The following is a 53,548-nucleotide window of genomic DNA, read 5'->3' as shown; positions in this document are numbered from 1 at the left end:
CCGAGGCCCAGCCGGCGGCGGCACCCGCCCCGGCGGCCGGCGAGCCCGGCTACATCGACCGGATCGGCAAGCTCGTCGGCTGGTTCTGACCGGCCCGCAGCCGGGCCGGCCGACCGGCCACCACACCCGCCCGGCTGCCGTCCGGCAGCCGCCGCGGTGCGCGGATCGATGCCCGTGCGCCGCCCTGCATCTCCTCCTGTGAATTTGCGGGCGACCCCGCGAAACGGTCTTTTCCGCTCCGCCGACTGCGGCTAAGCTTGCCTCCATGAGCACGATGTCCATCGATATCCGGCGGGCGAAACTCCAGGACGCGGCGGCCGTCGCCGAGGTCCACGACCACGCCTGGCGCAACGCCTACCGCGGCATCCTGCCGGGCGTCGACCTCGAACGCATGGTCGAGCGCCGCGGCCCGCAATGGTGGCAGCGGGCGATCCGTCGCAAGATCCATCTGCTGGTGCTGGAGGTCGACCGGCAGATCGTCGGCTACGCCACGCTCGGCCCGAGCCGCATGCGCTCGCTGCCCCACAAGGGCGAGATCTACGAGATCTATCTCCGGCCGGAGTATCAGGGCATCGGCCTTGGCCGCCGCCTGTTCCAGGCCGCCCGCAGCCTGCTCGACGACATGCGCTTCAAGGGCTTGGCCGTGCGGGCGCTGAAGGCCAACGACACCGCCGTCGGCTTCTACCGTCGGCTCGGCGGCAACGCCCTGCTGGAGACCGGCGAGCGGATCGGCGACAGCGTGCTGCCCGTGGTCGTCTTCGGCTGGGACCTGCGCTGACGACACGTCCCGGGACCGGGATCCGCACCGCCTGCCCCGCCCCGGTCAACGCCCCGGACCGATCGCTCTGTCCTGTTCCGGACCAGCCGGGCGCGCCGCCGATCCGCTAGTCCTTCTCTTCCGTCGTGCGCGCGGTCAGGAACTCGCCGAGCGCGGCGTAACCGTCGATGTAGTCGGCCACGGTCTTGACGATCACCAGCAACGGCACGGCCATGATCGCCCCGGCGATGCCCCAGATCCAGCCCCAGAAGGCCACCGCCACGAACACCGCCACCGGATTCATCTCCAGGCGCCGGCCGACCAGCGCCGGCGTGATCACCTGGCCCTCGAAGGCATTGACGAGATAGTAGACGCCGGGCGCCAGAAGGATCTCGCCGACCGTGTTGAACGACACGAAGGACACGGCCGCGACCAGGGCGGCGGAGAGGAAGGCGCCCACATAGGGGAGAAAGTTGAGCAGGCCGCCGACCAGCCCCCACAGGAACGGGTTGGGCAGGCCCACCGCCCACATGGCAAGGCCGAGCGCGACGCCGAGGCCGGCGTTGATCACGGTGACGGTCAGGAGGTAGTGCGAGATTTCCCGCTCGATCTCGCGGGCGATGCGCACGCCGCGCTTCTTGTCCGACAGGGTCGGCAGCACCTTGACCAGCTTCTCGTAGAACATGTCGCCGGAGGCGAGCAGGAAGAACAGCAGCACGACGCAGAGCGCGATCTTGGCAAAGATCAGCGGCACGCCGACCACCGCCTCGCTGATGAACCCGCCCTGTTCGACCACCACCCGCTGCGGCGCCGGCACCCCGGCCGTGGCGCTTTCCTCGATCCGCTTCGACGCCTCCAGCACCTGGTCGACCGGTCCGCGGAACAGGGTGAGCTTGTCGCGGAATTCGGCGGCGAACTGCGGCGCATCGGCGATCCAGCGCTGGACCGGATCGGCGAGGAACCAGACCATGGTTCCGAGCGTGGCCAGGAACAGCACCACCAGGGCCGCCGCCGAGAGCACCTCGGGAATGCCGATCCGGCGCATCCGGCGCACGATCGGGCTCAGCACCAGCGCGAGCAGGAAGGCGAAGGTGACCGGCATCGCGAAATCGCGGGCGATGTAGAGCGCTGCCGCGAACATGATCACGAAGATGCCGACCTGGGCGACCCGCGCCTCGAGGGAGAAGAAGGGCTCGGGAAGGCTCAGCCGGTCGGCCTCCGGCACCTCGGACGTGTCTCCCGGCCGCGGCGCGTCATCCATCGGTGTCATTGCCTGCTTCCCCCTCTCCGACCGGTCCTGCCGGACGGATCCCCGTCAACTTGCGGCCTGCAGTTCCGACACGCCCACCCGTCCGTCGATCAGGTCGCGGATGAAGGCGAGCTTGCGCGTCACCGGCTCGGACAGGACGAAGGGATAGAGATCCGGCTGGCCCATGCTGCGGTTGATGCAGTTGACCGCGAAGGTCAGCTGGACCCACGCCGAGACGAGCTCGTCGATGTCGTGCGGCTCATACGGATCGAAGGCGACCCCGTGGCGCAGCGGCGCCTCGCCGCCGATCCGCGTCCGCAGGTTGATGCCGAAGGCCCGCGCGGTCTCCAGCGTGTCGACGATGTGGAGGTAGTGGGCAAAGGTCTCCGCGAAATCCTCCCAGGAATGCGAGGCCGCATAGGCGCTGATGTAGCTCGTTGTCCAGTCGAGGGGCGCACCGTTGGCATAATGGCGCTGCAGCGCCTCGGCATAGTCCTCGCGCTCGTCGCCGAACACCTCGCGATAGGGCGCGTGCAGGCCGGGTGCGTCGACCAGGACCTCCCAGTAGTAATGCGCCACCTCGTGGCGGAAATGGCCGAGCAGCGTGCGATAGGGCTCGCGCAGCATCGCACGCCGGCGCTCGCGCTCGGCGTCGTCGCCTTCCGCCACGTCGAGGGTGATCAGGCCGTTCTCGTGGCCGGTCATCACATGCTCGTCGGTGGCCTCGTTGGAGAGGATGTCGAAGGCGAGCCCGCGGGGCGGATCCTCCTGGCGTTCCTCGATCGGCAGGCCGAGACGCAGCAGCGAATAGAACAGATGGTGCTTGGCGCGCTCGATCCGGCGCCAGTTCGCGAGATTGGCCTCGACGTCCAGATCGGGGATCATGCGGTTGTGGCTGCAGCAGACGCAGCGCGGCTCCGCCGACCCTGCCGGCACCATCCAGTTGCAGGCATCCCACTGCGCGTTGCTGCAGAACTGCCGGTGATCCTCGGGGGCATCCACGGGGGTGTAGTTGCCGTCGTCGTCTTCCACCAGCGTGCACAGCATCGCCCGCTCCGGCAGAAAGCCGAGGCGATGGCCGCAGTTGTTGCAACGGACATTGGCGAAGTCGAGCGTCTGCTGGCAGACCTGACATTCGAAATTGCGCATGATTGTTCCTTCGGACAGCCCCGCGGGCGCCGCCCCCGGCGGGGCCCGACATATGCAGCCTCAACGCCGCAGCCCCTGGCTTGTTCACGGCATTCTGAGGCTTCGTGAAAAAATGGTCGGGGCCAGTCTCACCCGCCGACGGTCGGCCGGCACGGCTTGCGGCGTGTCAGCTCGCCGCCGACATCGCATCCGCACGATGCGCGTCGAGCGGACAGTCGATCCGCACGTGGCCCGGGGTGCTTTCGTCCATGCGCGCGTCGAGCTGGCGCAGATAGGATTCGACGAAACGCCGCGACAGCTTGAAGAAATGCTGCTGGACCTCGGGCGAGCCCGAAATGTCGATCACGAGCAGCGTCGGCGTGATCTCCACATTGACGACGACCGCAATGCCGGTCCGGACCGCGCCGTCGAGATAGTCGGGCAGCAGTTCGGCCAGCAGCATCGCCACCGGCACCGCGGCGTCGAGGTGAACCCGCACGTCCTCGCCGGCGATCGAGAGGTCGAGCGTCGCGCGGCTCGCGCCGCAGACATCCTGGAGGCGGCCGATCACCTCGCGGATCACCGGACCGAGCGAGACGCTGCCGGTTTCGGAGTTGGCATAGGTGGTGCGGTAGACTGCCGACATGGCGTTCACCCGTTCCTCGGGAAAGCGCAGGATGCCGCGCTGGTCCGGCGGCAGCGCGCGCTTCTGCAGGGACAGCAGCGAGGCGATCACCTGGAGGTTGTTCTTGACCCGGTGATGCAGCTCCCGCAGATAGCGCCCCTTCTCCTCCACCTCGGCTTCCAGCTCCTCGGTGCGCTCGGCGATGCGGTCGACGAGGGCGTTGAAGGAGGCGGCAAGATCGACGAATTCGGCGGGCGCCTTGTTGCCGACCTTCAGCCGCGCTTCGGTCTCGCCCCGGGCAAAGGCACGGTTTGCCCCACCGAGCGTGTAGACCCAGCGCAGGACCGACCGGTCGAGACCGAACCAGATCGCCAGGCTGGCGATGAACAGCAGCGCCAGCGGTGCCAGCGTGCTGACCATCAGCTGGGTGCGCGGCTGCGACAGGACGTCGGATTCGAGGCTCGCCGTCACCAGCCAGAGATCGAAGGACTTCAGCCGCCGGGCGGAGTAGACGAAACTGCTGCCGGACAGGCTGGGGCGCACCGTCGTGAGACTGCCATCCGCCAGGGCCAGGCCGTGGCGCGGCCACATGCCCGGATCGAGCGACGTCGGCCCCTGCGCGATGACCTGCCCGGCGGCATTGACGAGGTCCGCCCGGCTGGAGGGGTAGTCGCGATAGTAGGCAAGCAGCTCGGCGAGATAGGACGGACTGATCGTCACCGCCACGCTGTAGGCATTGTCCTCCGGACGGGCCGCCACCCAGTAGGCGGCGTCGCCGGCGGACGAGGCGGTGCTGCGCACGATGGTGTCGCCCGGCGACAGGCCGGCGATCTCGTCGGACGGCACCGAGGTGGCCGAGGGCGGCGACAACGTCGAGCGCGCCTCGCAGAGCAGGGTTCCGCCGCTGTAGACCGCCACGCCGCTGTAGCCGCGATAGGTGGACAGCAGCACGTCGAGCCGCTCGGCGCAGGATCGTCCCGTGCCGCCCATCCAGGACGACACCCCGGCAAGCGTCGATGCGATCTGCCCGGCCCCGATCGCCACGGCGTCGACCCGCGAGGCGACGAGTTCGACGTTGTGGGCGATCGACGCCAGCCCGGACTGGCGCGCAAGATCATAGTTGTGCCAGGCGATCGCACCGAACACCACCGCGGGCGGAACCACGGCGCCGATGAGAATGAGGAAGATCCGGCTGCGAAGGGAGGTGAACACTGTGGGGCCCGGTCCGCTTTCCGACGATCCGTTCGTCGGTACCTTCAAACAACAACCTCCGGGGTCGCACCGTGCACGCACGCCGGTCGACCGGGGAACGATCGCAGGCGGAAACGGCGCCGGCATGAACCCTCACCGGTCTTTGTCTGCCGGCCTGCGGATCACATTGTCAGCATAATAGACGTTTCAATAGAGTTGAAAGTGCCTTCTGCCGGGCAAGCGGCCTCGCCGGATCAGAAACTGGCAGTTGCAGCCATGGTGGCTGCGTCGGGCCCGATGTCGGAGACGTGTTCGATCGCCAGGATGGCGGTGAGGCGGCCGCGGGCGCGGTTGAGGCGGCTCTTGATCGTTCCGACCGGCACGCCGCAGATCTCGGCCGCTTCCTCGTAGGAAAAACCGGAGGCGCCGATCAGGGTCAGGACCTCGCGCTGGTCCGCAGGCAGCTGACCCAGCGCCTCCTGGAAGTCGCTCATGTCGAGGCGTGCCTGCTGCTCGCCGGAGACGGACAGCCGGGCCGCGTGCCGGCCGTCGGCATCCTCGACCTCGCGCTTCTTCTTGCGAAGCTGACTGAAGTAGACGTTGCGCAGGATGGTGAACATCCAGGCGCGCAGATTGGTCCCCTCGGAAAAGCTCGCCGAGGCGGCCCATGCCTTCATCAGCGCTTCCTGCACGAGGTCGTCGGCGAGATCCGGCTTGCCGCACAGTGACATCGCAAAGGCGCGCAAGCTGGGGATCTCGGCGACGATCCCGTCGCGGAAGGACGTCGAGGGTGTCGCCATCACTCGCCGTCCTTCTTCGAACGCTGGGCATTCACATCTGCGTCGAGCTTGGCCAGCAGGTCCAGGAACCGGTCCGGAACCGGCTGCTGCACGACCTCGTCATACATGGCCTTCAACTTGCGCCCTATGACATTCTGGGCGTCGGCCGGGAGGCCTGGCCTGTGCCCTTTGTCTTCAAACTTTGACATTGCCTTCTCCAAGGCCCTGGTCCGCCCCCGGACACCGGCCCACACATATGGGGTAATTCCTGTTCAGCACGACAATTCGACCTGCGCGATTTTGTTCCGACATCGATGGAACATTTTTCCCGAGCACGAATTTATGAGCGTGACGGCGATCGTCTGCCCACGCCGGCCTTGTCGAATGACCGGCAGTCTTGCAGGAGTGACGGCAGTCGGATGCCCGGCTCGCCGCCGCAGATGATGACGACCGTACCAGCCCGCGAGGGACATGTGCCGGACGTTTCGATAAGGACAACCGCCTGTTGGCGGGAAAGTTCCGAGGACATCATGTGATCTCCGGCCGGTGGCGCGGGGGCCCTGCGCGGACTAAGGATGCGCCCTGCCGATCCGATGCTGGTCGGAGCAGGGCAAGAAGAACGCGGACCAGATATTGCGGATTGGAGAAAAGCGTCCATGTCGATGACCGAGCAACTCGGACCTCACCTTCCCTACCTTCGCCGCTTCGCGCGCGCCCTCTGCGGCAGCCAGATGAGCGGCGACGCCTATGTCGTGGCCGCGCTCGAAGCGATCGTCGCCAACCGCGAGGTGCTCGCCAGCGACCTGGAGCCGCGCATTGCGCTCTACAAGCTGTTCCTGACCCTGTGGAACGACACGCCGGTCAACAGCGGCACCATGATCAGCGGCAATGAGGAAAACCGCCTCGACCGGTTGACCCCGCGCTCGCGGCAGGCCTTCCTGCTGACCGCCGTCGAGGGCTTCAAGCCGGAGGCTGCGGCCACCATCATGAGTGTCGACGCGGTCGGCTTTGCCGCCCTCTCCGACGCCGCCGCCCGGGAGATCGCCGACCAGGTGGCCACCGACGTCCTCATCATCGAGGACGAGCCGATCATCGCCATGGATCTGGAAGCGCTGGTCGAGGGCCTCGGCCACCGCGTCACCGATGTCGCCCGCACCCACAAGGAAGCGATTGCCGCGGTGGCCCGCAAGCGTCCGGGCCTCGTTCTGGCCGACATCCAGCTCGCGGACGGCAGTTCCGGCCTCGAAGCCGTCAACGAGATCCTCGGCAGCCTTGAGGTGCCGGTGATCTTCATCACCGCCTATCCGGAGCGCCTGCTGACCGGCGAGAAGCCCGAGCCGGCCTTCCTGATCACCAAGCCGTTCCAGTCGAACACCCTGAAGGCCGTGGTCAGCCAGGCGCTGTTCTTCGACGAGAAGTCGACCCGCCGCGACGCCGCCTGAACGGGCCGGATGCAAGGATCGCGAAAAAATGGGGAGACGGGCTTGCGGCCCGCCTCCCCTTTCTCATTGACCCGCCTCGTGCCACCCCTCGGCCGATGCAGGGCCGCGATGCCGCAGGTTCCGGGATCATCTCCCGCATCGCAGGATCCCCCAAGGGACAGGAACGAGAACCCCCGGGGCACAAAAAAACGACGCGAACCCTGGGGCCCGCGTCGTCTCAGCTCACTCGATGCCTGTCCCGACCCGGCTCAGCGGCGGGCTGCAAAGATTCCCAGCACGACCGCGCCGACGACCGCGATCACGGGCAGCTTGCCCAGACCCTTGCCGCCCATGGCCTGCGCACCGGCCACGCTGGCGGCAATCGTCGGTGCGGCGACCGCCGTCAGGAGACGGTTCTCGCGGCGCATCCGCCGCCGCACGATCATGATCACGATCTTGACCAGAATGGCGACCGCCAGGAACCCGCCGCCGACCATCAGACAGGCATGGATCGCGCCATAAGTCTGCGCGAGCGCGATGGTCCCGGCCACGATGCCAAGCATCACGGCGAACAGGAGCATCACGCCCATGAGCGCGTTGAGGGCGATCAGGATGCTCGCCTGACGTTTCAGGCGGGTCACCTGGCCCAGAAGCAGAGCCCTGAAGAGAACGCCCATCAAGCTCTCGTCACTTTGAACGGGTGAGGAAGCCGATCACGACACCGGCGCCCAGGGACAGCGCGAGGGTGCGGAGCGGATGGCGGCGCACTTCGTCGGCCAGCGCATCGATCGCTTCCGTCGAGGTGTCGCGGGCAATCGCGGTGGCGGCGGCCGCCTTCACGCCCGCTGCAACGCGCAGTTCGTCAGCCGTCGCGGCGAGGCGGTCGATGCCGCTGGCGACATTCTCGCCCATCACCACGCCCTTCTGCTCGACGAGCACGCCCACGGTGCGGGCAAGCTGGGAGATGTCGGTGCGCAGCTTCTCCAGCTGGGCCCCGATGTCGCCTTCGGCAGAGTTCGCGATGTTTTCGGCAATGGACTTGTCAGCCATGGGATACTCCAGATTTCCAGAATGGCACGGGCCGACCACCGGCCGTCCCTTCGCGAATTCAACGAAGAATAGTCCCATATGTTCCACGATGGGCAGGGGCCTGTTGCAGAAAATCCTCCGAAAGACGATCCTGCGGCATCTGCCCGCTGCAATGCGGGACGGGCCATGCCAGCGGATGCTATCGCTGTCGAATCGTCCGCGGCACTGGCGCCGTCGGTACGTCCATCCACCCCCCTGTCTGCGGGACGACGAACGACGCATGCGCGCGCTGAAGACGGTTCTGATTCCGATGGCCCTCCTTGGGGTCGCCGTGGTGCTGGTCGCCGTGGTGATGATCGCCCAGTGGCAGCTGCTCGAGCGGCGACGCGCCCTTGTCGATCACTCGCAGACCGTGATCGCCCATGCCTCGCAGGTGATGCAGCTGACGCTGGCCGCCGAATCGGCCCAGCGCGGCTACATCCTCACCGGCGATCCGGTCTACCTCACGCCCTACGAGGAGGCGCGGCGGGACATGCCGCAGGTGATCGACGACCTGCGGGCCGAGGTGGCCGACAATCCGGAAGAAGCGGCAAGGGCCGGCCATCTTCTGGCGCTGTGGACCGCCAAGGTCGAGGAAATGGCCTCCACCATCGCGCGGGCCGACGACCGGGAGGCCGTCATCGAGATGGTGCAGGCCGGCGCGGGCAAGGCGATCACCAATACCATGCGCACCGAGGCCGACGCCCTGATCGCGGCGCGCACCTTCGAGCTCGACCGCCAGACCGGCGAGGTGGCGCGCAGCGAACTGTGGAGCCGCAGCACGATCCTTGCCGGCCTCGCCGCCGCCGCCGTCGGCCTGATCGCCTCGCTCGTCGTGCTCGGCCGGGCCAACGAGCGGCTGGAACGGGAAGCGGCGGGCCAGCGCGGCCTTGCCGAGGATCTCGCCCGCGCCCGCGACGAGCTGTCCCGGCGCTTCGGCACCACCAGTCTCGAACTCGCCGAGACGCTGCAGCGGCTGGAAGCGGCGCTGCGCGGCTCGCCGCTGGTGCTCACCAGCCAGGATCGCGACCTGCGCTACACCTTTGCCCGCAACTGGATCGCAGGCAGCCGGAATGACGGCGACCATGGCGGCGAGAGTGGCCCCGGGAGCGCCGACGACCCCGAGTTCCGGATCGTCGGCCTCGGCGACGCCGACATCCTGCCGGAGTCCGTCGCCGCACGGGTCACGGCGGTGAAGACGCAGGTGCTGCAGAGCGGCGAGCCGAAGGACGTCGAGGTCAATTTCGAGACCGGCGGGGTGATCCGCTGGCTCGATCTTCATGTGGAGCCGATCCGCGCCGACGACGGGTCGATCGCCGGCGTCACCTCCGTCGGCGTCGACGTGACCGAGCGGCGCCGCCGCGAGCAGCATGTCCGCTTGCTGATGCGCGAGCTGGCCCATCGCAGCAAGAACACGCTGGCCGTCGTGCAGGCGATGGCGCGCCAGACCGCGTCGAGCAGCGGCGACAAGGACGATTTCGTCGCCACCTTCGAACAGCGGCTCGGCGCGCTGGCCGCGGCCCATACCCTGCTCGCCAACGAAGGCTGGACCGGCGCCCGCCTGCACGATCTCGTCCGCTCGCAGCTCGGCCACCTGCTGGACCTCGTCGACCGCCAGATCTTCATTTCCGGCCCGGACCTGACCCTGCCGATCGAGATGATCCAGAACATCGGCCTCGCCCTGCACGAACTGTCGACCAACGCCTCGAAATACGGCGCGCTGTCGACCCCGGAGGGCCGCGTCGACGTCGTCTGGACCGTCACGCAGGTGCCCGGTCGCGCCGACCGGATCGAGATCGCCTGGACCGAGAACGGCGGCCCGCCGGTGACGCCGCCGACCCGCAAGGGCTTCGGCCGGATCGTCATCGAGCGCACCGTCGCCCGCGCGGTCGGCGGCGAGGTGGCGCTCGACTATGCCCCGGAGGGCCTGCGCTGGCGCCTGTCCTTCGACGCGCCCGCCGAGCCCGACGACGCGGGCTGACGCCGCCGTCCCCCGGCCGGCGATCAGGCTGAGACGGCGCGGCCGCGCCGCTGTTCGGCGATGGCAAGGCCCGCGCACCAGCCGCTCGACCAGGCCCACTGGAAATTGTAGCCGCCGAGCCAGCCGGTGACGTCGACCGCCTCGCCGATGACGTGCAGGCCCGGCACCGCCTTCGCCTCCATCGTCCGCGAGGAGAGATCCGCGGTGTCGACGCCGCCGAGCGTCACCTCGGCCTTGGCATAGCCCTCCGATCCGGCCGGCGTCAGGCGGAAGGCCGACAGCGCGCCGGCGACCGCGTCGATCGCCTTGTCGGAGAGGTTGGCCATGGTGCCGGCCGGCACCAGCGCGCGCCCGTCCGGTCCGCCCTCGGCGAGCGCCGCCGCAAGGCGCGCCGGCAGCAGTTCGCCGATCGCCGTGCGAAGTTCCGCCTTCGGCCGGCCCTTGCGCCGCTCGCGCAGGAAGGCGGCAAGGTCGAGGCCGGGGCAGAGGTCGAGCACGATTTCCCCTCCCTCGCGCCAGTAGGACGAGATCTGCAGGATCGCCGGCCCGGAGACGCCGCGGTGGGTGAAAAGGATGTTCTCGCGGAACTGCGTCCTGCCGAAGGTCGCGGTCGCGTCGACCGCGACGCCGGAGAGGTTCGCGGCGAAGGCGAGGGCCGAGCCGGACAGCGTCAGCGGCACCAGCGCCGGGCGGGGCGGCACGAGGCGCAGGCCGAACTGCCGGGCGACGTCATGCGAAAAGGCCGTTGCCCCCATCTTCGGGATCGCCGGGCCGCCGGTGGCCAGCACCAGCGCGGGCGCGTCGAAGCGTCCGCCGGAGGTGGTCACCTCGAAGCGGTCCGACCGGGAGATGCCGGTGACGGTGTGCGAGGTGCGGATGTCCACCCCGGCGGCGGTGGCCTCCGCTTCCAGCATCGCCACGATCTGCCGGGCCGAGCCGTCGCAGAACAGCTGCCCGAGGGTCTTCTCGTGCCAGGCGATGCCGTGCCGGTTCACCAGCGCCAGGAAATCGTGCTGGGTGTAGCGCTTCAGCGCCGAGGTGGCGAAATGCCGGTTCTGCGACAGGAAGCGGTCGGGCGCGATGTGGAGGTTGGTGAAGTTGCAGCGCCCGCCGCCCGAGATCAGGATCTTCGAGCCGATCTTCGGGGCGTGGTCGAGGACCACCACCCGGCAGCCGCGCTGCCCGGCGGCGATCGCGCACATCAGGCCGGCGGCGCCCGCCCCGAGAATCACCACGTCATGGTTGCCCGTCATCGCCCGCCTTCACCGCCGCCGCCTCGCATCGCTCGCCGCTGATAGCCCGTTTCGCACCGCCGATGAAGCCGGCGGGGGATCCGTTCATGCTGCACCGCACAATGGCGCTCTTGCGCAAGCCCGGCCATTGCGGCTAAAGACGGGGGCGCGCCGCCGGATCGCCGCTGCCGACACCCTGTCGGCCACGGACAGTCGCGCAGCCGCACGCGGGCGGCCCGGGGACAGGCCACCGCGCCACGAACGACTTCTGGAGACGTGACATGCGCATCGACGCCGTGCCGATCGGCAAGAATCCTCCGCACGACATCAACGTGATCATCGAGGTTCCGCTCGGCGGCGAGCCGATCAAGTACGAGATGGACAAGGACGCGGGGGCGATGTACGTCGACCGCTTCCTCTATACCTCGATGCGCTACCCGGGGAACTACGGCTTCGTGCCGCACACCCTGTCGGGCGACGGCGATCCGATCGACGTGGTGGTCTGCAACACCCGCGCGATCATCCCGGGCGCCATCATGAACTGCCGTCCGATCGGCGTGCTGATGATGGAAGACGAGGCCGGCATCGACGAGAAGATCATCGCCGTGCCCTCCTCCAAGCTGACCAAGCGCTACGACAAGGTCGCCAACCACACCGACCTGCCGGAGATCACGCTCAAGCAGATCGAGCATTTCTTCGAACACTACAAGGACCTCGAGCCCGGCAAGTGGGTCAAGGTCCTGCGCTGGGGCGACGCCGAGGAAGCGCGCCGGCTGATCGCCGAGGCGATCGACAGGGCCAGGGCCGCCGACTGACCGGTCCGCACCGCTGAGGTCTGCAGAAGGGTCCGCATCGCGGGCCCTTCTTGCGTTGCGGCTCTTTTCGCCCCTGGAATCGGCCGCTTCTCCCCGCACCGTCGCAACAATGCTACAACCGCGGTCCAAGAAGAGCGCGGGACCCGGCGCCCGGACAGCGACGGCGCCCGTTCACCCGCGCGACAACAACAGACGGGGAGACCGGACATGGTGCAGACGCTCGCGGCCGAGAAGGCAAGGCTGATCGCCGAAGTCGAAGACCAGCTTTCCGCAACGGAAGACGCCTCGCTCGGCTATCTCGCGGCCCGGCTGTTCACCCGCGGTGCCGCCGAGGATCTGGTGCGCTATGCCCCCGCCGATCTCTGCGCCATCGCCTTGGGCGTGCGCGACCACATGCGCCGCCGCCGCCCCGGCCAGCCGGCCGTGGCCGTGTTCGACCCCGCCCCGGAAGCGATTCCCGAGCCGGCGCGCGGCGTGACCGTGGTCGAGGTCGTCAACGACAACATGCCTTTCCTGGTCGACACGATCATCCTGGCGCTGCAGGACGCCGGCGCCGAGGTTGGCCTGCTGCTGCATCCGATCGTCGAGGTGGCCCGCGACGCCGACGGCGAGCTTGTCGCCCTCGGCGAGGGCGTGTCGGCCCGCCCCGGCGGCCTGCACGAGAGCGTCGTCCACATCCACGTCACCCGCCTGCCGGATGATGCCGCCCGCGACGCGCTCGCCGCGCGGCTGACCTCCGTGCTCGGCGAGATCCGCCGCGCCGTGGCCGACTGGCCGCGCATGCGCCGCCTGGTCGCCGAGGCCGTCACCGTCTACCGCTATTCGCCGCCGCCGCTCCCGCGCGCCGAGGTGGAGGAGGCGGTCGCCTTCCTCGAGTGGCTGAACGGCGACAACTTCGTCTTCCTCGGCCTGCGCGAATATCACGTCGAACTGACGGAAGGGTCCGAGCAGCGCATCGAGAAGCGGGACGAGACCGGCCTCGGCCTCCTCGCCGACCCCACCGTGCGCGTCCTGCGCCGCGGCCGCGAATTCGTGACCGTGACTCCCGAGATCCGCGACTTCATGATGAAGCCGGAGGCGCTGATCGTCACCAAGGCCAACGTCCGCTCGCGCATCCACCGCCGCGCCTATCTCGACTGCATCGGCATCAAGCGCTACACCGAGGACGGCCGCCTCGTCGGCGAGATCCGCATCGTCGGCCTGTTCTCGGCCACCGCCTACACCACCTCGCCGCGCCAGATCCCGTTCCTGCGCCGCAAGATCGCGGCGGTGATGGACCGGGCGGGCTTCGATCCGGAAAGCCATTCCGGCAAGGCGCTCGCCAACGTGCTGGAAAGCTACCCGCGCGACGAGCTGTTCCAGATCGACGCCGACCTCCTCCACGAATTCGCGCTGGCGATCCTCGGCCTCGAGGAACGGCCGCGGGTGCGGGTGCTCGCCCGGCCCGACCGCTTCGACCGCTTCGTCTCGCTGCTCGTCTATGTCCCGCGCGACCGCTACGACACCGATGTCCGCGTGCGGATCGGCGACTATTTCAAGACCGTCTACGGCGGCCGTGTCTCGGCCTTCTATCCGGGCTTCCCGGAGGGCAGCCTTGCCCGGGTCCACTTCATCATCGGCCGCGACGAGGGCGTGACGCCGGACGTGCGCCAGGCCGACCTCGAGGCCGCCGTCGCCGCCATCGTCCGCACCTGGAGCGACGACTTCCTCGACCTCCTGCGCGACCGCTACCCGCACGAGCGGGTGCTCAGCGGCTTCTCCACCTACGGTCATGCCTTCCCGGTCGGCTACCGCGCCTCCCATTCCCCGGCCACCGCCTTCGACGACATGACCCGGATCGACCGGCTCTCGGAGACGCGCCCGGTGGCCCTCACCTTCGGCCGCGAGGCGGGTGCTGCCCCCTCGCACTGCCGCTTCCGCCTGTTCCACCGCGGCGCGCCGATCCCCCTCACCCGGCGGGTGCCGGTGCTGGAGCATTTCGGCTTCGAGGTGATCGACGAGCAGACCTTCGTGATCACGCCGCGGGCCGCCGCCGAGGTGACGCTGCACGACATGACGCTGGCGCGCGCCGACGGCCGCCCGGTCGACCTCGACACGCTCGCCGAGCCGCTGCGCGCGCTGTTTTCCGCGGTCTGGGCCCAGAAGGCCGAGAGCGACGGGCTCAACGCCCTGACGATCCACGCCGGCCTGGGCTGGCGCGAGATCGCGATGCTGCGGGCGCTGTCGCGCTACCTGCAGCAGGCCCGGATCTCCTATTCGCAGCAGTACATGGCCGAGACCCTCGTCCGCCATCCGGAGATCACCCGCCTCCTCGTCGCCCTGTTCGCCGCCCGCTTCGATCCCCAGCTCGCCGACGACCGACGCGAGTCCCAGGAAGAGGTGCGGGCCGCGATCGAGACCGCGCTGGAACAGGTGACCAGCCTCGATGACGACACGATCCTGCGCCGCTTTGCCGGCCTGATCCTCGCCGCCACCCGCACCAGCTTCTACCAGGTGGAAACCGACGGGCAGCCGCGCGAGGTGATCGCGCTGAAGTTCGATCCCTCGAAGATCGACGATCTGCCCGCGCCGCGCCCCTACGCCGAGATCTGGGTCTACGGCACCCGCGTCGAGGGCGTGCACCTGCGCTTCGGCAAGGTGGCGCGCGGCGGCCTGCGCTGGTCGGACCGGCCCCAGGATTTCCGCACCGAGGTGCTCGGCCTCGTCAAGGCGCAGCAGGTCAAGAACGCGGTGATCGTGCCGGTCGGCGCCAAGGGCGGCTTCTTCCCCAAATGGCTCCCGGCCGGCGGCACGCGCGACGCGGTCTTCGCCGAGGGCACCGCCGCCTACCGGATCTTCGTCACGGCGATGCTCGACCTCACCGACAACATCGACGGCAGCACCATCGTGCCGCCGCTCGCCACCGTGCGCCATGACGGCGACGACCCCTACCTTGTGGTGGCCGCCGACAAGGGCACCGCGACCTTCTCCGACACCGCCAACGGCATCGCCGACGCCCACGGCTTCTGGCTGTCCGACGCGTTTGCCTCCGGCGGATCGGCCGGCTACGACCACAAGAAGATGGGCATCACCGCAAGGGGCGCCTGGGAAGCGGTCAAGCGCCACTTCCGCGAGATCGACACCGACATCCAGACGACGCCCTTCACCGTGGTCGGCGTCGGCGACATGTCCGGCGACGTGTTCGGCAACGGCATGCTGCTGTCACCGGCGATCCGGCTGATCGCGGCCTTCGACCACCGCGACATCTTCATCGATCCCGATCCGGACACCGCCCTGTCGCTCGCCGAGCGCCAGCGGCTGTTCGCCCTGCCCCGCTCCAGCTGGCAGGACTACGACAAGGCGCTGATCTCGAAGGGCGGCGGCGTCTTCCCGCGGGCCGCGAAATCCATCCGTCTCCCGCCGGAGGCGCAGGCCGCCCTCGGCTTCGGCCGCGAGACGGCCACCCCGGCCGAGGTGATGCGGGCAATCCTGCGCGCGCCGGCCGACCTGCTCTGGTTCGGCGGCATCGGCACCTATGTCCGCGGCCCCGGCGAGAGCGATGCGGAGGTCGGCGACCGCGCCAACGACCAGATCCGCATTCCCGCCTCGGACCTGCGCGTGAAGGTGGTCGGCGAGGGCGCCAACCTCGGCATGACCCAGCGCGCCCGCATCGCCTACGGCCTTGCCGGCGGCCGGGTGAATTCCGACGCCATCGACAATTCCGGCGGCGTCAACTCCTCCGACGTCGAGGTCAACATCAAGATCGCCCTGCGCCCGGCGGTGAAGGACGGGCGGCTCGACATCGCCGACCGCAACACGCTGCTCGCCTCGATGACCGACGATGTCGCGGCGCTGGTGCTGCGCAACAACTATCTCCAGACGCTGGCGATCTCGCTGACCCGCCGCCGCGGCTTCGAGGACTTCGGCTACCAGCGCCGGCTGATGCAGATTCTCGAACAGCGCCGCCTGCTCGACCGCGCCGTCGAGACCCTGCCCGACGACACGGCACTGGCCGAACGCGAGAAGGAGGGCCGTCCGCTGAGCCGGCCCGAGATCGCCGTGCTGCTCGCCTATGCCAAGATCGTGCTGTTCGACGACCTGCTCGGCACCGACCTGCCGCAGGATCCGTGGCTGAAGCACGACCTGTTCGGCTATTTCCCGCCGGCGATGCGGGAGGACTTCGCCGCCGACATCGAGGCGCACCGGCTGCAGCGCGAGATCGTCGCGACCCTGCTTGCCAACGCCATGATCAACCGCGGCGGGCCGACCTTCCTCGTGCGCATGGCCGACCAGACCGGCGCCGGCGTGGCCGAGATCACCCGCGCCTTCCTGATCGCCCGCGAGGCCTTCGAGCTGCGGAGCCTCGAGGATGCGATCGACGCCCTCGACGCGAAGATCGCCGGCGAGGTCCAGCTCGACCTCTATGCACGGGTGCAGGCCCTGCTGCTGGGCGCGACCACCTGGTTCATCCGCAACGTCGGCGACGGCTCCGACCTTTCCGCCGTCATCGAACGCTTCCGGCCGAGGATCGCCGAGATCCGCAATTCGGTGGACCTGTCCACCCTGCCGGCCACGGTGGACGAGGATCTCGCCGCCTCCCGCCAGCGGCTGGAGGCGGCCGGCGTGCCGGCGGATCTGGCCCGGCGCATCGCGCTCCTGCAGCTGGAGGCGCGCGCCACCGACGCGATCCTCGTCGCCGAGACCGCCGAACGGCCGCTGCAGGTAGCGACCGGGGCAATGGTCGAGAGCGGAATCTACTTCCGCATCGGCTCGATCGACGACATGGCGCGCCGGCTGGAGGTGCGCGACTACTACGACGGCCTTGCGCTGGACCGCGCCCGCCAGATGATCGCCGAGGCGCACCGGCGCATCGCCGCCGAGATCGCCGCGGCCAGCATCATCGCCCCCGACATCGAGGCGTGGATCCAGCCGCGCCGCGCCGCCGTGGAGCGCACCGTCGCCACCATCGGCGCGATCCTCGAAGGTGGAACCCCGACCGTCGCCCGCTTCACCGTGGTCGCCGGCCTGCTGTCGGACATCGCCGGCAGCTGAGAAGAGGTCGAGGCGGACCAGGCCGTCACGCTCACAGCGCCACGGTCGCGTCGCCGTCCGGCCGGACCCGGCAGGCCAGCACGCGGCCGCAGACCGGGCCGGCACCGTCCAGATCATGGACGGTGCCGGCCGTGATCTCGACGCGGCAATGGCCGCAGTCGCCGACCCGGCATTCGTAGGGCGGCGCGCAGCCGGCGCGGTCGAGGACGTCGAGCAGCGAGGTTGCCCGGCCGGGCGCAAGGCGGCGCGATCCGGACGCGGTGACGACCGTCAGTTCGCCGGCGACCTCGGCTTCCTCCGAGGCGGCAGCAAACTGTTCGTGCCGGATCCGTGCGCGCGGAAATCCCGCGGCGACCAGCCCCTCGACCAGCGCCGTCTCCATCGCCTTGCCGGTGCACAACAGCACGTCCGCGCCCGCCGGCAGGTCGCGCAGGATCGCCGCGGCGGTGAGCCGCTCGCGTCCGCCGGCCCAGTCGGCCGGCGCGTCACCGGTCAGGACCGGCCGGTAGCGGAACCAGCCGGTCGCCTGCTCCAGCGCGGCGAACTCGTCGTGGAAATAGAGGCTCGTCCGCGTGCGGGCGGTGAACCAGAGCACCGTCCGGCCCGCGCGCGGCCGGCGGCGCCGGGCCATCAGCATCGCCCGGAACGGCGTGATGCCGACGCCGGCGGCAACCAGCACCACCGGGCGGTCCGGATCGGTGTCAAGGAAGGACCCGCGCGGCCGCGACACCGTGAGCCGACATCCCTCGACCGCCCGGTCGATGAGAAAGCCCGATCCGGCGCCCCCCGTCTCGCGCTTGACCGTGACCTCCCAGGACAATGCCAGCCGGTCGTGACGCGATAGCGAGTAGGCCCGCCGGACGACGCGCCCCTCGACCGGCAGGTCGAACACGAGATGCTGGCCGGCGCGTGCGGCGGGCAGAGGGCGCCATTCCGAGACGAGCGAAAGCTGCACGGCATCGGCGCCGACGATCCTTCGCCGGCTTACGACCAGAGCCAGGGGCCGGTCGGCGACGGCCGCGCGCAGCCGGGCCGCCGTGTGCCGCAGCCCATCGAGCGACAGCGCCGCGGCCAGCAGCACCGGCAGCAGCATCAGGACGACGGCCACCGCGCCGGCAAGCGTCAGCATCGCGCCGTCTCATGCCCTGGGAAGCGAGGCGCCGGCCAGGGGCACGTCAGCCGGTGGCCGCATGCGCCCCGCTGCCAGCCGAGGCCAGCGCCTTGCGGCGCTCGGCGCGGCGCCAGATCACCACGCCCGACAGGGAGAGGAACAGCATGACCGCCCCGATCGCGTCGATCCAGATCCACTCGAGATCCTTGCCGAAGAAGAGCTTGCCGGTGTGGAGATCCATCACCAGCTTGTTGAGGGTATAGGCCGGCGCGCCATGCACGGCGGCATAGCCGGACAGCGCCTCGTCGGCGAGCGGCGAGGGCCGGAAGGTCGCCCCGCCGTCGTCCGAGCGCCAGAGTTGTTCCTTGGTAGCGGCGAAGATCGCCGCGCCCGAGGTCGACACCGACCAGACGTCGCCGGGCATCGCCTGCGTCCACAGCCCGTCGCGGCCGGCGCGCCAGAGACCAGTCTTGCCGGCCGCGAACACCGTTCCGTCAGCGGCGGCGAGATCGCGCACCTCCTCCTCGCCGATCGCGCCGACCTTCATCGGCACTCCGCCAGTGCCCTCGGCCACGAGGCCGTATTTCGTGCCGTAGTAGCGGGTGCCGTCGGCCGTTTCGAGGAAGGCCTTCAGTTCGAAGGCGGCAGGCGCGCCCTCGCCCGGGCCGGTGAGGGCGACGTTCTTGGTGCCGAGATCCTTGTCGTGGGCGATCAGGATCGCCGTGATCGAGACGATGACGATCGGCAGCGCCAGCGCGATGCTGAGCCACGCGTGCCAGGTCCTGAGTGTCATGTCGCCCTCCTTGAGGTCATGTCGCCGCGGTGTCCGCGCGGCCCGGCTACGTCCGCAGATCAGCCCGCCGGTTTGACCGGCAGGTCAGAACGATCCCTTGAGCCCGACGTAGACCGACCGGGCCCCTTCCTCCACCTCGACCGCGCCGTCCGCCTTGCGCTTCACCCGCTCGGTGCCGGTGAGATTTTCGGCAAGGGCAAACAGGGTGATCTGGTCGGTCAGGCGATAGTCGACCTCGGCATCGAGCGTGAGTTCGGCATCACGCACTTCGTCGCCATTGTCGCCGCTGGAGGTGATCTCCGACGTGAAGTTCAGCGCCAGCGCCGCCGACAGGCGCGCATCCGGATCGCTCCACACCAGCGCCACGTCACCCCAGAAGTCCGGCTGCTCCTTGAACGGGCGCTTCGTCCCGTCGTATTCGGTGAGCCGGCTTCTGGCGAAGGTCTGCGTCGAGGTGATCGAGAATCCCTCGAGGGCTTCGAGACCCAGCAGGCCGAGGCCGACGCGCTCTTCCAGGATCACGCCCGCCGTCCAGCCGTCGCCGACATTCTGCGACTGGTAGATCGGGTTGCCGTCGTCGTCCTCGTCGCCGGTCGCCACCTCCTCGATCCGGTCGGAAATCCACCGGTAGAAGACGCCGGCACCGAGATCGAGATGCGGCGACGTGTAGTCGAGATCGACGTCATAGGCCCAGCCGCGCTCCGGTTCGAGGTCCGGGTTGCCGATGGTGGTCCTGTCGCTGCCGCTCGTTTCCCATGGCACCAGCAGGTCGAACTTCGGCCGGGTCACGACCCGCGCGATGCCGCCGGACAGCGCCCAGTCCTCCGAGAACCTGACCTCGAAAGGAAGCGACGGCAGCAGGTCGATCGCGTCGCCGTCCGACGTCATGCCGGCGGCCGAGGTCGCCTCAAGGCTGGTCGCCTCGATGCGCAGGCCGGGCGTGATCTTCACGGCGCCGAAGAATTCGGTCTCGTTCTGGACGTAGCCGGCAATCGTGATTTCCTCGAGCGCATAGACATCCTTCTCGCCCGCCGCCTGCGGGATGCCGGCCTTGGCCTTGGTCTTCGCCTTGTCGCGGGTCTTGTATTTGGCGAGCAGGCCGGTCTTGAGGATGTTGTGGGCGCCGCCGGCCTCGAACGGCAAGGCCAGGTTGACCTCGCCCTGCAACAGGTCGTCGTTCTTCTCCTCCCATTCGGTCTCGAACTTGGAGGCCTCCTCGCTGCCGTCGGCCTTGTAGGTGGCCTTGTCCTTGTCCTTGTCCTCGCTGCCGGCATAGTAGGCGACGCGGGCATCCAGCGTCGCGCCCTCGAAGACGGAGAAGGCTTCGTCGAAGTCGTGGCGCACCGAGAAGGCGCCGCCGACGGTGCGCTTGGTCTTCGATTCCGCCTCGGTTTCCGAGCCGTTGAACGACCCGTCCGACTTGTATTTCGCCTTGGTCTTGTCCTTGTCCTCGACCTGGTTCAGCCATGTCGGCTTGAAGCGCACGGCCGTGTCGTCGGTCTGCCAGAGAAAGTCGCCGAGGAAATCGGTGGAGGTGACGTCCTTGACCTCGTCCTCGGTCTCGGCAAGCGTCACGCCGTCCTTGTCGGTCTTGGTCTTGGTCTTGATGTTCGGCACCTTGCTCCACGACACCGCGCCCTGCGCGCCGAAGGTCTCGTTCAGCATGCCGCCGGCGGTGAGCGAATGCCACTGCTGGATGTCGCCGCCCTCCGGCGCGCCGACCGCGCCCTGAACGGCGATCTCGCGCTCGCGCGGGATGTCGCGCAGCTTGATGTCGACCCGGCCGGCGATGCCGTCGGCCTCCATCTCCGCACGCCGGCTGCGGATCACCTCGACGCTCTCCACCAGCGACGACGACAGCCGGTCGAGGTTGAACTCGCGCTTCTCGCCGCCGTCGGGCAACTGGATGCCGTCGATGGTGGTGCGGGTGTATTCCTTGTCGAGGCCGAGCACGCGGGCGTCCTTGTCCTCGCCCGGACCGCCGCCGGTGAAAACGCCCGGCAGGCGCTTGATCACGTCCTGGACCCGGGCGCCGGTCGGCAGCCGGCCGAATTCGGCCCGGTCCATGGTCGCGCCCGGCAGGCCGTCACGCTCGGTGCCGAGCCCGATGCAGAGCGGCAGGTCCGTGTCCTGCCCGTTGGGACTGGCAACCTTCCGGCATTTCTGGCCCGACGCCGCATGCAGGATGATCGGATCGAGCAGCAACGTCTCGTCCGGCGAACCTGCTGGCGCCACGCCCTCCTGAGCACCCGCCATGGAACAGCCCATCGCGATCGCGATGAGCGACACCCCCGTCAAACGCATCATGATTCCCAGCCCCGAACGCGCCCTTTAATATGAGTTTTAGTGTCATGTTTAGATGATCACGTCAATCGGCCGGAGGGTGGACCGCACAAAAAGAAGGCGCCGCAATCCCGGTCCGGATCGCGGCGCCTCGCATGGTTCAAGGCCGATGGCCCCGACGATCAGACCGCCTTGACGGTGATCTCGATGTTGCCGCGGGTGGCGTTGGAATAGGGGCAGACCTGATGGGCGGCCTCGACCACCTCGTTGGCCTTTTCCAGCTCGATGCCCGGCACATGGGCTTCCAGATCGACCGCGATGTTGAAGCCGGGGCCGTCCTCGCGCTTGCCGAAGGCGACCGTGGCGGTGACCGTGGCGTCGTCGGGGATCTTGACGCCGTGCTTGCTGGCGACCGCCTTCATGGCGCCGAGGAAGCAGCCGGAATAGCCGGCGGCGAACAGCTGCTCGGGATTGGTGCCGCGGGCGCCGTCGCCGCCCATTTCCTTCGGCACGGTCAGCGTGACCTCGAGGACGCCGTCCTCGGACTTGGCGCTGCCCGAGCGGCCGCCGGTGGCGGTGGCTTGGTGCTGTAGAGTTTCTTGATCGTCATGTGATGTCTCCCTGTCGGCAATCGGTTCGGAGGATCTCGTCGGCTCCGTCGCTGGAACCATTTTCATTGTGTACAATTAAATTATGCGCTATGCAAGTCGTGCTGCTGACAATGTCGTGATCGCCAGGCGATTGGCGACCGGGCCGGAGCCGGTGTCTTGCACGCCACTCCCTGTGGCAACGCGCCGGCGGCGATATGGTTTCCGGCGGTGGCGGGAGTGGTCTATGGTCATGCTGCGGCGCGGCGCGCGATCGGAGGGGTGATGAGCGACACGACGAACACCCGGCGCCGGGCGCCGAACCTCGATCGCCAGCTCTGCTTTGCGACCTATTCGGCCTCGCGCGCCTTCACCCGCCTCTACCGCAGCCTGCTCGCCCCCCTGGGCCTGACCTATCCGCAGTATCTGGCGATGCTGGTGCTGTGGGAGGCGGACAATGTTCCGCTGAAGACCATCGGCGAGAAGCTGACGCTCGATTCCGGCACGCTGACGCCGCTGCTCAAGCGCCTCGAGGAGGCCGGACTCGTGACGCGGCGGCGCTCGGCCCATGACGAGCGGCAGGTGCTGATCGCGCTGACGCCGAAGGGCGACGGCCTGCGCGAGGCGGCAGCGGCGATCCCCCGGGAGATCGGCGCGGCGATCGGCCGGCCGCTGCCGGACATCCTCGCCCTGCATCAGGACCTGAAGGACCTCGAGGCGGCGCTGAACGCGGCGTCCGACAAGCGGGAGACGGTTCATGGATGAAGCGCCGCAGCCGTTCGAGAGCCCGGTGGCGCAGCCGAGGGTGCCACGGCCCGCAAGCCGGCGCGGCATCTTCGGCTGGATCATGTTCGATCCGGCCGCGCAGCCCTATTTCACGCTGATCACCACCTTCGTCTTCGCGCCCTATTTCGTGTCGGCGGTCGCCTCCGACCCGGTGCTGGGCCAGTCGCTCTGGGGCTATGCCACCGGCCTGGCCGGCCTTGCCATCGCCCTCACCTCGCCTTTTCTCGGCGCCGTCGCCGACGCCAGCGGCCGGCGCAAGCCGTGGATCGCGGTGTTCACGCTGATGACGATCCTCGCCTCGGCCGCCCTCTGGTTCGTGGAGCCGGGACGGCCCGACCTCGTGCCGCTGGCCCTGATCGCCTTCGCGATCGGCACCATCGGCGTCGAATACGCCTCCGTCTTCACCAATGCGATGATGCCGGACCTGGTGCCGCCCGAGCGGCTCGGCCGGCTGTCGGGCACCGGCTGGGCGGCGGGCTATGCCGGCGGCCTCGTCAGCCTCGCGCTGGTGCTCGGCCTGATGGCGGCTGATCCGGAGACCGGGCGGACGCTCTTCGGCCTCGAGCCGCTGTTCGGCCTCGACCCGGAAAGCCGGGCCGGCGACCGGGCAAGCGGGCCGCTGACCGCGATCTGGTTCGCGGCACTCGTGCTGCCGCTGTTCCTGTTCACCCCGGATGTGCCCAAGCGCATGGGCATCGGCGCCGCCTTCGTCGCCGGCCGCCGCCAGCTCGGCGAGACGCTGAAGACCCTGCCGAAGAACCGGCCGGTGTTCTTCTTCCTGCTTGCCAACATGATCTACACCGACGGCCTGATCGCGCTGTTCGCCTTCGGCGGCATCTATGCGGCCGGCACCTTCGGCTGGGGCACCATCGAGATCGGCATCTTCGGCATCCTGCTCACGCTCACCGGCACGGTCGGCGCCTTCGCCGGCGGCCGGCTCGACGACCGGATCGGCCCGCGCGCGGTGATCTGCGGCGCGCTGATGCTGCTGATGGGCGCGGCGATCGGCATTCTCTCGATCGGCGCCGACCACATGCTGTTCGTGGTCGAGGTGGCCGGTCCGCAGCCGGGCGACGGCCTGTTCGCCTCGCTGCCCGAGCGGCTCTACATCGGCCTCGGCATCGTGATCGGCGTGGCCGCCGGGCCGCTGCAGGCGGCCTCGCGCTCGATGCTGGTGCGGCTCGCGCCGCCCGGACAGGCGGCGCAGTTCTTCGGCCTGTTCGCCCTCACCGGCAAGATCACCAGCTTCATCGGTCCGACCATGGTCGGCCTCGCCACCATGCTGACCGGCAGCCAGCGCGCCGGCCTCGTGCCGCTGCTGGCCTTCTTCGCCATCGGCCTCCTGCTGCTGCGCGGCGTGCGGGTGCCCGCCGTCAGCGCGGCTACATCCCCGCGACCCTGATCCGCCGGGCAAGGCCCTCGGCGATCATCTGCGCGACGCAGGAATAGCCTGGTCGTTCATGTGGAAGTTGTCGCGGGCCAGCACCGGCCGGCGCACCGCCTCCGGCAGGCTCGCCCAGTGGCGCATCGCGTCGAAGCGGCGCACCACCGGCACGGCGCTCGTCGCCGCCATCCGGTCGATGCCGGCAACGAACTCGGCATAGCCGGTGTCGCCCACCACCTTCGGATAGAACTGCGGGTCCATCAGGATCGCGTCGATCCCGCGCGCCTTCAGCCAGTCGATCCCGGCCATCACCACCTCGCCCATCTTGTCGAGGGTGACGCCCTTGATCCGGTCGTTGGTGCCGAGCTGCCAGATCACCAGATCCGGCCGGTCCGCCTCGACCTCGGCCACGAGCCGCTTGATCGCCCCGGCCACCTTCTCGCCGTTGATGCCGCGGTTGATCACCTCCACCGCGATGTCCGGCAACCGCCGCTCCAGTTCCACCTCGAGCCTGGCCGGATAGGTTGTCGCCGGGCTGCTGGCGCCAAGGCCGCGGGTCGACGAGGAGCCGATCGCCAGAACCTTGAGCCGGCCGTCGTCCACCACGCGGCGGATCGCGCCATCGAGCCGGCCGTCGAGGGCGAGCAGCGGATCAGGCACCGGACAGGCCTCCGGCAGGGCCGCCGTGGCAACGCCGGAGAAAAGGGATTGCGGCGCGGCCGGCTCGACGGAGGCGAGTTCCGCGGGCGTCGCGCCGCGGCTGGCGGCGGGGGGCAGGGTCTGGGCGGCGGCGTCGAGCACGGCCGGCAGCATCAGGCATGCGGCCGCGGCAAGACGCAGCACCGATCGGGATACGATCCGTGTCGTCATGTCACCTTCGATATGTTCGTGATGCCCGAAGAGGGTGGGCAGCCCTTCGGCGTCCGTGCGCCGGCCGGCGCATCGCGCCGCTGCCCTTCAGAAAACAGCTTCCGGCGGCGATGGCAATGCCACCCGTGCCGCAATGCGGCATCGATCGCCGACCGTTGCAAAAAGGCCGCAACTTCAACGGGATGGACCCCGCCATCGTCCGCTCAGCGCGAACAACCGCGGCTCAATGGCGGAAATGGCGCATGCCGGTGAACACCATGGCAAGGCCCGCGGCGTCGGCCGCGGCGATCACCTCGTCGTCGCGCATCGAGCCGCCCGGCTGGATCACCGCCGTGGCCCCCGCCTCGACCGCCGCCTGAAGGCCGTCGGCAAAGGGGAAGAAGGCGTCGGAGGCGACCACGGCCCCGTCCGTCAGCCGGCCGGAAAGGCCGGCGGCCGCCGCCGCATCCTCGGCCTTGCGCGCGGCGATCCGCGAGGAATCGACCCGGCTCATCTGGCCGGCGCCGATGCCCACCGTCGCCCCGCCCTTCGCATAGACAATGGCGTTGGACTTCACGTGCTTGGCGACCCGGAAGGCGAACAGCAGGTCGGCGATCTCGGCCGCCGTCGGCGCCCGCTTCGTGACGACGCGCAGGTCGTCCGCGCCGATCCGCCCGAAGTCGCGCGACTGCACCAGCAGGCCGCCGGCGACCGAGCGCACGGCGAGCCCCGGCGTGGCCGGATCGGCGAGCCCGCCGGTGACGAGCAGCCGCAGGTTCTTCTTTCCCGCGATGATCGCCGCCGCCTCGTCGCTCGCCTCCGGGGCGATGATCACCTCGGTGAACACCTCGACGATCTTCGCGGCCGCCTCGGCGTCCAGCCGGCCGTTCAGCGCGACGATGCCGCCGAAGGCCGAGACCGGGTCGCAGGCGAGCGCCTTCTCGTAGGCCTCCAGCAGGCTGGCCCCGGTGCCGACGCCGCAGGGGTTGGCGTGCTTGATGATCGCCACCGCCGGCCGGTCCGCGCCGAATTCGGAGACGAGTTCGAAGGCGGCGTCGGTGTCGTTGATGTTGTTGTAGGAGAGCGCCTTGCCCTGGACCTGCCGGGCGGTGGCAACGCCGAAGCGCGGCTCGCCGGTGCGGTAGAAGCGGGCCGACTGGTGCGGGTTCTCGCCGTAGCGCAGCTCCTCCGCCAGCCGTCCGCCGACCGCGAAGAAGTCGCCGGGTTCGGCCGACAGTTCGCGCGCGAACCAGCCGGAGACCGCCGCGTCATAGGCCGCCGTGCGCGAAAACGCCTTGGCGGCGAGCCGGCGGCGCAGGTCGACGGTCGGGCCGCCGGCCGCGATCGCCTCGATCACCGCGCCATAGTCGGAGGGCTCGACCACGACGGTGACATAGCCGTGGTTCTTGGCGGCGGCTCGGATCATCGCCGGCCCGCCGATGTCGATGTTCTCCACCGTCTCCTCGGCCGGGGCGCCGCGCGCCACCGTCGCCTCGAACGGGTAGAGATTGACGCAGAGGATATCGATGCCCTCGATGCCGTGGGTCGCCATCGCCTCGGCATGGGACGGCTCGCCGCGCACGGCCAGGAGGCCGCCGTGGATCTTCGGGTGCAGGGTCTTCACCCGCCCGTCCATGATTTCGGGAAAGCCGGTGACGGACGCGACCTCGACGACCGGCACGCCCGCCGCCTCCAGCTCCGCCTTCGAGCCGCCGGTGGTAAGGATCTCGACGCCGGCGCCGTGCAGCGCCCGGGCAAACTCGACCATTCCGGCCTTGTCGGACACCGAGATCAGCGCCCGCTTCGGCTGGATGCGGTCGGGAGGCGTGACGGTCGAGACTTTCATGGCGCAGGTCCGCGGATCGGGGATCGGAAGCTGGCGCGCCGATAGCACGAAACCTGCGGGGAATGAACCGTTATCGCGCGGTTGCCCGGAAGAGGGGGGCCCGGGCGCGGGCCGCCGTTCAGCGCGCCCGGCGGACCGGCGCGCGGCCCGCCGCCTCGCGCTGCATCGACCAGGTGATCTCCGGGGCCTCGGCAACCCGGCCGGCCAGCACGATCTGCTGGCTGCGGCGCCGGCCGTGGACGGCCGAGAGATAGACCGATTCCGCCAGCTCCGGTTCCACATCGGCGGAGGCAAAGCTCCAGGCCTCGCCGTCGGGGGCCAGCATCAGGATCGCGCCGCCCTCGGTGCGGCTGGCACGGATGGCGGGGTGGAGATGGAAGCGGATCGCGAAGGCGCGCCGGCCGGCGGTCTCCGCCTTTCCGTCGAGCCGGTCGACGCCGAGGATCTGCTCGCCGTCGGCCGACAGCGTCAGCGAGCGGCGATGAACGAGGCCGAAGCGCGCCAGATAGCCGTCGTGGCTGCCGGTGACGGCGATGTCGTTGTGACGCTCCAGCCGTTCCGACGTCACCTCGCGCGGCCCGGCCAGCACCGTGGTGCCGGCGAGCCTGCGCAGCCGCGGCGAGGCGACGAAGCGCAGCGAGGACGTGTCCTCCACCGTCAGCGTCGAATGGGCGGCGGTGTGGCGCGCGGCCTCCGACCAGAGATCGGGGCCTTCCGCGCCGCCGCAGTTGACGATGAACCGGCTGGCGCCGGCGCTCATCTCGAAGGCGAGGCAGCCGGCGTGGGCGCCGCCGTCGAAGCCGCGCGGCGGCGGGGCGCCCATGTCGACGATCAGCGTGGTGCGGCCGCAGTCGAGCCGCTGGTAGCCCGAATGGCTGGCGTTGGCGACCGGACGGCCGCGGGCGTCGTCATGGGCGAGCACGGCGGCGAGCGTGTCCACCGGCGTCGTGCCCATGCCGTTGAAGCGGGCGAACTCGCCGTTGCGATGCCGGAAGAAGCGCAGCATCGGCATCATCCGGTCGATGGCCCCCAGCAGCGCCGCCGACGGCGCGACGCCGCGCGCGGTGTAGGCCTGACGCAGCGGCAGAAGGTCGACGAGCAGGTCGAGGATCACCTGCGGATTGCGGCTGACATGGCCGCCATCGGGCAGGATCTGCGCCAGAAGCTCGGCGTCGAGCTTCTGGGTGGCGAGCCGCACCAGCCGGGTCTGGCCGTCGAGCGCGATCGCCGCCTCGGCAATCGCGATCAGGCAGATCAGCGTCGGATAGCCCTCCTGCGTGCGCTTGAGCCCGCGGCGCAGCAGGCGGATGTGGCGGACGACGGATTTCAGGAAGCGGCGGTAGAAGGCGCGGTCGGCGTCCTCGAGGATCAGCGGCGACTGGGTGACGAAGGCGAGCAGGCGCCGCGCCGTCACCTCCGGCTCCAGCGCGATCGCCGGGGCGCGGGCCTCCTGGGCGATCCAGTCGGAAACGAGCGCCCGGGCGTTGGACCGGGTCAGCGCGCCGTCCGCGGCTTTCAGATGACGCAGCCACGCGAAGGAATGGAGCTGCCGCGCCCAGTCGTCGGAGGGGGACGGCATGTCGAAGGGCGACCGGCCGCCGGTTTCCACCAGCTTGCCGCCGAAGGCGAACAGGCCGGCATAGATGTCGGCGGCGCGGGTCGGGTCGGAGGTGCGGATGTCCTGCGGCGCGATGACGAGGCGCTCGGGCAGCGCGCCCGGCCAGCGCCAGCGCAGGAACGGGCCATCCTCCACCGACGCGACCAGCCGACGGGTCGATCGGGCAAGCGCGCGCCCGAGGAGGCGCGTCGTCGCGGTCACGCCCTCCCATGCCATGCGCTCACCCTTTCCTGAGGTCGGACCGCCACCACGGCGGACGCCGCCCTTCGCCGACGGCCCGCGCGACGCCATGGCGCCGATCCGGTCGTGCATGGGTTGGGTTGCGCGCTGCAACGGCCGAGCCTTCCGATCGAGAACGCCGGCCTCGGCAACCGAATCGTTGCAGGCCGGGCTTTCACCCGTCCCAGTTGGCCAGAAAGCTGGTTACCAACTGGTTTCCGGAACCGGAAAAATCCGCCGGGTCATCCGACGAGCCGGGCGGCCTCCCCCGCAGCGATCCCGGTGGCAACGGGCGCGGATTCTTCACGCCCGCCTCCCTCACAGCCGGCGCAGCCGGGCGATGAAGAAGCCGTCGAGGCCGGCCAGCCGCGGGTCGGCGTTGGGCAGCATCGACGGCAGCGTGCGCACGTCGCCCTCGGCGGTGACCGCGTCGGCCAGGCCGCCGATCTCGGCCGGATCGACGGGCACCCGCTCGACCGGCAGGCCGTCGGCGAGCACGCGGCGGATCTGCGCCTCGCCCTCCTCCGGCTCGAGCGAGCAGGTGCAGTAGACCAGCAGCCCGCCCGGCTTCACGAGATCGATCGCCCGCTCCAGCATCCGGCGCTGCTGCGCCGCCAGCTCGGCGATGTCGCCCTCGCCCTTGAGGAAGGCGACGTCCGGATGGCGGCGGATCGTCCCGGTCGCCGAACAGGGCGCGTCGAGCAGCACCGCGTCGAACGGGCCGCCGGCATAGGTCGCCACATCCGCGGTCACCACCTCGGCCTCGAGACCGAGGCGGGCGAGATTGCGCGACAGCCGCTCCAGACGCCGCGCCGAATGATCGACGGCGGTGACCCGCGCGCCGCCGGCCGCCAGCATCGCGGTCTTGCCGCCGGGGGCCGCGCAGAGATCGGCGACGGTGAGGCCCGTCACGTCGCCGAGCAGCCGCGGCGGCAGGCAGGCGGCCGCGTCCTGCACCCACCACGCGCCCTCCGCGTAGCCGGGCAAGGCCTCCACGGAGCCGGCGGAGACGAGACGCAGCGAGCCGGTCGCAGCGTGAGGCCGCCGAGCTGCTCGCGGAACGCCCCGCCGTCGTCCCGCAGCGACAGGTCGAGGCTGGGTTCGGTGAGATGACCCGTGGCGATCGCCCGGGCGGTCTCGCGGCCATAGGCGCGGCTCCAGCGGGCAAACAGCCAGTCCGGCGCGTTGAGCACCGCCTCGTCCTGGTCGGCAAGAATCGCGTCGCGCTCGCGCGTCAGCCGCCGCAGCACGGCGTTGGTCAGGCCCTTCCACTTCAGCGTGTCGGGCTGGCGGCCGGCATGGTCGACGGCAAGGCCGACGGCGGCATGGTCCGGAATGTCCATGAACAGCACCTGCGCCGCGCCGACGGCGAGGATCGCGCGCAGCGCCGCCGCCTTCTGCGGCAGCGGCCGGTCGATCAGCCGGCCGAGCGCGTCGGCGATCTGGCCGTGTCGGCGCAGGGTGACCCCGACGATCGCCCGCACCAGCGCGCGGTCCTTGACCTCGAGCGCCTCGAAGCGGGCCGCCAGCGGCCCGTCGTCGAGCAGGCCGTCGAGCAGCCGCCCCTGGAAGACGCCGCCGACGAGGTCGGCGGCCAGCAGACGGGCCGCGCCGCCGGGCGGCAGCGCGGGCGGGCGGGGCGATCGGTCCCGCCGGGATGTGACAGTGGTCATGAGATGCTTGGCTCCGGCGGTCAGCCCCAGGGACCGCCCCGATTACGAGGTCCGCGCGACCACGGACCACCGCGCGTCCGGCCTGCCCCCGGCACGGAGCCGCCCGGGTAGCGGCCCGGCGCGGTCTCCGCGCGGGCCGCTGCGGGGCGGCCCATCTCCCGGGCTAGGTCGGAGAGCGCGGCGATGCGGTTTTCGGTCGCCGGGTGGGTGGAAAAGAGATTGTCCATCCGCGCGCCCGACAGCGGATTGATGATGAACATGTGCGCCGAGGCGGGATTGGCCTCGGCGGAGCGGTTCTCGACACGGGCAACGCCGCCGGAGATCCGCTGCAGCGCCGAGGCGAGCGCCATCGGATCGCCGCAGATCTCGGCGCCCGCGCGGTCGGCGGAATATTCCCGGGTGCGCGAGATCGCCATCTGCACCAGCGCGGCCGCCAGCGGCGCGACGATCACCGCCAGCAGGATGCCGACGATGCCGAGCCCGTTGCCATTGCCGTTGCTGTCGCGGTTGCCGCCGAAGAACAGGCCGAAGTTGGCGAGCATCGACACCGCGCCGGCGATCGTCGCGGTCACCGTCATGGTCAGCGTGTCGTAATGCTTGATGTGGGCGAGCTCGTGGGCCATCACGCCGGCGATCTCGTCGCGGCTGAGCATCTGCAGCAGGCCGGTCGTCGCCGCCACGGCGGCATTTTCCGGATTGCGGCCGGTGGCAAACGCGTTCGGCTGCGGGTTCTCCATGATGTAGACCCGCGGCATCGGCATCTGCGCCCGCCGGGCGAGGTCCTCGACGAGGCCGTAGTATTCGGGTGCGGAGCGGCGGTCGACCTCGCGGGCGCCGTGCATCCTCAGCACCATCTTGTCGGCGTTCCAGTAGCTGAAGATGTTCATCGCGGCGGCGACCGCGAACGCGATCATCATGCCGCTCCTGCCGCCGATCAGGAAGCCGACGCCCATGAACAGCGCCGTCATCGCGGCGAGGAGCATGCCCGTCTTCAGGATATTCATGACCGTTGTGAACCTCTGCATGGACCGCGGAACCGACCGTCTCAGGCGTTGAAGCCGGGCCTGTCGGCGGCGCGCGGATTTTGCTCTATATGATGGGGATGCTGCCGGCCAGCCGCAAGCATCGGTTCCCTTGATGGAACAGGGCGGGGGCAGCCAGCGGCGACGGGCCCTGCACGGGCCGATCGAGAACGGAACGGAGCGAGGCCGGACATGACCGACAGCAACCCCGATATCGCCACCGACCCGGCCACCGAAGCCATCCGTACTGACACCGCAACCGGGAACGCCGCCCCCGCGCGTGATCCGGCCACCCTGCCCCCGGCCGCGCGCCGGGCGCTGGCCGAGGCCGAGCAGCGCCGGGCCGAGGCCGCGGCGGCCCCGAAGCTGCCGCGCGAGATCGCCGGCCGCGGCGGCGCCGAGCCGGCCCGCTACGGCGACTGGGAGGTCAAGGGCATCGCCGTCGACTTCTGACGCCGATGTCGACGCTGGCGCGCAGCGCGCGAAGGCCGGCAACGGCGTGTCAATCCGGAACGGCCCCGGCCGCCCGTGCGCCCGCGACGGGGGAAAGGAGTGCCTCGGCGGACACCCTGTCGTTAACGACCGGTAAACGGCCGCAGGCGCGGCACCCTCTGCGTTAAGCACATGGCCGGGCTCGATTCTTTTCTGCCAGCAACTTGGCAGCAGGCCGCCCGGCCCGATCTGCCGGACCGCGCGGACGGCACGACTTCTGCGAAGGATCCCGGTCAGGAGACACCTGTCTCATGACGGAGATCGAAATGGCACGCAGGCTCACCCCCAACGCACCGGCGCAGTTTGCCCAGGACACCCGCGGCTCGGTCGCGATGCTGTTTTCCTTCTCGCTGCTGGCGATCCTGCTGGCAGTGGGCGCGGCGGTCGACTACGGCCACGCCACGAAGATCCGCGGCCAGATGCTCGGCGCCCTCGACAGCGCCGCCCTGATCGCCGCCAAGCAGATCTCCATGGGCGAGACCGACACGGCAAGGATCAACGCGCTGGCCCGCGCCCAGTATGACGCGAACTTCCGGGTCTCCAAGGATTCCGAGGTCGAGACCACGTCCTTCGTGGTGGTGCCGGACTTCGACGAGAGCACCGTGTCGGTGACCTCCGAGATCGAGGTGCCGACCTTCTTCATGGCCCTGGCCGGCCTGAACGATCTTCCCGTCTCCTCCACCGCGACCGCCGCGATCGACGGAACCCGGGTCGAGGTGGCGATGATGATCGACCTCACCGGGTCGATGGGCGACTGGGCCTCGGGCAGTTCGCAGCCGAAGGTCAAGGATCTGGAGAAGGCCTCGAAGTCGCTGGTGGAGACGCTGCTGCCGGCCGGCACCGACGTCAATGGCAAGGTCCGGATCGCGATCGCCCCGTTCAGCGAGGGCGTCAATCCCGGCAGCTACCTCACCGCCGTCTCGGGCGTCGCAAAGCCCGACACCAAATGCGTGGTCGAGCGCACCGGCACGGCCGCGGCGAGCGATGCGGCCCCGGCCGACGCGCCGGTGCCGCTGGCGCCGGTCAAGAAGATGGACGGCAGCTTCTACTGCCTGTCGCGCACGATCCAGCCGCTGACCGACGATCGCACGACCCTGATCTCCGCGCTGACCTCGCTGCCGACCGGCGGCTACACCGCCGGCCACATCGGCTCGGCCTGGGCGCAGTATCTGCTGTCGCCGAAGTGGGCGAGCCTGTTTCCCGCCGACAACCGCCCGTCCGCCTACGGCAGCGACGTCCAGAAGATCGCGATCCTGATGACCGACGGCCTCTACAACACCTACTACGACATCTCCACCACGAAGAACTACAAGACCGCCGTGCACAACCAGGCGAGCGCCTCGGCCAGCGCCGCCACCGCGATCTGCAGCGCGATGAAGGCGAATGGTGTCGTCGTCTACACGATCGGCTTCGACCTGACCGGGGCGAGCGGCGAGAGCGCCAAGAAGACCCTCAAGGCCTGCGCCTCGACGGTGGACGGCGAACTCGCCTTCTTCGACGCCGCCAACGGCGCCGAACTCCTCGCCGCCTACGGCGAGATCGCCAACCAGATCCTCAATCTGCGTCTCTCGTCCTGAGATCTCCGGCGCGGACAGGGACAGGACGGGGCGCGCGCCGGTGATCGGCGCGCGCCCTTTCTTGTTGAGCGCTGATCGCAGGCCTGGCGGCAGGTCGTGTCGTCGTGACGCGTCATACCCCGGGAATGAAGCGACAAGGACATCCATCCCTGCGCCCGGCCTTGCCCTTCGAGACGGCCCTTTCGGGCCTCCTCAGGGTGAGGCCTTGGGAGATCTGGCGATGTTCAGCAAGCGCTTGCCCTTTTCCCTCATCCTGAGGAAGTCGCGAAGCGACCGTCTCGAAGGACGAGGGGAAAGGCCCGGTCCCGCACGGTCGGACCTCCACCAACCCGACGCAAGAATGCATTAACCTGACATTAGGAATTTATTCTGATACAAGTGATTTTATGCCTAGACTCGACTGCGCCCTGCCGATTGCCCGAACTTGTCTGACGCGATTCCTCGCGGCCGGCCTCCTCGCCGCGGGCCTTGCCCTGCCCGTCGGCGCCGCCGAGCGGCTCGACGGCCCCTACCCGGCCGACGTGCTGGAGGTGGTCGATGGCGACACCCTGCTGGTGCGGGCCCGGATCTGGCTCGGCACGGACGTCACCGTCGCCGTCCGCCTGCGCGGCATCGACGCACCGGAAGCCCGTGGCCGCTGCCCGGCCGAGCGCGACCTTGCCCGGAAGGCAACCCGCCGGCTCGGCGATCTCGTCGCCGACGGCAGCGTCCATCTGACCGCGATCACCGGCGACAAGTATGGCGGCCGGGTGGTGGCGACCGTGACCGGCAGCGACGGCCGTGTGATCGCCGACGATCTTCTCGGCGAAGGACTGGCCCGCCCCTATGCCGGCAGGGCCCGTGCCGGCTGGTGCGGCGGCTGAGCCCTGCCCCCACCCCGCGCACACGCGCTGCAACGCCCACCACCCCCCGACCAATTTCCGGAACGTTGTTCACCGCCGCGCGGCAAAAACCACCGTTTTGCCTTCATTCCGTCAAACCGCGACCATGTCGCAAGGCGACCTTGTCATCGTTGCCTCGGACGCCTGATCTGGACTGGTCCCGGTTTTCCAGCCCCCCAGCCCCCCGGGACAGACGTTCGGATCGGTTTCCCGCTTTTTACAGCGTGCTCCCAGCCCCAGCGCGCAGCGGCTGTCCGAGGCAACCATCTTCTTCCTTTCGCTTTGACAGGCAGGCCGGAAACGAGGCAGGGTCGCCCCCGCCGCGCCGGTCGTTGCTGCGTCCGCGCACGGGCGGCCATCGCCCGGCACGCGGCACGACCCGGACGTCACGACAACGTGACCGCCGGGTGGTTTTCCCCCTGTCCGATTGCCGCTACCGCTCTTCGGACGGCGCAGCGGCAAGGGCCGGGCAGGATCGATGGACGCGGGAGACGTGACGTGAGCGCAGCGACAGACGACCGGGCCGACATGCCGCCCGCCCCGCGCGCCGCCATCACCGCCACCACCCTTGCCCTTCTCGCCGGCCTTGCCGCGATCCTTCTGGCCTGGGGCTTCCAGATCATCGGCGGCTACGTGCCGTGCAAGCTCTGCTACCAGGAGCGCATTCCCTACTATCTCGGCCTGCCGCTGCTGGCTGCCGCCCTCGCGCTCGCCGGCCGCGGCGGCAGGCGTTCCGCCTCCTCGCCGGTCTCGGCGGACTGGTGTTTGCGGCGGGCTTTGCCCTCGGCGCTATCACGCCGGCGCCGAGTGGGGCTTCTGGGCCGGACCGGCCGACTGCGGCGGCGGCGCGGCCCCGACGCTTGATGCCGGCGACCTGCTCGGCCAGATGCGCGCGACCCGGCTCGTCTCCTGCACCGAGGCCAGCGTGCGCCTGCTCGGCCTGTCCTTCGCCGGCTGGAACGCGGTGGTCTGCCTTGCCGTGGCGGCACTGGGGCTCTATGCCGCGCTGGCACCGGGCCGCCGGATGCGATGATGCGAGGCCATGATACGGGCATAGCCAGGCGCCACATGCCGCCAGAGCAAGGATCCGGCAACAGGATCCCGCGGCACCACACCACAACAGGGAGGATGACATGATCCTGACGAAGCTGACCGGTTTGCGCCTTCTGGCCATCGGCCTGCTCACGCTCGGCGTCGGCACGTGGGCCGGCAGCACGGCGCGGGCCGAAGCGCCGACGGACGGCGGCACCATCGTGATCGGCGACAGCAACGGCGCGCCGGTCGAGGTGCCCGTCGCCCTGTTCGGCGACATCGCGGTGACGGGCCCGTGGGCGCGGGCGACCAATGCCGGCAGCCGCGTCGGCGGCGTCTACTTCGGCATCGAGAACCGCTCGGCCAGCGAGATCCGCCTTCTGTCGGTCGCGACGCCGGTCGCCCAGGCCACCGCCCTCAACGACATGCCGCTGATCGACAAGGTGGCGCGGATCGTGCCCGTGGAGGGCGGCATCGCGATTCCGCCCGGCGGCAAGGTCGAGCTTCGGCCCGGCGGCCTGCATGTCATGCTCAAGGGCCTGACGTCGCCGCTGCGCCCCGGCGCCCGCTTCCCGATGACGCTCGAATTCTCCAACGGAACCAGCGCCGACGTGGAGGTCCAGATCTGGGATGTCGGCGCGATGAGGATCATCAGCCAATGACGCGTCTGCAGATCATCCGCCTGCTGCTCTGGTCGGCCGTCGCCGTGCTGACCGCGGCGACCATCGGCATCTTCGTGTTCAGGGAGACGCAGCAGCAGGCGCAGGCGGCGATCGGCGGGCCCTTCTCGCTGGTGGACAGCAACGGCAGCCCGGTCACCGAGGATCTGTTTGCCGGCAAGCCGCATCTGGTGTTCTTCGGTTTCACCCACTGCCCGGACGTCTGCCCGACGACGCTGTCCGACTTCACCCTGCTGCTGGAGGATCTCGGCGAGGACGCGAAGGACCTCGTCATCGCCTTCGTCACGGTCGATCCGGAGCGCGACACGCCGGCGGTGATGAAGAGCTATCTCTCGTCCTTCTCGGACCGGATCATCGGCCTCACCGGCAGCGACGCCCAGGTCGCCGGGATGATCGCCGCCTATCGCGCCTACCGCAGCAAGATCCCGCAGGAGGGCGGCGGCTACACCATGGACCACACCGCCTCGGTCTATCTGTTCGACGCCAGCGGCGAGTTCCGCGGCACCATCGACCTGCACGAGGACGAAGCGACCCGGCTTGCCAAGGTGCGGCGTCTGGTCGGCGCGGCGGAGCCGGGCTGATCACGGCGCGGGCCATCATGGCAGTGGGCGGCGCGTAACCTTCGATTGTCATCCCCGGCGGCGGCGCGAAGCGCCGACGGGAAGGGGATCCAGAAGCTGGCCAATGAGTTCCACGGCTGCCTTCTGGATCCCCTTCCCTCGCTTCGCTCGCCGGGGATGACAACCGTAAGCAGCGTTGCGGCCACGAGATCGGCAGCAAGGCTCTCGGCAGCAGGCCTCCCGGCAGCAAGGCACTGGGCAACGCGCCGCGGCGGGCGTAGGCTGGACGGCATCATGACGACGATCGACACCGGCAGGCAGCAGGACATTGCGGACGGGCGGGCGCGCAAAGGCGCCGGCCTGTACTCGCTCGCCATCACGCTTGTCGCCGTCGTCGTCTTCGCCGGGCTCACCGGCGCCGCGCTTGCGCTCAACCTGCGCTATGGCCTGACGGTGTTCGCCGAGCGGCTGATCTCGGGCGTGGCCGGATGCTTCTGACGCCGGACACGCCGGACACCGCGCTGGCGGATCTGCTCGCCGCCGCCGGCATCGACGCCGAGGCCGGGCATGCCACGCTCGACGCCCGCGGCCTCAACTGCCCGCTTCCGGTGCTGAAAGCCCGCAAGGCGCTGGCCGGACTTGTCCCCGGCGCGCGTCTGGTGGTGGTGGCGAGCGACCCGATGGCGGTGATCGACATCCCGCATCTGTGCACCAGCGAGGGCCATCGGCTGGTCGCCAGCCAAGTCGCCGGCCGGCTCTCGGCCTATCTCGTGGAAAAGGGGCCGACGCTGTCGACCCCTTCCGGGCAGGAAACGTAAGTGTCCGTCCCGCCTGTATCGGCGATCCGCACTCAGCGGGTCGGGACCGGATGCTCGCCGCGATAGTCGTAGAAGCCGCGGCTGGTCTTGCGACCGAGCCAGCCGGCCTCGACATATTTCACCAGCAGCGGACAGGGCCGGTATTTGGAATCGGCCAGCCCCTCGTAGAGCACCTGCATCACGGAGAGACACGTGTCGAGGCCGATGAAGTCGGCCAGCTGCAGCGGTCCCATCGGATGGTTGGCGCCGAGCCGCATCGCCGTGTCGATCGCGTCGACATTGCCGACGCCCTCGTAGAGCGTGTAGATCGCCTCGTTGATCATCGGCAGCAGGATGCGGTTGACCATGAAGGCCGGGAAATCCTCGGACACCGCGATGGTCTTGCCGAGCTTGGCCACATAGGCGCGGGCGAGCTCGAAGGTCTCGTCCTCGGTGGCGATGCCGCGCACCAGCTCGACGAGCTGCATCACCGGCACCGGATTCATGAAGTGGATGCCGATGAACCGCTCCGGCCGGTCGGTGGAGGCGGCCAGCCGCGTGATCGAGATCGACGAGGTGTTGGTGGCCAGCATCGCCTCGGGCTTCAGATGCGGACACAGGCCCTGGAAGATCTTGCGCTTGACCGTCTCGTTCTCGGTCGCCGCCTCGATCACGATGTCGGTTTCCGCAAAGCCCTCGATCTGCTCGACCGGGGTGATGCGGGCCAGCGTCGCCTTGCGCTCGTCGTCGGTGATCTTGCCGCCCGCGACCTGGCGCGAGAGATTGCCGTTGATCGTCGCGAGGCCCGCCTCGATCCGGTCGCGGGAGATGTCGTGAAACGCGACCTGGAAGCCGGCGAGCGCACTGACATGGGCAATGCCGCTGCCCATCTGCCCGGCGCCGATCACCCCGACCGAGCGGATCTCGTCGATCGTCCTGTTCTCCCCGCCCGAAGTCTTCTCCCCGTCCGACCTGTTCTCCGACGTCATGATACCCAACCCTCTGCGGGGTCGCGCCGTCCCGGCACGGCGCAGCCCCCGTTGTTGATCCAGCCCTGCCGACCGCCGGCCCGCGGGGAGGTCAGCCGAGCTCCTTGACGAGCTGCGGCACGACCTCGAACAGATCGCCGACGAGACCGTAGTCGGCGACCTGGAAGATCGGTGCCTCGTCGTCCTTGTTGATGGCGACGATCACCTTGCTGTCCTTCATACCGGCAAGATGCTGAATGGCACCTGAAATGCCAAGGGCAATGTAGAGATCCGGGGCAACAACCTTGCCGGTCTGCCCCACCTGCCAGTCGTTCGGCGCATAGCCGGCGTCCACAGCCGCGCGCGAGGCGCCCACCGCGGCGCCGAGCCGGTCGGCGAGCGGCAGCACCACCTCCTGGAACTTCTCCGCCGAACCGAGCGCCCGGCCGCCCGAGACGATGATCTTGGCCGAGGTCAGCTCCGGCCGGTCGCTGGCCGAGACATCCTCGCCGACGAAGGCGGAGACGCCCGGATCGGCGGCAGCCGCGACCGGTTCCACCGGGGCGGATCCGCCCTCGGGGGTCGGCGCGAAGGTGGAGGTGCGCACGGTCACGACCTTCACGGCGTCCCTGGAACGCACCGTCTGGATCGCATTGCCGGCATAGATCGGCCGCTCGAACGTGTCGGGCGCCACCACGGCGGTGATGTCGGACACCTGCATCACGTCGAGCAGCGCCGCGACGCGCGGCAGCGTGTTCTTGGCAGACGAGGTCGCCGGCGCGACGATCGCCGCATAGCCGGGCGCAAGCTGCACCAGCAGCGCGGCCACCGGCTCGGCGAGCTGGTGCGCGAGGCCGGCGTCGTCGGCAACCAGCACCCTGGCCACGCCCTGGAGCTTGGCGGCGGCCTCGGCGGCCGGGCCGCAGCCCTTGCCGGCGACGAGCACATGGACGTCGCCGCCCATGGCGAGCGCGGCGGTCAGCGCGCGGGCGGTGCCGTCTTTCAGCGACGCGTTGTCGTGTTCGGCGAGAAGGAGGGTGGTCATCTTCGGGGTCTCCTTCGGGCGCTCAGAGCACGCCGGCTTCGGTCTTGAGCTTGGCGACGAGTTCGGCCGGGGACGAAACCCGGACGCCCGCGCTGCGGCCCTTCGGCTCGGCGGTCTTCAGCACCTCGAGCCGCGGGGCGACATCGACGCCGTAGTCGGCCGCCTTCTTCACGTCGAGCGGCTTCTTTTTCGCCTTCATGATGTTGGGCAGCGAGGCATAGCGCGGCTCGTTGAGGCGCAGGTCGGTGGTGATCACCGCCGGCATCGACAGGCGCACGGTCTGCAGGCCGCCGTCGACCTCGCGGGTGACGTCGACCTTGTCGCCGTCGACCGTCACCTTCGAGGCAAACGTGCCCTGGGGCCAGCCGGTGAGGGCGGCGAGCATCTGGCCGGTCTGGTTGCAGTCGTCGTCGATCGCCTGCTTGCCGAGGATCACGAGGCCGGGCTGCTCCTCGGCGGCAACCGCCTTGAGGATCTTGGCGACGGCGAGCGGCTCCACGCTGCCCTCGACCTCGACCAGCAGGCCGCGGTCGGCGCCCATGGCGAGCGCGGTGCGGATCGTTTCCTGGGCCTGCGCCGGGCCGATCGACACGATCACCACCTCGGTGGCCTTGCCGGCCTCGCGAAGGCGCAGCGCCTCCTCGACGGCGATCTCGTCGAAGGGGTTCATCGACATTTTGACATTCGCCAGCTCGACGCCCGATCCGTCGGCCTTGACCCGGATCTTGACGTTGTAGTCGACGACGCGCTTCACCGGCACGAGTATTTTCATGGGGTCCGATCCTCCCGTCGGCGCGGGGCCGGTCGCCTGCCCGCCGTCCTCGCCGGGTGAGCCCCGGACAGAGACGATCGGCGGTGCGCCGGCTTCTGCCGCACTGCGGTATCCTTCATCAGGTCGGGGACCGTAAAGGCCTTATCCGAGCACTGTCAACGCCGCGATCCCGGCGACGTTGCCGCATGTGCGAAAAGGACCGCGCCGTGTCCGGCGCACGCCAATTCTGTCCGGTTTGGCCATCGGCATGGGCCGGCGCACCCGGCCTCGTCCTTCGAGACGGCCTGTTCCAGGCCTCCTCAGGATGAGGCCTTCGGGAATTCCGCGTAAACGCAGGCGATTGCCCTTTCCCTCATCCTGAGGAAGCCGCAAAGCGGCTGTCTCGAAGGGCGAGGGAAAGCCGCAGCGACGGCACGCCGGCGGTCATGTCCTCTTCGGCAATCCTCGGCGGCTTTCCGGTCAAACCCGTGGCGCACGCCCGGGATCACCGGTTCTTGCCGGGGACCCACAGCACGTCGGCCGCGCCCTTGTCGTTGACCCAGCGGCCGGCGACGAAGAAATAGTCCGACAACCGGTTGAGATAGCGGACCGCCGCCGTGCCGACGATCTCGCCCTCGGTCTTCGACAGCAGCACGACGAGCCGCTCGGCCCGCCGGCAGACCGTGCGGCAGAGGTGGAGATGCGCCGAGGCGGGCGAGCCGCCGGGCAGCACGAAGGAGCGCAGCGGCGAAAGGTCCGCGTTGAGCGCGTCGATCGCCGCTTCCAGCGCATCGACCTGGCTCTGGACGATCCGCAGCGGCTCGTAGGCGAGCGGCTCGCCGGTGTCGGGGGTGGCGAGATCCGCGCCAAGGTCGAACAGGTCGTTCTGCACCCGGGCCAGCACGGCATCGACCTCGGGAATGGCACCCGTGTGCAGCCGGGTCAGGCCGAGCACGGCGTTGAGCTCGTCGACGGTGCCGTAGCTTTCCACCCTCACGTCGTATTTCGGCCGGCGCTCGCCGGAGCCGAGCGCGGTGGTGCCGTCATCGCCGCCGCGGGTGTAGATCCTGTTCAGAACGACCATGGCCGGAAGGCTCCGTCTCGGGCTGGGGTATCGCCGGCGCTGCCTGCCCGGCGATCGGACTGCAGGAGCGAGCTTAGCCCGCGCCGCCCTTCAGCCAAACCGCCGTCATCACCACCACCACCGCGACGAATTGAAGCCCGACGCGCCAGCGCATCAGCTTCTGCGACAGGTTGGCGTTGCCGCCGCGCATCATGTTGAACAGGCCCATCAGCAGGACCAGCAGCACCGCGCCGAGCGCAATCGGGATCAGGATGTCGAAGATGGCGGGCATGGGACGTTCCTCGTGTCTGCCGACGATATAGGGCGCAAACCGGGCCCGCGCCAAGCCCGCATCCGGGCGCATCCCGTTCGGCCGCCTCCCCGTCTGACCGCATGCCCGTCTGGCAGGAGCCGCGTCAGCCGGAAAAGCCGCCGCTCTCGATATAGGCGAGTTCCGCGGGGGTGGATCTGCGCCCCAGAACGGCGTTGCGATGCGGGAAGCGGCCGAAGCGGCGGACGATGTCCATGTGCTCCAGCGCGAAGGTGTAGGTGTCGCGGGTGCAGCCGACCCGGCAGAAATCGACGCAGCGTTCCTGGTCGGCCAGCGATTCGGCATGCATGAACGGCAGATAGAAGAAGGCGCGCGCCTCGACCGGGAAGGCCCGGTCGTCGCCGCGCCCGACTGCGATCCGCGCAAGCTCCAGCGCCTTGGGATCGTTGGCAAAGGCGGCCGGCGTGCCGCGCCCGAGGTTGCGCGAGAACTGGTCGAGCACGAGGATCAGCGCCAGCATCCCCTCGCGGGTCTCGGCCCAGGCATCGCAGGTGCCCGCCGAGGCCCGCCGGTGCAGGTCGGCAAAGCGCGCCTTGATGTCGGCATCGAAGTCGTCGTCCTTGGCAAACCAGCGCGCGGGGCCCGCCTGCCACCAGAAGAACAGCACGTCCAGCGCCTCGTCGTCGGCCACCATCGTCTGGTCCCCCGTCACTTGATGCCGAGCCCGGCGCGGATCGCGGCAAGACCGAGCGCGAGGCCGCGCTGGTCGATGCCGTGGGCAAGGCCCGGGCAGACGTGGAATTCCACCGGAATGTCCGCCGCCCCGAGCGCCGCCACCGCCTCGTGCAGACAGTCGATCGGCAGCACCTCGTCGCGGTCGCCGTGAATGAGCGTGATCGGCGGGTGGCTGGTCACCTCGGAGAGATGTTCCGGCCCGGCCAGCGCGCCGGAATAGCCGACGATGCCACCAAGCGCCGCCTTGCGCCGCAGGCCCACATGCAGCGCCATCATCGTGCCCTGGCTGAAGCCGACCAGCACGATCCTGTCGTCGGCGATCTTCAGCCGGTCGCGCTCGGCGTCGATGAAGGCATCGAGCGCCGGAGCGGATTCCAGCGCCCCGGTCCGGTATTCGTCCGGATCGCGCAGGGTGAGGTGGAACCACTGCCGGCCCATCGGCGCCATGGCGCAGGGCTGCGGCGCATGGGGCGAGACGAAGGCGACATTCGGCAGATGCGGCTGGAAGGCGCGGCCAAGGTCGATCAGGTCGTTGCCGTCGGCGCCATAGCCGTGAAGGAAGATCACCAGCCCCTCGGCAGGCTGGCCGGAGATCGGGGCAAGACGCGGCCCGTCGATGCGGTTCATGGCAGGGGTGGTCCTCGATCGGCGTGGCAGGGAAACGGTCTGACGCAGGTCTAGACCATGTCGCGCCAACCCCGAAACCCTCTCGTGTCACGAGGGGCGCATTTTACGGGTCCGGCAGTTGTGCCCAAGCGGCAAAGGCCCGCGCGGCACAGGCGGGCGGGCCGCCGCTCACACCGGCAGCGCCGTACGGCCCTCGCGGCGAACCTTGTAGAACGCCCAGAACAGCTTGGCGGCGACCCCGCGCCACGGCGACCAGGCTTCGGCGATGGCCCGGGTCTGCTTCTCCGTCGGCCGCGCCTCCAGCGCCAGGGCGTCGGCAACGGCGACCTGCAGCGCCAGGTCGCGGCCGGAAAGATGTCCGCATGGCGCGCGCAGAACAGGAGGAAGATCTCGGCGGTCCACACGCCGATGCCACGGATCGCGACCAGCCGTTCCACTGCTTCGGCCGGCGGCGCCTCCGCAAGTGATTCGAGGTCGAGCCCGCCGGCGACCGCCTCGGCGACGGCACCAAGCGTGCGGATCTTGGCGGCCGAGAGCCCGCAGGCGCGCAGGTCCGGCTCCGGCAGGGCCGCGAAGCTCTCGGCCGTGACGCAGCCAAGCCGGGCCTCGAGCTTGCCGAAGATCGCGTTGGCGCTGGCGACGGAGAGTTGCTGGGCAACGACGATGCGAGCAACCCCCTCGAAGCCCGGCGGGCGGTAGCGCAGGGCGACCGGCCCGGTCAGCTCGATCACCGGCACCAGCCGCGGATCGGCGACGCCGAGAGCGGCAAGCCCCTCCGCCATGTCGTCTTCGCTCAGAAGCCGCCGCATGCCTGCCGCCTTTCCGTCCATCCGGATAGCTATGCGGCTTGATCGGCCGCCGCTGCCGGCCATAGTGGCGCCTGATGCCGCCCGCGCAACCCGTTATCTGTCCGTGACGCCGATGCCCCGCCCCGTCTTCCGCTTTGCTCCCTCCCCCAACGGCGACCTGCATGTCGGCCACGCGCTGTCCGCGCTGCTGAACCGCGATCTCGCCGCGGCCACGGGCGGGCGCCTGCTGGTGCGGATCGAGGACATAGACGCCAGCCGCGCGCGGCCGGAATTCGAGGCGCGCATTCTGGACGATCTCCGCTGGCTCGGGCTTGTCTTCGAGACGCCGGTGCGCCGCCAGTCGGACCATGTGGCGGACTACCGCGCGGCCCTCGACCGCCTGCGCGCCCTCGGCCTTGTCTACCCGGCCTTTGCCACCCGGGCCGATCTCAAAGCCGCCGCCGAGGCAGCCGAACACGCGGGCCGGCCGCTGCCGCGCGACCCGGACGGCGCGCCGCGCCCACCACGCGAGGACCTTGAGGAGGCGGAGATGCGCCCGGCTCGCCGCCGGCGCGCCGCATGCGCTGCGCCTCGACATGGCTGCCGCCCTTGCCCGGCTGGACGCGCCGCTGCTGTTCCAAGAGACCGCCGAGGACGGTTCGGTCCGTCAGATCACCGCCGCACCCGGCGACTGGGGCGACGTGGTGCTGGCCCGCAAGGACGCGCCGGCAAGCTACCACCTCGCCGTCGTCATCGACGATGCGGCGCAGGGGGTGACGGAGGTGGTGCGCGGCGCGGATCTCTTTCGGGCGACCGACGTGCAGCGCCTGCTGCAGCATCTGCTCGGCCTGCCGGCGCCGCGCTATCGCCATCACCGGCTGATCCTCGGCCCGGACGGGCGCAAGCTGTCGAAGTCGCTGGCCTCGATCAGCCTTCGGGCCTTGCGCGAAGACGGCGCGACCCCGGCCGGCATCCGGCGGATGGTCGGGCTCTGATGCCCGACCTCAGCCGGTGAGCAGCAGCGCCCAGATCGACACCGTGACGGCGCCGAGCGCGGTGGAGAGGGTGATCACCGAGGAGGCGAGACCATGGCCGACGCCGAAATGGTTGGCGATCAGATAGGCGTTGACGCCGGTCGGCACCGCGGCGGTGAGCACCAGTGCCGCCGTCCAGGCCGGATCGAGCCCGAGCAGGCGGGCGACGACGAGGGTCACCGCCGGCATCAGCACGAGCTTCAGCCCGGAGATGACGAAGGCCGGCCCGAGCTGGCCCGACAGGCCGTATTTGCGCAGCGCCATGCCCATCGACACCAGCGCCGCTGGCCCGGCCATGCCGGCCAGCTGGCTGGTGACCACCTCGGCCGGCCCGGACAGGGTGATGCCGAAGAGGTGGAACACGACGCCGAACAGCAGGCCGATCACCAGCGGATTGCGCACGAGATTGCGCCCGACCTGCGCCAGCACCAGCCGCAGCGGCCGCGGCGTTCCGCCCGCCTCCTGCCGTTCGGCCCGCTCCATCAGCAGCGTGCCGGCGATCATCATCACCGGCAGGTGCACCGAGAGCAGGATGGTGACAGCAACGAGGCCGATCTCGCCGAGCAGGGCGTTGACCAGCGGCAGGGCGATGAACACCGTGTTGGCGAAGGCCGAGGCGACCCCGGCCAGCACGCCGGCCCGCCGGTCGCGGCCGAAGAGCCGCGTCACCACCAGATGGCCCAGCGTCCACGAGACGAGGACGCCGGTGAAATAGGCGCACCAGATCGTCCACGGCGAGGCGCCCTGGAAGTCGGCGTAGACGATGGTGCGGAACAGCAGCACCGGCACGCCGAGCTTGAACACGAAATCGCCGAGCCCGTCGCCGATCTCGGCCTTGAGCAGGCCGATGGCCACCACGATGTAGCCGATCGCGATCAGCGCGAAGATGGGCAGCACGTTGTCGGCGATCTGCGACATCGGGGAACCTGTGCGGACGGAACGGTGGCGGCGACCGTAAGGAAGGCAAAGCGCTTCGCGTCGTAGCACCGCCGTCCCGGGTCAACAACCGCCCGGCGCACGGGGACCGCGCATGGGAGCCATGCCGGACCTTCCCCTGCCCCCTCCTCTCAGCGCACGCCGACGGACAGCGCCAGCTCCCGCCGGGCAGAAAATTCCCGCGCCTCGATCTCGGCCGCGATGAAGCGGAATTCCTGGGTGAGGCCGCCGTAGCCGTAGGCCTCGGCGCGCACGTCGTCGACGTGGATGTAGCTCTCGGGATGGAGCGGGCCGATCAGGCCTTCCATCGTCTCGAACACGGCGGCGATGAAGGCGGCCTTCTCGGCCTTGGTGTTGGTGCCGTCGGTCACCCGGATCTCAAGGAAGAAGCTCCCCAGCCGCGCCGGGAAAGGCTCTCGCCGGCCACGAACCAGTCGGCGGGATCGACTTCGGTCGCGATCGTGGCGATCAGATCGGCCTTCTTGTCGAGAAGCTTCACGGTCAGCGCGTTGACGGCGGCGACGATCGCCGGCTTCGGCCGGGCGGCGAAGCCGGGCGCGGGGGCATAGCGCAGTTGCAGGATGGGCATGGAGCAGTCCTTCCAGTGTTCGGCCGGGGCGGCTGGAACCGGGCGTGGATCGCTCCGGCATGGAGGGACGATAGGCAGGTGTTTTAGATAACGAAAACGAATTGATGAGATATCAGAAATGCCGTATCGTCATCATCATGAGCGCACTCGACATTGATCTCCTGCGCACCTTCACGGTGCTGGCCGAGGAAATGAGCTTCACGGCGGCGGGCGCCCGGCTGGGCGCCACCCAGTCGGCCGTGAGCGTGCGCCTGCGCAAGCTGGAGGAGCGGATCGGCCGCGCCCTGTTCGAGCGCACGCCGCGCAATGTGGCGCTGACCGCCTTCGGCGCCGGCTTCCTGTCCGATGCGCGGCGGATTCTCGCCGCCCATGACGAGGCGCTGGCGCGGCTGACGGCGGCCGACACGCCGCTGGCCCTGTCCTTCGGCGTCAGCGAACATGCCGGTGGCGATCTCCTGCCGGTCGCGCTCCGGGCCATGCGCGATCTGATGCCGCGCCTGAAGCTGCGGGTGACGCTGGGCCTGTCCGACGGGCTGATTGCCGACTACGACCACGGCCGGCTCGACGCGGTGGTGATCCGGCGCAACCTGCCGGCGCCGGGCGCGCCGGCCGGGACGAGCCCCGGCGGCCGCAGCCTCTACCGCGACGATCTCGTCTGGGCGGCAGCACCGGGCTTTGTGTGGCTTCCCGGCGAGCCCGTCCCGCTCGTCACCATCGAGACGCCCTGCAACGCCCGCACCGCCGCCGTGGACGCGCTGGAGGGTGCCGGCCTGCCCTATGTCGATGCCTTCCAGAGCCGCGGCCTTGCGGCCATCCAGGCCGCCGCCGTCGCCGGCCTCGGCCTTGCCTGTCTCGGCGAACGCCACGTGCCCGCCGGCTGCGTGATCCTCGGCGCCGCCGAGGGGCTGCCGCCGCTTCCGGCCAGCGAGGTGGTGCTCTATCAGCGAGCAAGGGAGCCCGCGGCCGTGCTCGCCGTCATGCGCTTTGCCGAAGCGCTGCAGGCCGCCGCCCGCGGCGATCGCTGAGGCGGGGCGTCACGACGGAAAATGCTCCACATGGGTCTCGGCCGTCCGCCCATGGTAGACCACCCGGCGCCCCGGGAAGGACACGAGGTAGCCGGCGCAGCCGCAGGCCCGGACGCTGTCGCAAAAGCCCTGATAGCTGTAGTCCGGCCCGCCGGCCTGCGCCGCGCGCACAGCCGCCGCCACGCCCGCCGCGTCGAAGGCTGCCGCAACGTCCCCCGGCGTCAGCGGCGTGTCGCGCAGAAGGCTCTCGCCGTCCGGCCGGTACCAGATCGTGGTGTTGCGGCGAAAATCGACGGCATAGCTCTCGAAGCCGGCCCCGGCCAGCGCGCCGACCACCTGCGGAAAGCTCATCGTGCCGTCATGGGCGCCGGCAAGGCACCCTTCGGCCACGGCAATGCTGGACATCTCCATGATGCGTCATCCTTCTTTTGACTGGGAAACGATATCGGCCGGCCCTCACGGCCACAGCCGGGTCAAACCGTCGGCTGGACAGGGCTAGTCCGTCGGCACGCCGTCCATGTCATGCCGGTCGCGATCTTCCGGAGCAGGCGCTCCAGCTCGCTGCGCTCGGCCGGCTCGAGACAGCCGAAGAAGGCCGCGTCATTGGCGTCCGCGAGCGCGGCAAGGCCGGGCACCATCGCCCGGCCGGCAGCGGTCAACGCAAGGATCTGGCCGCGCCCGTCGGCCGGATCCTCCAGCCGATCGACCAGCCCCTTGGCGACGAGGCGTTCGGCCAGCTTGCTGATCGCCCCGCGGGTCATCCGCATCGCCTCGGCCAGCCGGCCGGGCGCGACCTCGCCCACGTCCTGCAGCATCCGCAGCACGACCCATTCGGCCACCGTCACCCCCTCGCCGTCCAGCCGGCGCGCAAAGCTCGCCGACACGTCGTTGGAGACCCTTCGCAGCCAGTAGCCGAGATGGCTTTCGAGATCCGAAATCGGGGGATGGGACACGGCCATACCTTTCGTTGACTAGGAAACTATCGAAATGTTGTTTCCTAGTCAACAGAATTGTCGCCTTGGAGGAAGCTTCGCGCGGCGGCAAATTCCTCGGACCGTCAGCCCCGCAGTCCGCCCTTGTCCTCGATGAAGGCCAGCACCTCGTCGACGCCGACGCCGGCGCGCACGTTGGTGAAGACGAACGGCCGCTCGCGGCGCATCTTGCGCGAATCCCGGTCCATCACCTCCAGCGAGGCGCCGACCATGGGGGCAAGGTCGATCTTGTTGATCACCAGCAGGTCGGAACGGGTGATGCCCGGGCCGCCCTTGCGCGGGATCTTGTCGCCGGCCGAGACGTCGATGACGTAGATCGTCAGGTCGGCGAGCTCGGGCGAGAAGGTGGCGGCAAGATTGTCGCCGCCGGATTCGATCAGGATCACGTCGAGCTTCGGAAACGCCTTCTGCAGGTCGGCGACGGCGGCAAGATTGATCGAGGCGTCCTCGCGGATCGCCGTGTGCGGACAGCCGCCGGTCTCCACGCCGAGGATGCGCTCGGGCGGCAGCGCCCCGGAGCGGGTCAGGAACTCCGCGTCTTCCTTGGTGTAGATGTCGTTGGTGATCGCGGCGATGTCGTAGGACTGCGACAGGCGCTTGCACAGCGCGTCCATCAGCGCGGTCTTGCCGGAGCCGACGGGGCCGCCGATGCCGACGCGCAGGGGGCCGTTGGTCGAAGACGTCATGAGCGGAACAACCTCGTGTACTGGGTCTCGTGTTTCATGGAGGCGATGTCGGCGGCGAGCGCCGCCCCGCCGACGTCGTCGAGCGTGCCATGGCGGGCCTCGTCGACCACGGCGGCAATGACCGGCTCCAGCCGCGCGATCAGCCGCTGGCCGTCGGTCTGGCCGAGCGGCACGGCCCGCACCGCCGCCGAGACCACATTGGCGGCAAAGGCCGACAGGGTCGCGGTCATGCCCGGCACGGGCGGCACGCCGTGGTCGGCGCAGGCGACCGCCACCGCCACCGGATAGACCAGCGGCAGGTCGGCCGACATCAGCCAGTCGAGGGTCGGCGCGCCCCAGGTGCGTCGCACCGTGTCGGCAAAGGCGCGGCCCTGGGCGCTTGCCTCCAGCCGCCGTTCTCTCGAAGGCCCGAGGGCATGGCCGAGTTCGGCGATCTCCCGCAGGCCGTCGAGATCGGCATGGGCGGCCGCGTCGAAGGCGCGGGCAAACAGGATCATGTCGCTGCGGCCGGCCCCGAAGCGCAGCACGTCGGACAGCCAGGCCTCGAGGCTTCCCGCATCGGTGACGTCGCCGGCCTCGATCGCCCATTCCAGCCCGTGCGAATAGGTGAAGGCGCCGACCGGAAAGGCCGGCGACAGCCAGGTGAGCAGCCGCAGCAGCCCGCCGGAGCCGACGACCTCCGGGCTCATCGCCCCTGCCCCGCCGCCACAATGCCCTCAGTGGTCATGGGAATGTCCGCAGCCGCAGCCCGGCCCGTGGCTGTGACCATGATCGTGGTCGTGATCGTGCTTCTTGTGATCATGGCCGGCATGGTCGTGGCCCGCGTGATCGTGGGCATGCGCATGATCATGGTCGCCATGCACGTGATCATGGTGCCCGTGATCGTGGCCCTGCACCGTGCCGAGACCATAGGCGCCGCCTTCCGGATCGAACGGCGCCGAGACATGGGCGACCTTCGCGCCGAGCTTCAGCGCCATGTCCTCGATCACGTGATCCTCGCGGATCAGCAGCCGGTCGCCGGCAAGCTGGGTCGGCAGGTGGCGGTTGCCGAGATGCCAGGCGAGGCGGACGAGATGGGCGGTGTCCTCGGCGGTGATTTCCAGCAGGCGTTCGGGACGCGCGGTGACGAGCACGATCCGCCCGTCCTCCAGTTCGAGGCCGTCGCCCTGCTTCATCACCTTCGCCTCCGGCAGGTCGAGCAGGAAGGCGGTGCCGCCGGCGCAGCGCATCACCAGCCGGCGGCGGTGGCGGTCGTCGCGGTCGAGATGCAGCCGGTCGGCCGGTTCGGCGGAAAAGCTGCCGGCCGGCAGCAGGCGGGTGGCGCGGATCATGGGTCGGCTCCGGATCTGTTCGAGAGGGCGCGGATCGACGGGGCGCCGCAAGACAGCGCACCCCGCCGATCGATCACGCCGCGGAGGGCATCAGGTCGGCCGGCGCCTTCCAGCCGGGCAGCGCGGCGATCCGCTGCGCGAAGGCCTCGACATTCGGGAATTCGGCCGCCCGGTCGATGCCGGTCGCCTCCTTGTAGAAGAGATAGCCGGCGAGCGAAATGTCGGCGATGGTCGGGCGGCGCCGACGAGGAAATCGGCCTTCGCAAGATGCTTGTCGACCACCGCATAGGCCGCCCGCGCCCGGGCGCGCAGGAATTCCGTCACCGGCGTCTCGCCGCTGTTCTGCAGGCCGTAGAGGAAGCGCAGCGTGGCGTAGTAGCTGGTGAACTTGTGGTTGTCGAACAGGATCCAGCGCCAGATCTCGCGCGTCTCGTCGTCGTTGCCGGCAGCATACCGCCCGGTCGTCTCCGCGAGATAGTCGAGGATCACGCCCGACTGGGTGAACCTGCGGCCGCGATGCTCCAGCACCGGCGCCTCGCCCATCTCGTTGACGCTCTCGCGCCAGGCCGGATCGCGCGTGGCGCCCTCGAAGAAGGGAATGAATTTCGGCGACCAGTCGCAGCCGGACAGTTCCAGCATCAGCGCGGCCTTGTAGGCGTTGCCGCTCTCGGTGAAGCAGTGAAGCGTGAATTCGGACATGGAGTTCCTTCATCGGCGAAAAGCGTGCCGGCCACGACCTAGAGGCCGGACGGCCGCGGCGTCAATCTCCGCTCGGGTCACCCTCCGGCAGAAAATATTCCGCAAGAACGTCTGAAACCGAATAAGGGCAAATGTCGGGAAAGCGGTCGGCCGGCAGGTCGGTCTCCCCCGCCGCCTCCAGACGGGCGATGCGATAGGTCTCGTCCAGAAAGGCGGCAGGCAATCCCCGCAGGCTCGGACTCGCCTCGATCGTCCGCGCGATCCTGAGCCGCTGCTCGAGCAGGGTCGCGCGCCAGCTGTTCGATCGCCGCTCCGGCTGGAACTGCCATTTCAGGAGGTGGGACAGAAGCTTGATCAGCCGGCTGTAGATCTCGTTCCTGTCGGCCCGGCCCACGCTCTCGATCTCCTCGGCAAGGTTGTCCCAGTCGAGACCGGTCGCCGCGCGGGCGCGAAGCCGCTGCGCCTGATCGATCGACCAGGCGTGGAAGTCGGCACCGTGGCCGACCGGCACAGCGGGCGACCTTCCGGAGAGAGCAGGCTTGCGCGTCGCAACCATACGGACCCTCGACATCCTTGCAACGACCCGAGGCTAGCACAGGACGGGTGAGCCTTCCCCCATTCCGCGCGAGCACCGAACCGGCAACTGCATCGGGCGGGAACCTCAGAACATGAAATAGCGCTGCGCCATCGGCAGCACGTCGGCCGGCTCGCAGGTCAGCAGTTCGCCGTCGGCGCGCACCTCGTAGGTCTCCGGATCGACCTCGATGTTCGGGGTCGCGGAATTGTGGACCATCGAGGCCTTGCCGATGCCGCCGCGGGTGTTCTTCACCGCCAGCAGCGTCTTCTCGACACCATATTTTTCCGCGATGCCGGCATCGAGCGCCGCCTGCGACACGAAGGTGACCGACGAGGCGGTGAGCGCCTTGCCAAAGCGCCGAACATCGGCCGGTAGTGCACCGGCTGCGGCGTCGGGATGGAGGCGTTGGGGTCGCCCATCTGGGCGGCGGCGATCGTGCCCATCTTCAGGATCATGTCCGGCTTGACCCCGAAGAAGGCCGGCGACCACAGCACCAGATCGGCCAGCTTGCCGACCTCGATCGAGCCGATATGCGCGTCGAGCCCGTGGGCGATCGCCGGATTGATCGTCACCTTGGCGATGTAGCGCTTCACCCGGAAATTGTCGTTGCCGGTGCCGCTGTCCTCCGGCAGCGCGCCACGCTGCACCTTCATCTTGTGGGCGGTCTGCAGCGTGCGGATGATCACCTCGCCGACGCGGCCCATGGCCTGGCTGTCGGACGAGATGATCGAGAAGGCGCCCATGTCGTGGAGGATGTCCTCGGCCGCGATGGTCTCCTTGCGGATCCGGCTCTCGGCGAAGGCGACGTCCTCGGGGATCGAACTGTCGAGGTGATGGCAGACCATCAGCATGTCGAGATGTTCGTCGAGGGTGTTGCGGGTGTAGGGCCGGGTCGGGTTGGTCGACGACGGGATGACATTCGGCAGGCCGGCCACCTTGATGATGTCCGGCGCGTGGCCGCCGCCGGCGCCCTCGGTGTGGAAGGCGTGGATCGTGCGGCCCTTGAAGGCGCCGACCGTGTCCTCGACGAAGCCGCTCTCGTTCAGCGTGTCGGTGTGGATCATCACCTGCACGTCGAAGTCGTCGGCAACGGAAAGGCAGTTGTCGATCGCGGCGGGCGTCGTGCCCCAGTCCTCGTGCAGCTTGAGCGCGCAGGCGCCGGCCTTGATCTGCTCCTCCAGCGCGGCGGGCAGCGCGGCGTTGCCCTTGCCGGCGAAGGCGAGATTCATCGGGAAGGCGTCGGCCGACTGGATCATCCGGGTGAGGTGCCACGGGCCGGGGGTGCAGGTGGTGGCGTTGGTGCCGGTCGCCGGCCCGGTGCCGCCGCCGAGCATGGTGGTGACGCCCGACATCAGCGCCTCGTCGATCTGCTGCGGGCAGATGTAGTGGATGTGCATGTCGAGGAAGCCGGCGGTGAGGATCTTGCCCTCGCCGGCGATCACCTCGGTGCCCGGCCCGACGATGATCGTGATCCCCGGCTGCACGTCCGGATTTCCGGCCTTGCCGATGCCGACGATCCGGCCGTCCTTCAGCCCGACGTCGGCCTTGACGATGCCCCAGTGGTCGATGATCAGCGCGTTGGTGATCACGGTGTCGACCGCGCCGCCCTCGCGCGTCACCTGGCTCTGGCCCATGCCGTCGCGGATCACCTTGCCGCCGCCGAACTTCACCTCGTCGCCGTAGATGGTGAAATCCTTCTCGACCTCGACGATCAGGTCGGTGTCGGCAAGACGCATCCGGTCGCCGGTGGTCGGCCCGAACATGTCGGCATAGGCGGCGCGGGACATACGGTAGGACATCGGCTTCAGCCCTTTCTCACAGGCGTATCGAGCCGCCAGGCGGACGATGCGTATTTCATCGGAATTGCGGGGTCATCGAAATCGGTGAAACCGAGCGCCTCGATTTCGTCGATCCAGTCGTCCCGGCGGCTGAGTGGCAGTTTGGTGCCGCAGAAGGGACAAAAG

At 69.5% G+C, this 53,548-nt stretch carries 49 protein-coding genes and 6 pseudogenes; 18 read left to right on the top strand and 37 right to left on the bottom strand.

The features are described from left to right. Nucleotides 1-265: 265 nt before the first annotated feature. Nucleotides 266-778, top strand: a complete 513-nt coding sequence (locus A6302_RS02695) for a GNAT family N-acetyltransferase (protein ID WP_069305750.1) — start codon at nt 266-268, stop codon at nt 776-778. Nucleotides 779-884: 106 nt separating this feature from the next. Here the strand turns inward: A6302_RS02695 and A6302_RS02690 are convergent, their stop codons facing one another. The 5 genes from A6302_RS02690 to A6302_RS25985 all read right to left on the bottom strand — a co-directional run bounded on the left by A6302_RS02690 (nt 885) and on the right by A6302_RS25985 (nt 5,857). Continuing rightward, nucleotides 885-2,018: an AI-2E family transporter gene (locus tag A6302_RS02690; protein WP_169833479.1), complete on the bottom strand. Its 1,134-nt coding sequence runs from the start codon at nt 2,016-2,018 to the stop codon at nt 885-887. Nucleotides 2,019-2,072: 54 nt separating this feature from the next. Next, entirely contained in the window at nt 2,073-3,155 is a 1,083-nt protein-coding gene (locus A6302_RS02685; protein WP_069305749.1) for a zinc-binding metallopeptidase family protein, read from the bottom strand. A 166-nt stretch (nt 3,156-3,321) separates the two neighbouring features. Beyond that, the gene (locus A6302_RS02680; protein ID WP_069305748.1) at nt 3,322-4,971 is read right to left on the bottom strand and encodes a sensor histidine kinase; all 1,650 of its coding nucleotides are present in this window, start codon (nt 4,969-4,971) and stop codon (nt 3,322-3,324) included. A 233-nt stretch (nt 4,972-5,204) separates the two neighbouring features. Then, entirely contained in the window at nt 5,205-5,750 is a 546-nt protein-coding gene (locus A6302_RS02675) for a sigma-70 family RNA polymerase sigma factor (RefSeq protein ID WP_069305747.1), read from the bottom strand. Further along, entirely contained in the window at nt 5,750-5,857 is a 108-nt protein-coding gene (locus tag A6302_RS25985; RefSeq protein ID WP_245293876.1) for a NepR family anti-sigma factor, read from the bottom strand. Before A6302_RS25985 ends, A6302_RS02675 begins: the two co-directional genes overlap by 1 nt. A 528-nt stretch (nt 5,858-6,385) precedes the next feature. Here A6302_RS25985 and A6302_RS02665 point away from each other — a divergent pair. Continuing rightward, nucleotides 6,386-7,171: a response regulator gene (locus A6302_RS02665; RefSeq protein ID WP_069305745.1), complete on the top strand. Its 786-nt coding sequence runs from the start codon at nt 6,386-6,388 to the stop codon at nt 7,169-7,171. Between the two features lie 248 nt (nt 7,172-7,419). Here A6302_RS02665 and A6302_RS02660 read toward each other — a convergent pair whose 3' ends face one another. Both A6302_RS02660 and A6302_RS22615 read right to left on the bottom strand, forming a co-directional pair. Beyond that, nucleotides 7,420-7,827, bottom strand: coding sequence for a hypothetical protein (locus A6302_RS02660; RefSeq protein ID WP_069305744.1), 408 nt, complete (start codon nt 7,825-7,827; stop codon nt 7,420-7,422). Between the two features lie 10 nt (nt 7,828-7,837). Then, the gene (locus tag A6302_RS22615; RefSeq protein ID WP_069305743.1) at nt 7,838-8,200 is read right to left on the bottom strand and encodes a hypothetical protein; all 363 of its coding nucleotides are present in this window, start codon (nt 8,198-8,200) and stop codon (nt 7,838-7,840) included. A gap of 259 nt (nt 8,201-8,459) precedes the next feature. Between A6302_RS22615 and A6302_RS02650 the strand changes: the two genes are divergently transcribed. Further along, nucleotides 8,460-10,199: a sensor histidine kinase gene (locus A6302_RS02650; RefSeq protein ID WP_069305742.1), complete on the top strand. Its 1,740-nt coding sequence runs from the start codon at nt 8,460-8,462 to the stop codon at nt 10,197-10,199. A 23-nt stretch (nt 10,200-10,222) separates the two neighbouring features. Here the strand turns inward: A6302_RS02650 and A6302_RS02645 are convergent, their stop codons facing one another. Next, nucleotides 10,223-11,452: a BaiN/RdsA family NAD(P)/FAD-dependent oxidoreductase gene (locus tag A6302_RS02645; RefSeq protein ID WP_069305741.1), complete on the bottom strand. Its 1,230-nt coding sequence runs from the start codon at nt 11,450-11,452 to the stop codon at nt 10,223-10,225. Between the two features lie 260 nt (nt 11,453-11,712). On the opposite strand from A6302_RS02645, the gene ppa reads away from it, so the two are divergent. After that, nucleotides 11,713-12,246, top strand: a complete 534-nt coding sequence (ppa, locus tag A6302_RS02640) for an inorganic diphosphatase (protein ID WP_069305740.1) — start codon at nt 11,713-11,715, stop codon at nt 12,244-12,246. Between the two features lie 207 nt (nt 12,247-12,453). After that, the gene (locus A6302_RS02635) at nt 12,454-17,277 is read left to right on the top strand and encodes an NAD-glutamate dehydrogenase (RefSeq protein WP_069305739.1); all 4,824 of its coding nucleotides are present in this window, start codon (nt 12,454-12,456) and stop codon (nt 17,275-17,277) included. Nucleotides 17,278-17,308: 31 nt separating this feature from the next. On the opposite strand, the gene A6302_RS02630 is transcribed toward A6302_RS02635, so the two are convergent. From A6302_RS02630 to A6302_RS02615, 4 genes are all read right to left on the bottom strand, one after another. Then, entirely contained in the window at nt 17,309-18,406 is a 1,098-nt protein-coding gene (locus A6302_RS02630; RefSeq protein WP_069305738.1) for a 2Fe-2S iron-sulfur cluster-binding protein, read from the bottom strand. Between the two features lie 46 nt (nt 18,407-18,452). Then, nucleotides 18,453-19,241 carry a PepSY domain-containing protein gene (locus A6302_RS02625; RefSeq protein ID WP_280938806.1) on the bottom strand — a complete coding sequence of 263 codons (789 nt, stop codon included), beginning with the start codon at nt 19,239-19,241 and terminating at the stop codon, nt 18,453-18,455. Nucleotides 19,242-19,265: 24 nt separating this feature from the next. Continuing rightward, nucleotides 19,266-21,488 carry a TonB-dependent receptor plug domain-containing protein gene (locus A6302_RS02620; protein ID WP_083255441.1) on the bottom strand — a complete coding sequence of 741 codons (2,223 nt, stop codon included), beginning with the start codon at nt 21,486-21,488 and terminating at the stop codon, nt 19,266-19,268. A 158-nt stretch (nt 21,489-21,646) separates the two neighbouring features. Further along, a complete protein-coding gene (locus A6302_RS02615) occupies nt 21,647-22,135 on the bottom strand; it encodes an organic hydroperoxide resistance protein (protein ID WP_083255440.1) in 489 nt (162 codons plus the stop codon). A 201-nt stretch (nt 22,136-22,336) separates the two neighbouring features. Between A6302_RS02615 and A6302_RS02610 the strand changes: the two genes are divergently transcribed. Together A6302_RS02610 and A6302_RS02605 are read left to right on the top strand one after the other, a co-directional pair. Continuing rightward, nucleotides 22,337-22,816 carry a MarR family winged helix-turn-helix transcriptional regulator gene (locus tag A6302_RS02610; protein WP_069305735.1) on the top strand — a complete coding sequence of 160 codons (480 nt, stop codon included), beginning with the start codon at nt 22,337-22,339 and terminating at the stop codon, nt 22,814-22,816. Beyond that, a complete protein-coding gene (locus A6302_RS02605) occupies nt 22,809-24,239 on the top strand; it encodes an MFS transporter (protein WP_069305734.1) in 1,431 nt (476 codons plus the stop codon). The genes A6302_RS02610 and A6302_RS02605 overlap by 8 nt, the downstream gene beginning before the upstream one ends. Nucleotides 24,240-24,263: 24 nt before the next feature. On the opposite strand, the gene A6302_RS02600 is transcribed toward A6302_RS02605, so the two are convergent. The 5 genes and pseudogenes from A6302_RS02600 to htpX all read right to left on the bottom strand — a co-directional run bounded on the left by A6302_RS02600 (nt 24,264) and on the right by htpX (nt 31,430). Next, nucleotides 24,264-25,091: an SGNH/GDSL hydrolase family protein gene (locus A6302_RS02600; RefSeq protein ID WP_069305733.1), complete on the bottom strand. Its 828-nt coding sequence runs from the start codon at nt 25,089-25,091 to the stop codon at nt 24,264-24,266. Nucleotides 25,092-25,314: 223 nt separating this feature from the next. Then, nucleotides 25,315-26,916, bottom strand: a complete 1,602-nt coding sequence (purH, locus tag A6302_RS02595; protein WP_069305732.1) for a bifunctional phosphoribosylaminoimidazolecarboxamide formyltransferase/IMP cyclohydrolase — start codon at nt 26,914-26,916, stop codon at nt 25,315-25,317. Between the two features lie 118 nt (nt 26,917-27,034). Beyond that, the gene (locus A6302_RS02590; protein WP_069305731.1) at nt 27,035-28,750 is read right to left on the bottom strand and encodes a heparinase II/III family protein; all 1,716 of its coding nucleotides are present in this window, start codon (nt 28,748-28,750) and stop codon (nt 27,035-27,037) included. 321 nt (nt 28,751-29,071) lie between these two features. Beyond that, a pseudogene (locus A6302_RS02585) lies at nt 29,072-30,426 on the bottom strand (RsmB/NOP family class I SAM-dependent RNA methyltransferase). Between the two features lie 20 nt (nt 30,427-30,446). After that, nucleotides 30,447-31,430: a zinc metalloprotease HtpX gene (htpX, locus tag A6302_RS02580; protein WP_069305755.1), complete on the bottom strand. Its 984-nt coding sequence runs from the start codon at nt 31,428-31,430 to the stop codon at nt 30,447-30,449. Nucleotides 31,431-31,640: 210 nt separating this feature from the next. On the opposite strand from htpX, the gene A6302_RS02575 reads away from it, so the two are divergent. The 9 genes and pseudogenes from A6302_RS02575 to A6302_RS02540 all read left to right on the top strand — a co-directional run bounded on the left by A6302_RS02575 (nt 31,641) and on the right by A6302_RS02540 (nt 37,488). Then, nucleotides 31,641-31,901: a DUF1674 domain-containing protein gene (locus A6302_RS02575; protein WP_083255439.1), complete on the top strand. Its 261-nt coding sequence runs from the start codon at nt 31,641-31,643 to the stop codon at nt 31,899-31,901. Nucleotides 31,902-32,191: 290 nt separating this feature from the next. After that, nucleotides 32,192-33,517, top strand: coding sequence for a TadE/TadG family type IV pilus assembly protein (locus A6302_RS02570; protein ID WP_069305730.1), 1,326 nt, complete (start codon nt 32,192-32,194; stop codon nt 33,515-33,517). Between the two features lie 386 nt (nt 33,518-33,903). Further along, nucleotides 33,904-34,380 (top strand): thermonuclease family protein, encoded by a 477-nt coding sequence (locus tag A6302_RS02565; RefSeq protein ID WP_069305729.1) that lies wholly within the window; start codon nt 33,904-33,906, stop codon nt 34,378-34,380. 546 nt (nt 34,381-34,926) lie between these two features. After that, a pseudogene (locus A6302_RS25100) lies at nt 34,927-35,064 on the top strand (disulfide bond formation protein B); the annotation flags it as partial. A gap of 7 nt (nt 35,065-35,071) precedes the next feature. Then, nucleotides 35,072-35,431 carry a disulfide bond formation protein B gene (locus A6302_RS02560; RefSeq protein ID WP_280938805.1) on the top strand — a complete coding sequence of 120 codons (360 nt, stop codon included), beginning with the start codon at nt 35,072-35,074 and terminating at the stop codon, nt 35,429-35,431. 100 nt (nt 35,432-35,531) lie between these two features. Continuing rightward, nucleotides 35,532-36,092 (top strand): copper chaperone PCu(A)C, encoded by a 561-nt coding sequence (locus A6302_RS02555; protein WP_069305728.1) that lies wholly within the window; start codon nt 35,532-35,534, stop codon nt 36,090-36,092. Continuing rightward, nucleotides 36,089-36,691 (top strand): SCO family protein, encoded by a 603-nt coding sequence (locus A6302_RS02550; RefSeq protein WP_069305727.1) that lies wholly within the window; start codon nt 36,089-36,091, stop codon nt 36,689-36,691. Before A6302_RS02555 ends, A6302_RS02550 begins: the two co-directional genes overlap by 4 nt. A 273-nt stretch (nt 36,692-36,964) precedes the next feature. Continuing rightward, nucleotides 36,965-37,168, top strand: a complete 204-nt coding sequence (locus A6302_RS02545; RefSeq protein ID WP_069305726.1) for a hypothetical protein — start codon at nt 36,965-36,967, stop codon at nt 37,166-37,168. Further along, on the top strand, nt 37,159-37,488 hold the full coding sequence (locus A6302_RS02540) for a sulfurtransferase TusA family protein (RefSeq protein WP_083255438.1): 330 nt from the start codon (nt 37,159-37,161) through the stop codon (nt 37,486-37,488). Before A6302_RS02545 ends, A6302_RS02540 begins: the two co-directional genes overlap by 10 nt. 32 nt (nt 37,489-37,520) lie before the next feature. Here A6302_RS02540 and A6302_RS02535 read toward each other — a convergent pair whose 3' ends face one another. The 8 genes and pseudogenes from A6302_RS02535 to A6302_RS02500 form a co-directional block, all read right to left on the bottom strand. Continuing rightward, the gene (locus A6302_RS02535) at nt 37,521-38,456 is read right to left on the bottom strand and encodes a 3-hydroxybutyryl-CoA dehydrogenase (protein ID WP_083255437.1); all 936 of its coding nucleotides are present in this window, start codon (nt 38,454-38,456) and stop codon (nt 37,521-37,523) included. A 91-nt stretch (nt 38,457-38,547) separates the two neighbouring features. Then, nucleotides 38,548-39,480: an electron transfer flavoprotein subunit alpha/FixB family protein gene (locus tag A6302_RS02530; RefSeq protein WP_069305725.1), complete on the bottom strand. Its 933-nt coding sequence runs from the start codon at nt 39,478-39,480 to the stop codon at nt 38,548-38,550. A 22-nt stretch (nt 39,481-39,502) separates the two neighbouring features. Beyond that, nucleotides 39,503-40,252 (bottom strand): electron transfer flavoprotein subunit beta/FixA family protein, encoded by a 750-nt coding sequence (locus tag A6302_RS02525; protein ID WP_069305724.1) that lies wholly within the window; start codon nt 40,250-40,252, stop codon nt 39,503-39,505. Nucleotides 40,253-40,736: 484 nt separating this feature from the next. Next, the gene (locus A6302_RS02520) at nt 40,737-41,315 is read right to left on the bottom strand and encodes a cob(I)yrinic acid a,c-diamide adenosyltransferase (RefSeq protein WP_069305723.1); all 579 of its coding nucleotides are present in this window, start codon (nt 41,313-41,315) and stop codon (nt 40,737-40,739) included. A gap of 73 nt (nt 41,316-41,388) precedes the next feature. Next, complete coding sequence (locus A6302_RS02515; protein WP_069305722.1) at nt 41,389-41,586, bottom strand: twin transmembrane helix small protein; 198 nt, start codon at nt 41,584-41,586, stop codon at nt 41,389-41,391. A gap of 124 nt (nt 41,587-41,710) precedes the next feature. Further along, complete coding sequence (locus A6302_RS02510) at nt 41,711-42,259, bottom strand: DUF924 family protein (protein ID WP_069305721.1); 549 nt, start codon at nt 42,257-42,259, stop codon at nt 41,711-41,713. Nucleotides 42,260-42,273: 14 nt separating this feature from the next. Then, entirely contained in the window at nt 42,274-42,927 is a 654-nt protein-coding gene (locus A6302_RS02505) for an alpha/beta hydrolase (protein WP_069305720.1), read from the bottom strand. Between the two features lie 168 nt (nt 42,928-43,095). Next, nucleotides 43,096-43,736: pseudogene (locus A6302_RS02500) on the bottom strand (DNA-3-methyladenine glycosylase family protein). Nucleotides 43,737-43,848: 112 nt separating this feature from the next. On the opposite strand from A6302_RS02500, the pseudogene gluQRS reads away from it, so the two are divergent. Then, nucleotides 43,849-44,710: pseudogene (gene gluQRS, locus A6302_RS02495) on the top strand (tRNA glutamyl-Q(34) synthetase GluQRS). A gap of 9 nt (nt 44,711-44,719) precedes the next feature. Here gluQRS and A6302_RS02490 read toward each other — a convergent pair. From A6302_RS02490 to A6302_RS25530, 3 genes are all read right to left on the bottom strand, one after another. After that, nucleotides 44,720-45,667 (bottom strand): AEC family transporter, encoded by a 948-nt coding sequence (locus A6302_RS02490; RefSeq protein ID WP_069305719.1) that lies wholly within the window; start codon nt 45,665-45,667, stop codon nt 44,720-44,722. Nucleotides 45,668-45,816: 149 nt separating this feature from the next. Then, the gene (locus A6302_RS25535; RefSeq protein WP_342586200.1) at nt 45,817-46,056 is read right to left on the bottom strand and encodes a tautomerase family protein; all 240 of its coding nucleotides are present in this window, start codon (nt 46,054-46,056) and stop codon (nt 45,817-45,819) included. Next, nucleotides 46,053-46,274: a tautomerase family protein gene (locus tag A6302_RS25530; RefSeq protein ID WP_342586199.1), complete on the bottom strand. Its 222-nt coding sequence runs from the start codon at nt 46,272-46,274 to the stop codon at nt 46,053-46,055. Before A6302_RS25530 ends, A6302_RS25535 begins: the two co-directional genes overlap by 4 nt. 104 nt (nt 46,275-46,378) lie before the next feature. On the opposite strand from A6302_RS25530, the gene A6302_RS02480 reads away from it, so the two are divergent. After that, a complete protein-coding gene (locus A6302_RS02480; protein WP_083255436.1) occupies nt 46,379-47,299 on the top strand; it encodes a LysR substrate-binding domain-containing protein in 921 nt (306 codons plus the stop codon). 9 nt (nt 47,300-47,308) lie between these two features. Here A6302_RS02480 and A6302_RS02475 read toward each other — a convergent pair whose 3' ends face one another. The 9 genes and pseudogenes from A6302_RS02475 to A6302_RS25980 all read right to left on the bottom strand — a co-directional run. Beyond that, a complete protein-coding gene (locus tag A6302_RS02475; protein WP_069305718.1) occupies nt 47,309-47,710 on the bottom strand; it encodes a DUF1398 domain-containing protein in 402 nt (133 codons plus the stop codon). Between the two features lie 62 nt (nt 47,711-47,772). Then, nucleotides 47,773-48,258, bottom strand: a complete 486-nt coding sequence (locus tag A6302_RS02470) for a MarR family winged helix-turn-helix transcriptional regulator (RefSeq protein ID WP_069305717.1) — start codon at nt 48,256-48,258, stop codon at nt 47,773-47,775. Nucleotides 48,259-48,356: 98 nt separating this feature from the next. After that, nucleotides 48,357-48,977, bottom strand: a complete 621-nt coding sequence (gene ureG / locus A6302_RS02465; RefSeq protein ID WP_069305716.1) for an urease accessory protein UreG — start codon at nt 48,975-48,977, stop codon at nt 48,357-48,359. Then, nucleotides 48,974-49,666, bottom strand: a complete 693-nt coding sequence (locus A6302_RS02460) for an urease accessory protein UreF (protein ID WP_069305715.1) — start codon at nt 49,664-49,666, stop codon at nt 48,974-48,976. The genes ureG and A6302_RS02460 overlap by 4 nt, the downstream gene beginning before the upstream one ends. A gap of 27 nt (nt 49,667-49,693) precedes the next feature. Further along, the gene (locus A6302_RS02455; protein ID WP_069305714.1) at nt 49,694-50,308 is read right to left on the bottom strand and encodes an urease accessory protein UreE; all 615 of its coding nucleotides are present in this window, start codon (nt 50,306-50,308) and stop codon (nt 49,694-49,696) included. A 73-nt stretch (nt 50,309-50,381) separates the two neighbouring features. Further along, nucleotides 50,382-51,007 (bottom strand): annotated as a pseudogene (locus A6302_RS02450) (glutathione S-transferase family protein). 61 nt (nt 51,008-51,068) lie between these two features. Beyond that, a complete protein-coding gene (locus tag A6302_RS02445) occupies nt 51,069-51,518 on the bottom strand; it encodes a DUF29 domain-containing protein (protein WP_169833478.1) in 450 nt (149 codons plus the stop codon). A 150-nt stretch (nt 51,519-51,668) separates the two neighbouring features. Next, nucleotides 51,669-53,383: pseudogene (gene ureC, locus A6302_RS02440) on the bottom strand (urease subunit alpha). 5 nt (nt 53,384-53,388) lie between these two features. After that, a partial coding sequence (locus tag A6302_RS25980) for a DUF6980 family protein (protein WP_425349106.1) occupies nt 53,389-53,548 on the bottom strand: 160 nt, incomplete at its 5' end.

Source organism: Methylobrevis pamukkalensis (genome assembly GCF_001720135.1).
In the GTDB taxonomy this organism is placed as follows: Bacteria; Pseudomonadota; Alphaproteobacteria; order Rhizobiales; family Pleomorphomonadaceae; genus Methylobrevis; species Methylobrevis pamukkalensis.
Note: the sequence above shows the minus strand (reverse complement) of the source record. Positions and strands in the feature narration are given on the sequence as shown.

Excerpts from the sequence above, each read along its gene's own strand:
- A6302_RS02615 (WP_083255440.1), bottom strand. The coding sequence starts at position 22,135 with ATGGTTCCAGCGACGGAGCCGACGAGATCCTCCGAACCGATTGCCGAC.
- A6302_RS02590 (WP_069305731.1), bottom strand. The coding sequence starts at position 28,750 with ATGGCATGGGAGGGCGTGACCGCGACGACGCGCCTCCTCGGGCGCGCG.
- A6302_RS02635 (WP_069305739.1), top strand. The coding sequence starts at position 12,454 with ATGGTGCAGACGCTCGCGGCCGAGAAGGCAAGGCTGATCGCCGAAGTC.
- A6302_RS02530 (WP_069305725.1), bottom strand. The coding sequence starts at position 39,480 with ATGACCACCCTCCTTCTCGCCGAACACGACAACGCGTCGCTGAAAGAC.
- A6302_RS25985 (WP_245293876.1), bottom strand. The coding sequence starts at position 5,857 with ATGTATGACGAGGTCGTGCAGCAGCCGGTTCCGGACCGGTTCCTGGAC.
- htpX (WP_069305755.1), bottom strand. The coding sequence starts at position 31,430 with ATGAATATCCTGAAGACGGGCATGCTCCTCGCCGCGATGACGGCGCTG.
- A6302_RS02665 (WP_069305745.1), top strand. The coding sequence starts at position 6,386 with ATGTCGATGACCGAGCAACTCGGACCTCACCTTCCCTACCTTCGCCGC.
- A6302_RS02690 (WP_169833479.1), bottom strand. The coding sequence starts at position 2,018 with ATGGATGACGCGCCGCGGCCGGGAGACACGTCCGAGGTGCCGGAGGCC.
- ureG (WP_069305716.1), bottom strand. The coding sequence starts at position 48,977 with ATGACGTCTTCGACCAACGGCCCCCTGCGCGTCGGCATCGGCGGCCCC.
- ppa (WP_069305740.1), top strand. The coding sequence starts at position 11,713 with ATGCGCATCGACGCCGTGCCGATCGGCAAGAATCCTCCGCACGACATC.
- A6302_RS02545 (WP_069305726.1), top strand. The coding sequence starts at position 36,965 with ATGACGACGATCGACACCGGCAGGCAGCAGGACATTGCGGACGGGCGG.
- A6302_RS02460 (WP_069305715.1), bottom strand. The coding sequence starts at position 49,666 with ATGAGCCCGGAGGTCGTCGGCTCCGGCGGGCTGCTGCGGCTGCTCACC.
- A6302_RS02555 (WP_069305728.1), top strand. The coding sequence starts at position 35,532 with ATGATCCTGACGAAGCTGACCGGTTTGCGCCTTCTGGCCATCGGCCTG.
- A6302_RS02685 (WP_069305749.1), bottom strand. The coding sequence starts at position 3,155 with ATGCGCAATTTCGAATGTCAGGTCTGCCAGCAGACGCTCGACTTCGCC.
- A6302_RS02630 (WP_069305738.1), bottom strand. The coding sequence starts at position 18,406 with ATGCTGACGCTTGCCGGCGCGGTGGCCGTCGTCCTGATGCTGCTGCCG.
- A6302_RS02645 (WP_069305741.1), bottom strand. The coding sequence starts at position 11,452 with ATGACGGGCAACCATGACGTGGTGATTCTCGGGGCGGGCGCCGCCGGC.
- A6302_RS02525 (WP_069305724.1), bottom strand. The coding sequence starts at position 40,252 with ATGAAAATACTCGTGCCGGTGAAGCGCGTCGTCGACTACAACGTCAAG.
- A6302_RS02515 (WP_069305722.1), bottom strand. The coding sequence starts at position 41,586 with ATGCCCGCCATCTTCGACATCCTGATCCCGATTGCGCTCGGCGCGGTG.
- A6302_RS02550 (WP_069305727.1), top strand. The coding sequence starts at position 36,089 with ATGACGCGTCTGCAGATCATCCGCCTGCTGCTCTGGTCGGCCGTCGCC.
- A6302_RS02490 (WP_069305719.1), bottom strand. The coding sequence starts at position 45,667 with ATGTCGCAGATCGCCGACAACGTGCTGCCCATCTTCGCGCTGATCGCG.
- A6302_RS02600 (WP_069305733.1), bottom strand. The coding sequence starts at position 25,091 with ATGACGACACGGATCGTATCCCGATCGGTGCTGCGTCTTGCCGCGGCC.
- A6302_RS02520 (WP_069305723.1), bottom strand. The coding sequence starts at position 41,315 with ATGGTCGTTCTGAACAGGATCTACACCCGCGGCGGCGATGACGGCACC.
- A6302_RS02455 (WP_069305714.1), bottom strand. The coding sequence starts at position 50,308 with ATGATCCGCGCCACCCGCCTGCTGCCGGCCGGCAGCTTTTCCGCCGAA.
- A6302_RS02480 (WP_083255436.1), top strand. The coding sequence starts at position 46,379 with ATGAGATATCAGAAATGCCGTATCGTCATCATCATGAGCGCACTCGAC.
- A6302_RS02575 (WP_083255439.1), top strand. The coding sequence starts at position 31,641 with ATGACCGACAGCAACCCCGATATCGCCACCGACCCGGCCACCGAAGCC.
- A6302_RS02470 (WP_069305717.1), bottom strand. The coding sequence starts at position 48,258 with ATGGCCGTGTCCCATCCCCCGATTTCGGATCTCGAAAGCCATCTCGGC.
- A6302_RS02610 (WP_069305735.1), top strand. The coding sequence starts at position 22,337 with ATGAGCGACACGACGAACACCCGGCGCCGGGCGCCGAACCTCGATCGC.
- A6302_RS22615 (WP_069305743.1), bottom strand. The coding sequence starts at position 8,200 with ATGGCTGACAAGTCCATTGCCGAAAACATCGCGAACTCTGCCGAAGGC.
- A6302_RS02565 (WP_069305729.1), top strand. The coding sequence starts at position 33,904 with ATGCCTAGACTCGACTGCGCCCTGCCGATTGCCCGAACTTGTCTGACG.
- A6302_RS02660 (WP_069305744.1), bottom strand. The coding sequence starts at position 7,827 with ATGGGCGTTCTCTTCAGGGCTCTGCTTCTGGGCCAGGTGACCCGCCTG.
- A6302_RS02475 (WP_069305718.1), bottom strand. The coding sequence starts at position 47,710 with ATGGAGATGTCCAGCATTGCCGTGGCCGAAGGGTGCCTTGCCGGCGCC.
- A6302_RS02510 (WP_069305721.1), bottom strand. The coding sequence starts at position 42,259 with ATGGTGGCCGACGACGAGGCGCTGGACGTGCTGTTCTTCTGGTGGCAG.
- A6302_RS02605 (WP_069305734.1), top strand. The coding sequence starts at position 22,809 with ATGGATGAAGCGCCGCAGCCGTTCGAGAGCCCGGTGGCGCAGCCGAGG.
- A6302_RS02650 (WP_069305742.1), top strand. The coding sequence starts at position 8,460 with ATGCGCGCGCTGAAGACGGTTCTGATTCCGATGGCCCTCCTTGGGGTC.
- A6302_RS02675 (WP_069305747.1), bottom strand. The coding sequence starts at position 5,750 with ATGGCGACACCCTCGACGTCCTTCCGCGACGGGATCGTCGCCGAGATC.
- A6302_RS02570 (WP_069305730.1), top strand. The coding sequence starts at position 32,192 with ATGACGGAGATCGAAATGGCACGCAGGCTCACCCCCAACGCACCGGCG.
- A6302_RS02535 (WP_083255437.1), bottom strand. The coding sequence starts at position 38,456 with ATGACGTCGGAGAACAGGTCGGACGGGGAGAAGACTTCGGGCGGGGAG.
- A6302_RS02695 (WP_069305750.1), top strand. The coding sequence starts at position 266 with ATGAGCACGATGTCCATCGATATCCGGCGGGCGAAACTCCAGGACGCG.
- purH (WP_069305732.1), bottom strand. The coding sequence starts at position 26,916 with ATGAAAGTCTCGACCGTCACGCCTCCCGACCGCATCCAGCCGAAGCGG.
- A6302_RS02620 (WP_083255441.1), bottom strand. The coding sequence starts at position 21,488 with ATGATGCGTTTGACGGGGGTGTCGCTCATCGCGATCGCGATGGGCTGT.
- A6302_RS02505 (WP_069305720.1), bottom strand. The coding sequence starts at position 42,927 with ATGAACCGCATCGACGGGCCGCGTCTTGCCCCGATCTCCGGCCAGCCT.
- A6302_RS02540 (WP_083255438.1), top strand. The coding sequence starts at position 37,159 with ATGCTTCTGACGCCGGACACGCCGGACACCGCGCTGGCGGATCTGCTC.
- A6302_RS25530 (WP_342586199.1), bottom strand. The coding sequence starts at position 46,274 with ATGCCCATCCTGCAACTGCGCTATGCCCCCGCGCCCGGCTTCGCCGCC.